Source organism: Mycolicibacterium monacense, assembly GCF_010731575.1.
GTDB lineage: Bacteria > Actinomycetota > Actinomycetes > Mycobacteriales > Mycobacteriaceae > Mycobacterium > Mycobacterium monacense.
In genome coordinates this window covers 5886460-5943158 of record NZ_AP022617.1, presented here as the reverse complement: position 1 = coordinate 5943158, position 56699 = coordinate 5886460, and the positions used below count along the sequence as shown (strand labels likewise).

Genomic DNA, 56699 nt, shown 5'->3' with positions numbered 1-56699 from the left:
GGACGAGACGAGGAACGGCTCGCCGAACTGGAGAAGGCCGTCGGCTCCGACCGGATCGCCACGGTCGCGGTGGATCTGACCGACGACGACGGTCCCGCCCGGGTCGTCGCGGCCGCACTGGAGCGGTGGGGGCGGATCGACTTCCTGGTCAACAACGCCGGGGTGGGCAGTCCCAAACCCCTGCACGAGACCGACGACGAATCGCTGGACTATTTCCTGAACCTGATGCTGCGGGCGCCGTTCCGGTTGTCGCGCGACGTGATCCCGCACATGCAGCCGGGCTCGGCGATCATCAACGTGACGTCGACGTTCGCGGTCGTCGGTGGGCTGCGCGGCGGCGCGTATTCGGCGGCCAAGGGCGGGCTGACCGCACTGACCGCCCACATCGCGTGCCAATACGGTGCGCAGGGCATCCGGTGCAACGCGGTGGCGCCCGGCGTCACGCTCACCCCCATGGTGGCGACGCGGCTCGAGGACGACCGGTTCCGCAAGATCAACACCGAGATGACACCGCACCAGCGGTTGGGCCGGGTCGAGGACATCGCCGCCACCGTGGCGTTCCTCTGCTCCGAGGGCGGCAGTTTCATCAACGGCCAGACCATCGTCGTCGACGGTGGCTGGAGTTCGACGAAGTACCTGTCCGATTTCGCGCTGAACTCCGACTGGGTGCCCAGGTGAACCTGTTCGCACTGCTCGACCAGACCGCGGCGCGCCACGCCGACCGCGGCGCGGTGTATCACGGTGAGCGCCAAGTGCACACGTGGTCGTCGCTGCGGGAGCGGGCGCTGCGGTTGGCGGGGTCGTTCACCGGGTTCGGGCCCGGTGCCCGGATCGCGGTGGCCAGCGAGAACGCACCCGAGATCGTCGAGTTGATGTTCGGCATCTGGGCGGCCGAAGCCGTGATCGTGCCGGTCAACTACAAGTTGCATCCGCGGGAGATGGAGCAGATCGTCGCCGACGCCGGGGTCTCCCGGATCTTCACGTCCCCGAAGATCGGCGCGGAGCTGACACAGCTCGTCGACGTACCGGTCGAGGTGATCGGCGGCGCCGAATACGAAAACCGCTGCGCTGCCTCACCTGTCGACCCACCACGCACGACCGACCCGGCGTCACTGGCGTGGCTGTTCTACACCAGCGGCACCACGGGCCGCTCCAAGGGAGCGATGCTGTCGCACCGCAACCTGATGGCGATGACGGTGTCGCATCTGGCCGACTTCGACTCCCCCGACGAGAACTGCAGCCTGGTCCACGGCGCGCCCATGTCGCACGGCTCGGGACTGTACGTGCCTCCGTATGTGGCCCGCGGCGCGCGGCAGGTGGTGCCGGCCTCGGGTGCGTTCGAGCCGGCGGAGTTCCTCGACCTCTGCGAACACCACCCCGGTTGCAGTGCGTTCCTGGCGCCGACGATGGTGGCCCGACTGGTGGCGACCGGACGGGCCAAACCGGCCAACCTGAACACGATCGTCTACGGCGGCGGCCCGATGTACGTCGACAGTCTCAAGAAGGCGCTGGCGGCCTTCGGCCCGATCTTCGTGCAGCTCTACGGGCAGGGCGAGGCGCCGATGACGATCACGGGGCTGCGGCGGTCCGACCACCTCGCCGCCGGTGTTCCGGCCTCCGACGCGGTGCTCGGATCGGTCGGGTACGCCCGCTCCGGTGTCGACGTGGCGGTGCTCGGCGAGGACGACCGACCCGCCGGCATCGGTGAGATCGGCGAGATCGTGTGCCGAGGCGACGTGGTCATGTCCGGTTACTGGAACAACCCGGCGGCCACCGCGGCCACCCTGCAGGACGGCTGGTTGCGTACCGGGGACATGGGGTCGTTCGACGCCGACGGGTACCTGACGCTGCGCGACCGGTCCAAAGACGTGGTGATCAGCGGCGGCAGCAACATCTATCCGCGCGAGGTCGAAGAGATCCTTCTGGAACACCCGGCGGTGGTCGAGGCCGGGGTGGTGGGGGCGCCGGACGAGGAGTGGGGCGAGATCGTCGTCGCCTTCATCGTCGGCCGGGTGTCCCCCACCGACCTCGATGCGCATCTGCTGGAACGCATCGCCCGGTTCAAACGACCCAAACGCTACGAGTTCATCGACGAACTGCCGAAGAACAGCTACGGCAAGGTTCTCAAGCGGGAGCTGCGGGCGCGGCTCACCACATGAGTCCGCGGATCAGCTCCGTCGGCGGAACGTCCTCGATCGCGAGTAGACCCGACGGCGCCCGGCACACCCAGTCGATCGCGTTGACCGCCCGCGCGGCGGTGGCCAGGCAGCCGGCGTCGGTCACATCGAGCGCCGGATGCGACAGATGGGTGCTCACCTCGATACGCGGTTCACCCTCCACGATGACCTTGTGCACACCGGACTGGCCGTCGGGCGGGTACTCCCACTCCGGCGCCGCCGCGGGCGTGAGCCGGGTGGTGTGCTCCACCGTGATCACCGGGACCCCGTCGCGCACTCCCTCCACCGCGAACCGGATCGCGGCCAGTTGCCCCGGCTCGACGGTCATCATCGTGCACTCGATGCGCTGGTCGGTGTACCACGGTTCGTAGCGCTGCCGAACCTCGTCGAGTTCCACCGCCAGGTGGCCGGCGAGATTGCGCACCAGACCGCCGAACATCGACGTGATGACACCGGGCTGGAACGCCATCGGCGTATCGTCCTGCGGCGTGGTGCCGAAACCCATGGCGGTGCCGGTGTATTCGTAATCGTCGTAGTTGCCGTAGTCGAAGATCTCCTGGACCGTCACCGACTCGGCACGTGTGACCAGACTGAGCGCGGCGTGCACCGCCGTGTCCCCCGAGTAGCCGGGGTCGATCCCGTTGACGAACAGCGAGGAGTCGCCCGCCGCGCAGGCCTGCTCCAGCGGTACCCGCAGCCAGTCGTCGGCCTGCCGCGGAGTCACCAACCACACCATCGACGTTCCGACGACGTTGATCCCCGCCGACAGGAACCGCGACATCTCCTCGATGGCCTCCATCGGTCGGGTCTCGCCCAGAGCGGTGTAGACCACGCAGTCCGGGCTCAGCGCGATCAGCGCGTCGATGTCGCCGGTGGCGACCACGCCGGTGGGTTCGTCGAGTCCACACAGCTCGGCTGCGTCGCGTCCGATCTTGTCCGGGCCGGACGCGTGCACACCGACCAGCTTCAGATCGGGTCTTCCGATGACGGCGGCCAGTGAATGCCTGCCGACGTTACCGGTGGAGAACTGGACCACTCTGCGCATTGCCGCGCTCCGTTCCTGCTCAGTAGTCGGGGATGGGCAGGGGCGAGTTGTTGGACTCGATGCCGCCGTCCACGTGGAAGATCGCGTTCGTGGCGTAACAGTCGCGGGTGGACAGGTAGACACAGAGCCGGCCGAGATCGGCGACGTCGCCGAGGCGGCGTAGCGGCGTCGCCGCGTTCATCTTCTCCAGCGAGCCCGGCATCATGTCCAGACTGCCCTGCAGGCCCTCGGTCGCAAAGGATCCCAGCGCGATGGCGTTCACCCGGATCTTGGGCGCCAACTCCTGCGCCATCGCGCGCGTGAGCGCTTCGAGTCCGCCCTTGGCGGTGCAGTAGGCGGCCAGCGCCCGGATGCCGAACCGGGCCGACCCGGATGAGATGTTGATGATCGATCCGCGTCCCGCCTCGTTCATGTGCCGCGCGGTCAGCTGGCTCATGATGAAGGCCGACGTCACACACCAGTCGAAAGTGTGCCGGAAATCCTCGTCGGTGATGTCGAGGAACCGCGCGTACGTCGAGCCCCCGACATTGTTGACCAGGATGTCGACACGGCCGAAGTTCTCCATGGCCGCCGCCACCACTCGCTCCCCGTCCGGTCGGCTCATGGCATCGGCGACAACCGCGACACCCTTGCCGCCTGCCCGCTCGATTCCCGAAATCGTCGCGGCGATATCAGACTCTGTGCGCGCAGTACCGACGACCGCAGCGCCCGCCTCCGCCAGCACCTGCGCGATGCCCTGACCGACTCCCTTGCCCGCTCCGGTCACGATCGCGACCTGCCCGGTGAGATCGAACTGCTCCAGCGCCATGGCGATCCTCCCCGTCGGGAACAGTCCTCATCTAAACGGCTCACCCTGACTCAAGTCAACGAAATCCCACAAAGAGCCAAGTGAGACGCGCCGGCTCTCAGCGCGCTCGCCACCGAAGCACGCTTAATACAAACCGCACTCCACGTGACCGCTCGACGGCCGAACATCCAACAACCGATTGACGGGCTTGCATTGCTGACTATAGTCAGCGGACATGAACCTGCGGATGACCGGTTCGAGCGGCAGGGCCGCGAAGATCGCCTCACCTCCGATGTCAGCGAGCGGGCTCGATGAACACATGGCCGCCTCCCAGCGCGCCCAACGCCAGGCCGACAAGTGGCTGATCTCCGGCGGCCTGCTCATCGGTACCGCCGCACTCGGAATCTTCGGCCTGCCGTTGTTCCTGCGCGGCGTCTGGCTCCTACGCAAGGCCCAGCGCGACGGCCTGAGCGTGCGTCCGATGCTGGTGACCCTGCTGGGCTACCTCGTCATCATCGATGCTGCGATCAACACCGTCGGATGGGCACTGGATCTGGTCGCCAACCACACCATTCTGGCCCGAATCCTGTTGAACGGCTGGGGCGCGATGTTCGATGCCGGCTACTTCTGGCATTACAACGAACTGTGGCTCGGCGGTGCCGCCGGCCCCGGCGAGAAGGCGATGGAAGTCGGCATGATCCTGACCGTCTTCACCATGCGAATCGCTGCCGCGATCGGGTTCCTGCAGATGAAGCGCTGGGGCCACCAGTGGATGATCGTCACCTGCTGGATGGGCGTGCTGATCTGGTGCGTCTACGTGTTCAACATGACGATGTTCGCCGACGTGCGCTTCGCCGGGGTGATCTTCCCCGTGGTCGGCTGGTGGCTCTACGACATCTTCTACATCACGCCGTTCCTGGCCATCCCGTATCTGCACTCGGTCAACCGTGAGATCTTCTCCGACTGACCATGATGACTCCACTCATTGACTGGAATCAGTCAGAGGTATACCAAGGGCAGACCATGACGCCTCCGGTCAAACGGTCGGCGCGCCAACTGCGCAGCCGGCAGACACGTGAACGGATACTCGGCGCGGCGATCGCCGAGTTCACGTCGTCGGGCATGGCCGGAGCCGACGTCGGCGCGATCGTGGCCGCAGCGGGCGTGGCGCACGGCACATTCTTCTTCCACTTTCCCAGCAAGGAGCACGTCCTGCTGGAACTGGAGCGCCGCGAAGAGGCACGGATGGCAGCCGATTTCACCCGCTTCCTCGGTGGCGCCCACGATCTGGCGACCGCATTGACTCACCTGGTCGGACTGGTCAGCGCCCTCGAGCAGCGGTTCGGTCCGCGACTGTTCAAAGAGCTGCTCGCGCTGCACTTCTCACCCACGCGGCCGACCAGGGATGAGTGGACCGACCATCCGGTGATCGTGTCGCTGGTTCGCGCGATCGAGCGTGCCAGCGGCGACGGCGAGGTCCACCCGGAGGTCGACGCCTTCTACAGTTCGACGTTCTTCCTGCTGGGGCTCTACGGGGCGCTGACCACCACCGAGCACGGCGAGGCCCGCGACACGATGCTGGCCAAATTGGTGACCACCGCCCTTCGTGGCCTGACGAACAAGGAGAATTGAGATGGCAGGGTGGATCTGGGAAATCCTCCGCTACGTCGCCGCCTGGGGCGGAACCGGTTTGATCATCTGGTTCTGGTACTGGATGTTCTCCAACATCGGCACATTCTGACCGCGCGATGTCCGAACTGTCCGACGCACACGCCATGGCGGTCGAGCGCAGCTGCGCTCTGACCGCGGTGGCGCTGAGCGGACGCCGCCGCACGGGCGCCCAGCTGGTGACCGGCCAGCATCGTGGATTCGGCCTCGATGCCGCACTCGAGATCATCCGGGTCCCCTACCCCCCGACGTGTCGTGACTGGACCCGCCGGACCCTGACATGCGGTGTGGCGCTGCAATGTTCACCGTCCAAGGAAGCGCTTGCCGACTACCGTCTGAACGAGTTGACCACCCGCGAACTCCTGGCGCTCACCCTCGTGGAGGCCGGTGTCGCGACGCGCTGGATCGCCTCGAACTGGCCCGGCCTGATCAGCGAACTGCATCGGTTGGTGCCCGACCTCGTCGCGACCTCGACGGACCTGGACGCCGCGCAGATGCTCGAACGTGCGGTGACGCTGGCGCGTACGGGCCGACCGCTGACCGTCGACCCGTTGCTGGGGAACTTGCCACGCGCTCACACCGACCCGCAGGGGCTGGCCGACACGCTACGGCGCACGCTCGGCAGGTTGCCGTGGACAACCACCCAGAAGCGGCTCCCCCGTGCCCATTCCGTGCCGGTGGGCGGTGACGGCGGCATCCGCAATCCGAATCTGCCGCCACCGAGCCGACCGCAGGACAACGATCTCGACATCACCCCGGACCACCGGCCGGGCATCCCGTATCCGGAGTGGAATGCCTGGACGAAGAGCTTCATGCCCGATCACGTCGCGGTGGTGGAACGCAAGTACGCCAGCCGAACCCGCCAACCCGCGTCGGGCTCGCCCGAGTTGCGCAGGTGGTTTGAGGAGCACACCCACAGAACCATCCGGAACCGGCAGGAGGACGGGTCGGATCTCGATGTCGCACAATACGTCGACCACTTCATCGACGTACGGACGGGTGAGGCCGTCGAACCCCGGATCTTTCGGGAGCTGCTCCCCGGCAGCCGCGACGTGACCACCGCGCTGTTGCTGGACGGCAGCTCGTCGCTGGGCGTCCACGGCGGCACGATCTTCCGGCTGGAGTTGGCCTGCGCCGATGCGTTGTCGCGGGCGATGACGGCAGCCCGGGAACGCCACGGCATCTTCGTCTTCACCGGCAACACCCGGTATCGCGTCGAGGTGAACTGCCTCAAGGACTTCGAGGAGCGCCGTTTCGTCCCACCGGGCAGCCTCGGGCTGTCCACCGGCGGATACACCCGCCTCGGTGCGCCGTTGCGGCACCTCACCAGCCGCCTGCTCGTGCAGCCGTCCGAGCGGCGGCTGATCATCGTCATCGGTGACGGGCTGATCTCCGACGAGGGCTACGAGGGCCGCTACGCCTGGGCGGATGCCGCGCACGCGGTCGAGGAGGCCGAAGACGCCGGGGTGTCGATGTACTACGTCGGCGTCGGCCCCACCCGGGTCGACCCGCTCCCGGAAGTGTTCGGCCCGAGGCGTTCCCAACGCATCCGGCGCGTCGAAGAACTTCCCCGCGTCCTCGCCCACGTCCATCGGGAGCTGGTGTCCGCATGACAATCGACGAGCGCTTGCGCGAGGAGCCATGACCACAGACACCTACTACGCCAACGGCACCGAGGTCCAGCTCTTCGAGCAGGCGTTCCACCAGCGGCTGCCCGTCATGCTGACCGGCCCGACGGGATGCGGTAAGACCCGCCTCGTCGAGCACATGGGGTCGCTGCTGGGACGGCCGGTGGTCACCATCAGCTGTCACGACGATCTGACCAGCTCGGATCTGGTCGGCCGGTTCATGGTCACCGGCGGCGACGTGGTGTGGACCGACGGACCACTCACCCGGGCGGTCAAGGCCGGGGCGATCTGCTACCTCGACGAGGTCGTGGAGGCACGCCACGATTCGCTGGCGATCCTGCACTCGCTGACCGATCATCGCCGTGCGCTGTACCTCGACCGCGCCGGTGAGGTCGTCGAGGCACCCGACGGGTTCATGCTCGTGTGTTCGTACAACCCCGCCTACCGCAGCTCGTTGAAGGAGCTCAAACCGTCCTTCCGGCAACGGTTCGTCACCCTGCCGATGCGTTACCTGCCCCCGGAACAGGAATCCGCGGTGATCGTCGCCGAGACCGGTGTCGACCGACAGACCGCCCACCGGTTGGTGCGGTGCGCGACCGCGATCCGCACCGCCGACGACGTGTTCCACTTCGAACCGCCGTCCACCCGGGTGCTGGTCACCGCCGCGGCGCTGATCGCCGCCGGGGCCACCGCACTGGAAGCCGCCGAGGCGTGCATCCTCGCCCCGCTGTCCAGCGACGGCGCCATCACCGAAGGCCTGCGCGAGGTGGCCGTGGCCAGCCTCGCCGATGCCGACGACTCGAGCACCACCCTCTAGGAAGGAGCCGCCGCGATGGTGGATCAGAAGGAGAAGAAGCGCAAGAGGGCCCTCATCGTCCTGCAGATCGTCATCTACGGATACCTGCTGGCGATGTTCCTCATCCAGCTCTACATGTCCTTCGCCCGGGGGTGGTGGGAGTTGTGAACTTCCCGACGCTGAAACGCAATTCGGGCGCCGCGGTGACGGCGACCGTACCGCTCGGCGGCACCGGCAACCTCGAGGAACACCACGAGGAATCGCGGTTGGCGCAGCGCCGCGCGGACAAGTGGATGATCGTCGGCGCCGCCCTGATGGGAATGTGGGCGCCCGGGCTGATCGGTTTCCCGATCTTCATGCGCGGGGTGTGGCTGCAAAGGCAGGCCCTGCGGGCGGGGTTGTCGGTGCGACCGATGATCGTCACGCTGATCGGCTACCTGGTGCTGATCGACGGCATGCTCAACAGCCTGGGCTGGGCCCTGGACCTGGTCGCCAACCACACCCTGATCAACCGGGTGCTGATGGTCGGCTGGGGTGCGATGTTCGACGCCGGCTACTTCTGGCACTACAACGAACTGTGGCTCGGCGGGGCTGCCGGGCCGGGCGAGAAGTCGATGGTCTTCGGCATGATCGTCACCGTCTTCGCCATGCGGTGCGCCGCAGCCATCGGGTTCCTGCAGATGAAGCGCTGGGGCCACCAGTGGATGATCGTCACCTGCTGGATGGGCGTGCTGATCTGGTGCGTCTACGTGTTCAACATGACGATGTTCGCCGACGTGCGCTTCGCCGGGGTGATCTTCCCGGTCGTCGGCTGGTGGCTCTACGACATCTTCTACATCACTCCCTTCCTCGCGATCCCGTACCTGCACACCGTGAACCGCGAGATCTTCTCCGACTGAAGGAGCCGGCATGACAACCACCGACGAGAAGACCGAGGACCTGCCTCCCGGCACCACGCCGTACTACGCGCGGATGCACAAGTGGATCAAACGCGCGGTGCTGGTGTGCCTCGTGGCACTGGTCATCGAGGGCGCCTTCACGCTGCCGTTCATGGCCGTCTACTACGGCTATCCGACGCTGAGCCTGACGGAGATCTGCAGTGAGCTCCTGAAGGTCCGCTACTCCGACGATGCGCTGGAATGCCAGGTCCCGTACCCGGCGTTCGGACCGCCCGAAGGGGCCGAGGGTAAGGACACCGCACAGGACGAGTGGGGCATCCAACCCGTGCCGAAGTACAACCGCATCGGATTCCGCGAACTGGTCCGCATCCACGAGGAGCGCGAAGCCCGCCAGGCCGCCGAACAACAGCAGGGACCCTGACGAATGACGGTCTCGCCGAGGAGTGAAAGGTGTTCGCCGCCGGAGAGGACCTATCGGGTCATCCAATGGATGACGGGTGACGTCGGCCGGGCCGCGCTCCGCCATTTCGCGGACAACGCGACATACGAACTCATCGGTGTCCTGGTGCACAACGAGGACAAGGTAGGCAAGGACGCCGGTGAGATCGCGGGTATCCCACCGATCGGCCTCGCCGCGACCGACGACGTCGATGCCATCGTCGAGCTCGATGCCGACTGCGTGTTCTACACGCCGGTGATCATGGATGTCGACACGGTGTGCCGACTGCTGCGGGCGGGGAAGAACGTCGTGACGACGAGCGGATTCTTTCATCCGTCACCGGATTTCCGCGCGCCCGCCGACGAGATCCGCACAGCGTGCGTGGACGGCGGGACCTCCTTCCACGGCGGCGGTATCCACCCGGGCTACGCCGGCGACATCCTTCCGCTCACGCTGGCCCGCGTGATGAGCAGGATCGACACCATCCGCGTGCACGAGGTCGTCGACGTCGTGAACGACGCACCCGCCGACCACATCGACTGGATGGGATTCGGCAAGGACAAGGATGCCTTCCTCTCCGAGCCGACGATCCTCGGCCTCGGAATGCCGTTCTTCGCCCAGTCCATGTACATGATCGCCGACGGCCTCGGTGTGACCATCGAGAAGGTGACGGCCGCCGACCCGCAGGTAGCGACCGCGGCCGCCGACATCCCCCACGCCGGCGGCACACTTCCCCGGGGAACCGTTGCCGCACAACGGCACGAGTGGACGGCATGGGTGGACGGCCGCCCGCTCATCGTCTTCCAGGCGAGCTATGTGACCGCGGGTCCCGACCGGCTGGATCCGGCGTGGGACCTGGGTGAGACCCGCTACCAGATCGTCATCGAAGGAGACCCTCCGACCGAATTGACCCTCAAGGGTGTCCGACAGCCCGACGGCACGATGGTCCACCCGGGCTACACGTGGACCGCGATGGGTGCGGTCAATGCGATTCCCGACGTCTGCGACGCCGAACCCGGCTGGTTGAACCACCTCGACCTGGGTTTGATCCGACCGCGTGGACTGGTACGCCGGTGACCCCGACCCACGACGGCCTCGGGCTGCCCCACGTCCAGTACGGCGACCTGCCGATGGCGCAGGACCGCGGAGCGGGTTGGGCGGCGCTACGCGGCCTCGGTCCGGTGGCTTACGGCGACGGGTGGTTTTACCTGACCGAGCGTGAGGATGTCCTTGCCGCACTGCGGAATCCAGAGGAGTTCTCGTCCCGGATCGCCTACGACGACATGATCAGCCCCGTACCGCTGGTGCCGCTCGGATTCGATCCACCCGAGCACACACGCTACCGGCGGATCCTGCATCAGTTCTTCAGCCCGCAGACACTCGGCGAACTGCTGCCCTCGCTGCAGGCACAGGCCATCGAGATCATCGAGGCGATCGCTGTGCACGACGAATGTGAGGTGATGGCGGATCTGGCCACCCCGTACCCGTCGCAAGTCTTCCTCACGCTGTTCGGTCTCCCCCTTGCGGACCGCGAACGCCTGATCGCGTGGAAGGACGCCATCATCGCGTTCAGCCTCACCACCGACCCCGGGAGCGTCGATCTCACCCCAGCGGTCGAGCTGTACTCCTACCTCACCGAAGCTGTCGCAGAGCAACGCAACCGTCCGCGCGACGGGATACTCTCACAACTGCTGCACGGTGACGATCCGCTCACCGACAACGAAGCGACCGGGCTCTCGCTGGTCTTCGTACTCGCCGGCCTTGACACCGTCACCGCGTCGATCGGCACGGCCCTGCTGGAGTTGACCCGGCGGCCCGAGTTGCGAAAGGCGTTGCGGGACAACCTCGACAACGTCCCCGCCTTCGTCGAGGAGATGATCCGGCTGGAGCCGGCGGCGCCGGTCGTCGGCCGGGTGACCACCCGCCCCGTCACCGTTGCAGGCGTGGACCTGCCGGCGGGCGCCGAGGTGCGACTCTGCCTCGGTGCGATCAACCGCGACGGCAGCGACGCGCTGTCCGGTGATGACGTCGTACTCGACGGCAGGCTGCACAAGCACTGGGGCTTCGGCGGGGGCCCACACCGGTGCCTGGGGGCACATCTGGCACGGATGGAGCTGCGACTCGTCGTCACCGAATGGCTCACGCGTATCTCTGATTTCGAGTTGGCACCGGGCTTCGTCCCCGAGATCACGTGGCCGTCGGCCACCTGTTCACTGCCTCGACTGCCGCTGCGTATCCGCGCCAGGGAGATTTCATGACCGTGCCCGCCACCCTGCCGGGTCGCCGTGGACCGACAAGTCCGCCGACGGCGTTCGACCGATGACCCACGTGCTCGACCCGGAGGTGCTCAAAAGGGTCGAGTTGCTCGCCCACCGGGACCCCGAGGTGATCGACGAGTCGGTACGCCGCTCGAACTCGGAGCTCGCCCGACTGGTGCGCGGAAGGCTCCCGGGACGGCTGCCCGACCCGTCGCGCGGACGCTAGAGTCAAGGACATGGCAGTCGCGAACAGACCGTCGGCTCGTGAGACGAAACGACTGCAGACGCGGGAACGGCTCCTGGGCGCGGCGATCGCCGAGTTCAAACGGTCGGGTATGGCCGAGGCCGACGTCGCCGCGATCGTGGCTGCGGCCGGAGTTGCCCACGGCACGTTCTTCTTTCACTTCCCCACCAAGGAGCATGTGCTTCTGGAGCTCGAGCGGCGGGAAGAGGATCGGATCGCCAAACAGCTCGTCCGATTTGCCGGCTCCGACCACGATCTCGGTGCGATACTGCGGGAGTCGGTCCGCCTGGTTCTGGGCCTCGAACGTCGACTCGGCGCGGTGCTGTTCAAAGATTTTCTCGCGCTGCACTTCTCGCAGACCCGGCCGCCGGTCGAGGAGAGCATGGAACATCCGGTGATCGTCGCGGTCGCCGAACAGATCACGTTCGCTCAGAATGCGGGCATCGCCGATGAAGACGTAGACGCCATGAACAGCGCGGTGTTCTTCCTGCTGGGGCTGTATGCGCTGCTGACGACGACCCACGGATGGCCCACCCAGGGCGCGATGCTCGACGACTACGTGACCAGGACGCTGCGCAGCGTCGGCGCCTCCCGCGTCTCTGACAAGAGTCAGTGACCGTGTTCACGCGATCTGGGCGCCGGCGACGTCACCTTCGTCATCGCGCCCTGCGTGCGGTTCGAGGGGAACTCGCCGAGCGGTGGACGATGTTTCTGCTCGGCCATGCGGGGAATGCTCGGGAATTCAAGGCTTTTTCGCCGATCGCCCGCAGGTTTTCGCGGGATAGGAGGTTCTGATGAGAGTGGTGATCGCCGGAGGGCACGGCAAGATCGCGATGCAGGTCGAGCAATTGTTGGCGCAACGCGGCGACACCGCGGTCGGGCTGATCCGCAACCCCGACCATGCCGGAGACCTCGAAGCCATCGGTGCGGAGCCGCTGGTGTTGGACCTGGAGAAGGCCACCGTCGGAGAGGTGATCGACGCGCTGCGCGGCGCCGACGCCGTGGTCTTCGCGGCCGGCGCAGGGCCGGGCAGCGGAGCCGCACGCAAGGAGACCGTCGACCGCGATGCCGCCATCCTGCTGGCCGACGCCGCCGAGGCCGCGGGCGTCAAGCGCTACGTGGTGATCTCCTCGATGGGTGCGAACACCGAGGCGCCCGACGACGCCGGTGATCCGGTGTTCGTGACCTATCTGCGGGCCAAGGGCGCCGCGGACGACGCCGTCCGGTCCCGGCGCGCACTCGATACGACGATCGTGCGGCCGGGCCGGCTCACCGACGATCCGGGCACCGGCCGGGTGCACATCGCGGACTCCACCGGTTACGGCGCCATCCCCCGCGAGGACGTCGCCGCCGTGCTGCTCGCAGTCCTCGACACACCGGGCACCGTGGGCCGCACCTTCGAGCTGGTCGGCGGCGACACCCCGATCGACGAGGCCGTCGCCGCGGGCGGCTGACTGTATCGGCCACGGCGAACTGCTCACGACCCCTTGGCTCGGGCCCCCGCGGAGGCCCGGATCTCGTCCGCGACGACGTCGGGGTGTGTGTACGGGATCATGTGGTTGCCGTCGACGGTGATCAGTTCGGTGTGCGGCAACGTCTTCGCAAGCCGTCGGGCGTGCTCGACCGGCACCAACTGATCGCCCTCCGCGGCGATCACGGTCGACGAGACGCGCACCTCGGCGACCTCGTCGTCGAGCCACTGCATCGTCGCGTTGTACTCCAGCTGGTCCCGGGAGAAGGCGTCGAGGTTGCCCGGCGTCAGCGACACCGCGAGCAGCCGCTCCTGATAGGTCGGATCCACGGGCGCCGGGGCGAAGGCGCCGCGGGCGCCGAAGTACGCCGACACCCGCGTCGCGATGTTGCCGTAGGTGCGGCTGATCACCGATTTCACCACCGGCTGCTGGCTGAACTGCAGATAACGCGCCTGCACCAGGTCCCTGGTGTAGGACCGCATGCCACCTGCCGCCGGCGCGATCAGGACCATCCTCGCCACGTCCTCGGGATACCGGCGCGCGACTCCGAGTGCCAGTGAGCCGCCGAAGGACCAGCCGACGAGGATCGCCGGAGCAAGCTCCAACCGGTTCAGCACGGCATGGACCACCTCGATCTGGTCCTGATACGGCAGCCAGCCACCCCGAGACCAGCCGAACCCGGGCCGGTCGATCGAAACGAGGTGCAGCCCCGGCAGTTTCGGGATCAGCGGGTCGAAGTCCTCACTTGTGCCCGGCAGCCCGTGAAGCATCACGACGGACATCCCCTGCCCCGGCCGTTCGACGTAGTGGATGTCCCGGCCCTGGACGGAGATGTATCGCCCCTCAGCCGCGGGCATCGGCGGCAGTTCGGCCACGGTGAGGTTCACCACCACCGTCGCGATCGCGGCCAGCGCCAACGACCACAGGCAGAAGCGCACGAACCGCCGGCGCTTCGGAGTCTCAACGCGCATGCGACGCCCGCTGACTGAGCCGGCGGTCAGGCGAAGACGGTCTTGAAGCGGTCGAGCGACTCCCGGATGTCGCTCTTGAGCGCGCCGGCGACGACCATGCCGATCGGTCCGAACAGCGCGGGCCCGCCGAGATGGATGTCGAACGTGACCGTCGACCCGTCACCGGACGGTTTGACCTTGCCGATCAGCTTGACCTTCACCCCGCCCTTACCGTCGCCGTTGAGCGTCATCGCCTGCGGCGGCTTGTAGTGGACGATCGTCCAGTTCACCCGGTTGGGCATGCCCATCACCTCGACGATCGAGTCGATGCGCGCGCCCTTGTCCAAGGTCTCGGGCAGCTTGGAGCGCCACACCCGGTGGATGGACAGCCATTCCTTGTACCGCGACAGGTCCGAGGCGCACTCCCACGCCTTCTCCGGCGGTAGCGGAACGTCGACTGAGACGGACAGCTTCGCCATGGCTCAGGGGTGCAGGGGCGGGTTCTGCGGGTTGACCGGCGGCTGCTGCGCCGGCGGTTGCTGGGGATTGGTCTTGTGGACGTAGTCCTTCGCCGCGCTCTGGGCCTTGTTCACCTTGTCGGCGTACTTACCCTTGGTCTTCTGGTCGAAGAGGTCGCCGGCCTTCTCGATCGCGCTGCCGGCCTTGTCGGGGTTCTTCGACACCCAGTTCTTCACCTTGTCGAGGAATGCCATGGCTTTCACACTACCGTCCGCCGCTACCGCTCATGCCAGAGCCGGCGCCGCTCTCCCAGCAACCTTCCCTGCCCCCACCACAGCGCCTCGATGGCGGCGACACCGACCAATCCCACGCCCAGCGCCATCGAGGTGATCGCCGGGTTCGTCGGGTCGAGGATGAACAACTCCTGAGCCCACGGGATGGAGAAGATCACCACGTAGGCCAGGGCCGACACCGCCACCAGCGCGACCCGCCACCACTCATACGGCCGGGCCACCACGGCCAGCACCCAGATGGCCGTCACCAGCAACGTGATGAGCGCCGCGGTCGAGGCCTGCGTCTGTTCGGTCTCACTGGCGGCCCGGCCCTGATAGGCCAGCAGGTACGACGTGAACGTCGCCGTTCCCACCACCAGACCGGACGGCAGCGCCGAGGACATCACCCGCCGCACGAAGCCGGTGTGTGCGCGCTCGTTGTTCGGCGCCAGCGACAGCACGAAGGCCGGGATGCCGATGGTGAACCAGGCGGCGATCGTCACGTGGATGGGTTGGAACGGGAACAGCAGCGGATCGGTCCCGAAGATCTCGGACGCCAGGCCGGCCAACCCGACGAGGACCGCCAGCAGCACCGAATAGACGGTCTTGGTGAGGAACAGGTTCGAGACGCGTTCGATGTTGCCGATCACCCGCCGGCCCTCGCCGACCACGTACGGCAGGGTGGCGAATTTGTTGTCCAGCAACACGATCTGCGCGACGGCGCGGGTGGCCGGGCTGCCCGACCCCATCGCGACGCCGATGTCGGCGTCCTTGAGCGCGAGCACGTCGTTGACGCCGTCGCCCGTCATCGCGACGGTGTGCCCGCGGGACTGCAGGGCGTGGACCATCGCGCGCTTCTGGTCCGGGCGGACCCGGCCGAAGGTGGTGTGCGACTCGATCTCCTCGGCGAGTTCCTCGGTCGTGTCGGGCAGGTTCCTGGCGTCCATGCACTCACCGTGCAAACCCAGCGAACCGGCGACCGCGCCGACCGACAGCGCGTTGTCGCCGGAGATCACCTTGATCGACACCTGCTGGGTAGCGAAGTAGTCCAGCGTGTCACGGGCGTCGGGCCGCACGCGTTGTTCGAGCACCACGAGCGCGACCGGGGTCACGGTGCCCGGCGCGGCCGGATCGTCCACCGGCACATCGGATGAGCCCACCAGCAGGACGCGCAGCCCGTGGGATCCGATGTCCTCGGCCTGCTCGGCGACGGGCGAGGACGGGTCGAGCAACACGTCCGGTGCACCGATCAGCCAGTTGCCGTGCGCGCCATAGGACACCCCGCTCCACTTGGTCGCCGATTTGAACGGCGCGACCGCGGTCGCGGTCCAGCCCGGTGCGTGCGGGTAGGCCTCCGCGATGGCCTGCATGCTCGCGTTCGGCCGGCTGTCGTCGGCCGCCATCGACGCCAGCACGTCCTCCACGTGATCGGCGGTGAGGGTCTGCAGCTCCGACAACCGCATCCCGTTCTCGGTGAGCGTGCCGGTCTTGTCGGCACACACCACGTCGACACGCGCCAGCCCTTCGATGGCGGGCAGTTCGTTGACCAGGCACTGCCGTCGGCCCAGCCGGATCACGCCCACCGCGAACGCGATCGACGTCATCAGCACCAGCCCTTCGGGCACCATCGGCACCAGCGCCCCGACCATGGCCAGCACCGCGCGCCGCCACCCGGTGTCGGTGGTGAACAGCTGGGTGTAGATGGTGAGCAGCCCGGCGGGCACCAGCAGGTAGGTGATGAACCGCAGGATCTGGTTGATACCGCTGCGCAGTTCCGATTTCACCAGCGTGAACTTGCTGGCCTCTTCGGCGAGTTTGGCGGCGTAGGCTTCGCGCCCCACCTTGGTGGCCCGGTAGGCACCCGATCCGGCGACCACGAAACTGCCTGACATCACCGGATCGCCCGCGTCTTTGGCGATCGGGTCGGCCTCGCCGGTGAGCAGCGACTCGTCGACCTCGAGATTGTTGTCCTCGACCACCTCACCGTCGACGACGATCTGGTCGCCGGGTCCCAATTCGATGATGTCGTCGAGCACGACCTCGCTCGGTGCCAGTGCCCGCGTGCCGGACCTCCTGCGCACCAACGGTTTGGCCTGCCCGACGATGGCCAGCTTGTCGAGGGTCCGTTTGGCCCGCAGTTCCTGGATGATGCCGATCGCGCTGTTGGCGACGATCAGCAGGCCGAACGCGCCGTTGATGAGCGATCCGGTGGACAGCACGATGGCGAAGAGCACGCCGAGGATGGCGTTGATCCGGGTGAAGACGTTGGCCCGGACGATCTCACCGGTGGTGCGGGCGGCCCGCGTGGGAACGTCGTTCGACTGACCCGCGGCGACGCGCCGGGCGACCTCGTCCTCGGTCAGCCCGGCGGTGACCACGGCCGGACCCGCTGTCATCGCGTCCTTCGGCTCTTCGCGCAAGCGCTCATCGGGGGCCTCGGCTCTTCGCGCAAGCGCTCATCGGGGGCCTCGGCTCTTCGCGCAAGCGCTCATCGGAAGAACACCCCGTTGTGTTCCTCGTCGAAGTACTCCAGCGTCAGCCGGTTCCCGTCGAAGGTGGCTTCCGAGACCGACCCCGGCGGCGAGTTCTCCGAGACGAAGCTGAACGTGAAGACATTGCCGTCCCAGTGCTTCAGCGGCCAGACCTCGCCGCGCGGCCCGACCCGCAGGCCGAGTGTGCCGCCGGCTTCGGTGACCTCGGCAGGCCCCCAGAAATCGTTGTTGTAGACCCCCGCGTACGACGGAAGCGGTGCGGGCGGAGCGGGATTCGCCGGCGGCTGCTTGCCGACGAGCGAGCCGAGCGGCTTCTCCATGTCGGCGAACGCCTGGTGGTAGAGGCCGTACCAGTCCTCTCGCACCTCGCCGAACTGCACGAGGTCGGCGAACTGGGCGGTCAGCGTTTCGGGCACTCCGGCCGGGGTCGCGTTGGTGAGGGCGACGATCGCCACGTCCGCGGACGGCAGGATGACGAAGTTCGTGCCGGAGCCCAGTTCGAAGGCCCCCGAGTGGCTGAGCTCCACCCGCGCCGCCGAGGAGGTGCCGACGTTGAAGCCGAATCCGTAGAACCCGGTGCGCATCGCCGGTTCACTGGCCGGACTCGACACGCTCTGCGGTGTGACCGCAGGCAGCAGCGCGTCGGGTTCGACGAGCTGCTGACCGCCGGCCTTGCCGTCGGCGAGAACCATGGCGAGCCACTTGGTGAGGTCGTTGACCGACGAACTCGCCCCGCCCGCCGGGCCTTCCGCGTCGGCATTGCGGACATAGAGCGGTTCGTAGCGGCCGTCGACGTGGATGTGGCCGACGGCGCGGTCGGGCCGCTTCTCGTAGTCGGCGAAGCGTGAGCTGGTCGAGTTCATCCCCAACGGCCGGTACAACACCTCCTCGCTGAGTGTCTCCCACGGTTTACCCGCACTCGTGGCCACCGCCTCAGCGGCTGCGGTGAGCCCGAAGTTGGTGTAGGCGTAGGAATCCCGGAACGGCGCCAGCGGAAGTGCACGCAACCGCTCGAGGATGGCGCGGCGGTCGTAGCCGAGGTCTTCGAGCAGATCACCGGCGTGATCGGGCAGTCCGGAGCGGTGTGAGTACAGGTCGCCGACGGTCACCATCTGGGTGACCGCGGGGTCCGACAACGCGAACCACGGCAGCTTCGACACGATCGGGGTGTCCCAGCCGATCGCGCCCCGGCCGACCTGATGGGCGACGACGGTGGCTCCGAGCGGTTTGGACATCGATGCGAGCTGAAACACCGTGTCCGGATCCACTTTCGCGCCGGTCTTGACATCAGTGACACCGAAACCCTTGGCGTACACCGTTTTCCCACCGTGCACGACGGCGACGGCCATACCGGGGATTCCGCTCTTGGCCAGTAGCTCCTCGACCATGCCGTCGAGTTGTCCGACGGCCTTGTCCACGGCGTTGTCCGGCAGCGGCACCGCCGCCACGAGCGGCGGCGGGACGTCGGACTGAGGTGTGGCCGGTGGCGGCTGTGTCGACTGCGCCTCCTCGGTCGGCGCGGAGTCACATCCCGCGACGAGGGCGAGTGTCGCGGCGAGGGCGACCAGCGGCAGGAGTCGGCGTTTCACAGCCTGCACGCTAGCCCCTCAGAGCTGCCACCACGGCTCTATCGCCGGTGACGCGCCACGCTCCACACGCTGGCCCGGCTTGGGCACCACGACGCTCACCCCGGCCGGATCCGCCGCCGCGAGCAGGCGCTGCACCGGTTCGGCCCAGGGGTGGGGCGCCAGCCGGAACGTGCCCCAGTGGATCGGGAGCAGCACACCGCCGCCCGCGTCGGTCATGTCCTGGTGGGCCCGGACGGCCTCCTCGGGATTCATGTGGATGTCCGGCCAGGCCGGGTGGTAGGCGCCGACGGGTAACAGGGTCAGATCGAAAGGTCCGTGCTGCGAACCGATCTCGGAGAAGCTCGCGGTGTACCCGGTGTCCCCGCCGAAGAACACGCGGTGCTTCGGGCCGGCGATCACCCAGGACGCCCACAGCGTGGTGTTGCGGCTGAACAGCCGGCCCGAGAAGTGCCGGGCCGGAGTGCACACCAGGGTCAGCTCGCCGATGCGGTGGCTCTCGTTCCAGTCGAGTTCGACGATGCGCGCATCGGAGATCCCCCACTTGCGCAGGTGCGCGCCCACCCCGAGCGGCACGACGAACGGTGCTCGCTGCGTGCGCGCCAGACCCAGGATGGTGTCGATGTCGAGATGGTCGTAGTGGTCGTGGCTGATCAGCACGGCGTCCACGGCGGGCAGCTGTTCCAGCGGGGTCGGAGGTTCGTGCATACGCTGCGGACCGACCGTGCGCGACGGCGAGCAGCGGTCGCTCCAGATCGGGTCGGTCAGCACCCGGTACCCGTCGACCTCGACCACCGTGGTGGAGTGCCCGTGCCAGTAGGCGGCCAGCCCCGCCGCCTCCGCGGTGACCGGCGCCGGCGCCACCACCGGGATCGGTGCGCCGGGTCGGCCCTTCTCACGCCCGAGGAACAGTTCTCGCACCAACATCCGGCGCGCTTCGGCGTCCATGCTGATGGTGTCGGCCGGTTCGAGGTTGACGAACACACCCTCGCGGTAGTTCCCGGAGCGCCGGGCGACCGGGTGGATCTCGGCCGGCGTGGCGCCCAGCGAGGCCGGTGTGCCCTGCAGCGCCCGCAGCACCCAGCCGCCGGCCAGCACCGAGGCCGTGCCGAACCCGTACCGCAGCGCCGCACCCAGCATTCTCAGGCCCCCTGGAACCTCGGTGGCCGCTTCTCGATGCGCGCGACCTGTGCCTCGATGATGTCCTGGCTGGCCCACGCCCTGTCGAACAACTCCTGGTGCGCCGGCCACGGATCCTCGTAGGCGCCGTCGTCGTTGAGCACCCGCTTGGCGTGTTGCAGCGCCAACGGCGCGAAACCGGCGATCTCCTGCGCCCAGGCCTGCGCGTCGGCGAGTGCGCCGATCCGGTTGGCCATCCCGGTCTGCAGCGCGACCTCGGCGGTGAGCCGTTCGGCGGCCAGTAGCATGCCCCGCGCCCGGCCGGCGCCGACCAGCGACGTCAGCCGCCGGATACTCCAATTGTCAAGTGCGATACCGTATTTGGCGACCGGGAATTGGAAGTACGCCTCAGGCGCGACGACGCGCAGATCGCAGATCATCGAGAGGATGACGCCTGCGCCGATCGCCGGGCCGTTGATCGCGGCGATCACCGGGAACGGCGCCTTGTCGATGGCGAAGTTCAGCGCCCTGGCCTTGTCGGGCAACTCGTCGGCGACGCCCTGGCCACCGGACAGATCCGCACCCGAGCTGAACACGTGCCCCTGCCCGGTCAACACGATGGCGCGGACGTCCTCGGTCGCGGCCTTCTCGATCGCTTCGCGCAGACCGTCGACCAGTTCGCTGTTGAGGGCGTTGCGGCGCTCGGGCCGCTGCATCTCCAGGGTCAGTACCTGGCCGTCGCGGGTGACACCGATCATGCCGCCACCTTATATAGCCTTGCGCTGTGAGCCGGATCGGTGCCCTTCAGCTGCGTGACACCGTCCTGGACGAGGGATCGTTCCGCAGCTGGGACAGCGCGCCGTTGGCGGTGGCCACCACCGACTCCTACCGAGCCGAACTGGCCGCCGCGTCGGAGAAGACCGGCCTCGACGAAGCCGTGCTGACCGGTGAGGGCCGGGTCTTCGGCCGCCGGGTCGCCGTGGTGGCGTGCGAATTCGATTTCCTGGCCGGTTCGATCGGCGTGGCCGCCGCCGAACGCATCACCGCCGCGGTGCAGCGGGCCACGGCCGAACGGCTCCCGCTGGTGGCCTCGCCGTCCTCGGGCGGCACCCGGATGCAGGAGGGCACCGTCGCCTTCCTGCAGATGGTCAAGATCGCCGCCGCGGTGCAACTGCACAAGCAGGCACACCTGCCATACCTCGTCTATCTGCGTCACCCCACTACCGGCGGGGTGTTCGCGTCGTGGGGTTCCCTCGGCCACGTCACCGCGGCCGAACCGGGTGCGCTGATCGGGTTCCTCGGCCCCCGCGTCTACGAACATCTCTACGGCGAACCGTTCCCGGCGGGCATCCAGACCGCGGAGAACCTGCACCGGCACGGGGTGATCGACGGGGTGGTGCCCCTGGAACTCCTGCGCGCGACGCTGGACCGGGCGCTCACCGTCCTCGCCGATCCGCCGGGCGCACCCCCGTCGGCACCGCCGGCCGAGCCGCCGGCGGACGTGCCTGCCTGGACATCGGTCGAGGCGTCGCGGCGGCCGGACCGGCCCGGCGTGGGCTACCTGCTGCGGCACGGCGCCACCGACCGCGTCCTGCTGTCGGGGACCGGCCGGGGTGAGGCGGCGACGACGCTGCTGGCGCTGGCCCGGTTCGGCGGGCAGCCCGCCGTCGTCCTCGGGCAGCAGAGGGTGCTCGGCGGCCCCGATCCAATCCCGGGTCGCTCCGCTCCTGCCCTCCGTGTCGGTCCGGCGGCGCTGCGGGAGGCGCGCCGCGGGATGGCGCTGGCGGCCGGGCTGCACCTGCCGCTGGTGCTCGTCATCGACACCGCGGGACCGGCGCTGACGGTCGAGGCCGAACAGGGCGGACTCGCCGGGGAGATCGCGCGCTGCCTGGCCGACCTGGTCACGCTGGACACGCCGACGGTGTCGGTGCTGCTCGGTCAGGGGTCGGGCGGCCCCGCGCTGGCCATGGTGCCCGCCGACCGCGTGCTGGCCGCGCTGCACGGATGGCTGGCGCCGCTACCGCCCGAAGGCGCGAGCGCCATCGTCTACCGCGACCTCGACCACGCCGCGGAACTGGCCGCCGCGCAAGGCGTTCGGTCGGCGGATCTGCTGCGCAACGGCATCGTCGACACGGTCGTCGGCGAACACCCCGACGCGGCCGACGAACCGCTGGAATTCACGCACCGCCTGTCGGCCACCATCGCCGCCGAACTGCACGCGCTGCGGGATGTGCCCTCGCAGACCCGGCTGCAGCGGCGGATGGACCGCTACCGTCGTATCGGCCTGCCCTGATCAGCCGCCGAGTTCGTCGACCGCGGTGGTCAGCGCGGCCGCCTGCTCCTCGAGCCCGCGCTCGTCCGGCGTGGGGCCGCCGGTGCGCTTGAGCAGTTCGTCGCGGGAGATGATCTCCAGCGCACCGCGGTACTGCTCGGCACTCAACTGCCCGGCGGTCACCACCTCGGTGCGGCCCTCGATCAACACCAGCACCGCGTCGCCGGCGGTGTCCAGAAGCCGCTGTAGGTCGGCGGCGCTGATGGTCATGACGTTCCCCGTCCGGTCTGTTGCTGCAGTCGGTCGATGGTCTCCGATGCCTGCGCCTTGGTCAGGTCCTCCGGAATCTGCTCCCCCGCCTCCTGGGCCAGGGTGTTGAGATAGCTCCGCTGCGGGCCGGTCATCGGCTCGTCACCGGTGACCCACTGCGACTGGTCTTTCTGGGGGTTCTCCTGCGGCGCGACGCCTGCGTTCTCACTCATGACGGTCCTATGCCCGCTCACGCACCCGACTATGCGCGTCACCCGAACATCAGTGCGACCAGCATCGCGCCCGAGGCGATCAATTCGAGCGGCAGGCGCAGCAGGCTGCGCCGCGTCCAGGCGACGGCCGCCGACTCGTCCACGCCGGCCGGGTCGGCCGCGTCCGGCGGGGAGTCCAGCAGCGACCACACCCGCGCCACCGCGTGGCTGCCCGCAGCGACGAGCAATGCGGTGCGTACGTCGGGTTCGGTCCACGCCACGACCAGGCTGACCAGGAGCAGCACCTCGAACGCGGTGTACGCCGGCAACCAGAAGCGCCGCCGCGAGATCCCGCCGTGGTGCGTCTGCACGATGCCGGGCCGCCGTGGCCAAACCGGGTCGACGGCCAGGGACTCGTAGAGCCCACCGCCGAACACCACGCAAGCCGAAAGCGCCGTCACGGCGAGGAGGAGCAGCGTCGGAGTCGACATCACCCTCGATTATCCCGGGAAGTCGCGCCGTGCGGTCAGTGCGACCCCGTGGTGACGGGTACGGATGTACAACACCGCCGCCGCCACTGTGACCTCCACCATGGCCAGCACCGTCGCCACGCTCATCGCGGTCGGCATGGGTGGGGCCGACCCGCCGTGATGATGGGCCGGGGCGGGCAGGTGCAGCGCGATCATCGCGATGTTCATCAGGGCCACGACCAGCCACGCACGCACGGACCCCGCCACCCACAGATCGTGGGCGCAGTAGAGGCAGCCGCCGATCATCACCAGGAGCAGACCCCCGGCCACCGGGTTCGCCGCGTGGCCGAGCGATGTCACGTGCAACCCGGCGGAGGCGACGGCGAGCAGCGCACACCCGCGCCGTGCCAGGACGGCCGACCGGTGCGCGGCGGACATCGTCACATCCTCGCAGCACCCGCCGACATCAGCATCCCGGAAAAGGCACGTCAGTCGCCGCCGAGCCCCAACAACCGCACGGTCTCCGCGCGCATGTCGACCTTGCGGACCTTGCCCGTGACGGTCATCGGGAACTCGTCGACGACGTGCACGTAGCGCGGGATCTTGTAGTGTGCGAGCTTGTCGCGGGCGAACTCTCGCACCGCTTCGGCCGTCAGCGGCGGTCGGCCCGGTCTCATCCGGATCCAGGCGCAGATCTCCTCGCCGTACTTGTCGTCGGGAACACCGATCACCTGGGCGTCGTCGATGTCGGGGTGGGTGTGGAGGAACTCCTCGACCTCCCGCGGGTAGATGTTCTCCCCACCGCGGATCACCATGTCCTTGATGCGCCCGACGACGTTGCAGTAGCCGTCGTCGCGCATGACCGCGAGGTCGCCGGTGTGCATCCACCCGTCGGCGTCGATCGCCTGGGCCGTCTTGTCGGGGTCGTTCCAATAACCCAGCATCACCGAGTAGCCGCGGGTGCAGAACTCGCCGGGCTCACCGCGTTCCACGGTCTCGCCGGTGTCGGGGTCGACGATCTTCACCTCGACGTGCGGGTGGGCCCGACCGATCGTCGCGGTGCGCCGGTCGAGGTCGTCGTCGATCAACGTCTGGCACGACACCGGGGAGGTCTCCGTCATGCCGTAGGCGATGGCGACCTCCGTCATGTGCATCTCGTTGATGCAGCGTTTCATGACCTCCACCGGGCAGACCGAACCGGCCATGATGCCGGTCCGCAGCGACGACAGGTCGGTGCCGGCAAAGTCCGGATGCCCGAGCATCGCGATGAACATCGTCGGCACCCCGTAAACGCCTGTGCACCTCTCCTTTTCGATCGCGGCCAGGGTGAGGCCGGCATCGAACCCGGGCGCCGGGATCACCATGGTCGCGCCGTGGGTGGTGCACCCGAGGTTGCCCATCACCATGCCGAAACAGTGGTAGAACGGCACCGGGATGCACAACCGGTCGGTGGGACCGAGGCCGATGAGCTCGGTGACGAAGAACCCGTTGTTTCCGATGTTGCGGTGCGACAGCGTCGCACCCTTGGGGAAGCCGGTCGTTCCCGACGTGTACTGGATGTTGACGGGATCGCGAGAGTCCAACTCCGCCATACAGTTGCGCAGTTTCCCCACCGATACGGCGTCCGCGCCGCGACGCAGCGCCGCCCAGTCGTCGGTGCCGAGGTAGACGACCTCGCGCAGACGGGTACAGCGGGCGCGCACCTCGTCGACCATCGCGACGTAGTCGGAGGACTTGAAACCCGTCGCCGCGATCAGCGTGCGCACCCCGGACTGTTCGAGTACATAGGCCAATTCGTGGGTGCGGTAGGCCGGGTTGATGTTGACCAGGATCGCGCCGATCTTCGCCGTCGCGTACTGCAGGATCGTCCACTCGGCGCAGTTGGGCGCCCAGATTCCGACGCGTTCGCCCCGCTCGACGCCCAGTCCGATCAAACCTCGTGCGACGAGGTCGATCTCGTCGTTCAGTTCGGCATAGGTCCAGCGCCGTCCGGTGTACACCTCGACGAGCGCCTCGGTGTCGGGGTGCTGCGCCACGATGCGTTCGAGATGCGCCCCGATCGTCTCCTCGATGATCGGGGTGGTGGTGGGTCCGGCGTCGTAGGACTTCATCCGGCCACCAGGTCCTCGTAGCGGTACTCGGTGGGGATCGCGCGCCCGGCGCTGTCCTCCTCGCGGCGGCGCAACTCGACCCGCCGGATCTTGCCGGAGATCGTCTTGGGCAGTTCGTAGAACTCGACGCGGCGCACCTTCAGGTACGGCGCCAGGTGATCGCGGGCGTACTCCATGATCGACTTCGCGGTGTCGGCGTCGGCCTGCCAGCCCTCGGCAAGTGCGACATACGCTTTCGGCACGGACAGCCTTGTGTCGTCGGGCTGCGGCACCACGGCGGCCTCGACGACGGCGGGGTGCTCGATCAGCACGCTCTCCAGCTCGAACGGCGACACCTTGTAGTCCGATGACTTGAAGACGTCGTCGGTGCGGCCGATGTAGGTGATGTAGCCGTCCGAATCCCGTTGGGCGACATCGCCGGTGTGGTAGTAGCCACCCTCGGTCACCGCGGCGTTTCGGGCGGGATCGTCGAGGTAGCCGATCATCAAGTTGACCGGCTGCCGGCTCAGGTCCAGGCAGATCTCGCCCTCCTCGGCCGGCCGGCCGGTGAGCGGATCGACCAGGACGACGGGCACACCCGGCATCGGCCGCCCCATCGAGCCGGGTTTGACCGGCTGACCCGGGGTGTTGCCGATCTGCAGCGTCGTCTCGGTCTGGCCGAAACCGTCGCGGATCGTCAGGCCCCACGCCTTCCCCACCTGAGCGATGACGTCGGGGTTGAGCGGTTCACCGGCGCCCAGGATCTCGCGCAGCCCCGCAGGTTTCGTGCCGAGATCGGACTGGATGAGCATGCGCCACACCGTCGGCGGTGCGCAGAAGGTGTTGACCTGCGCCCGGTTCAGCTGGCGCAGCAGCGCCGCGGCGTCGAAGCGGCGGTAGTTGTAGACGAAGATCGTCGCCTCGGCGATCCACGGTGCGAAGAAACAGCTCCACGCGTGTTTGGCCCAGCCGGGAGAACTGATGGCCAGGTGCACGTCACCGGGCCGCACCCCGATCCACCCCATCGTCGACAGGTGGCCGACCGGGTAGCTCACCTGCGAGTGCTCGACGAGTTTGGGCTTGCTGGTGGTGCCGGAGGTGAAGTAGATCAGCATCGTGTCGTCGACGGTGGTGCGCGCGGCGAACGGACCGGCCGACACGGTGTCGTAGGCCTCGCCGTAGGTGTGCCACCCCGCGACCGGGGCGCCGACCACGATGCGCAGGTAGTCGCCGGGCACCTCGGTGAACTTCGCGGTGTCCGCGGCGTTGGCGATCACCGCCGTCGCGCCGCCGCGGGTGATGCGGTCGGCGAGGTCGGCCGGGCCGAGCGCACCGGTGGTCGGCATGATGACCGCACCCAGCTTGGTCACCGCCAGCATGGCCTCCCACAGCTCCACCTGGTTGCCGAGCATGAGGATCACCCGGTCGCCCTTGCCGATGCCGCGCCGCTCCAGCCAGGTGGCCACCCGGTCGGAGCGGTCCGCCATCTGGGCGAACGTGATCTGCTCTTCGCGGCCGTCCTCCTCGACGATCCACAGCGCCCGCCGGTCGGCGGTGATCGGGTCGCGCGCGATGACGTCGAACCAGTCGGTGGCCCAGTTGAACGCACCCTCCAGCCGGGGCCACTCGAAGCTCTGCAGCGCCTTGTCGTAGTCGCCGATGACTGCGACCAACTGGTCACGCGCGCTGCGGTACAGATCGGTGTTCGTGCTCATGCGGATATGCTCTACGTCACACACGTCCACTCGCTACCCCCGAAAGAGGGTGTTGTCCGTGCGCCCGTCGGTCCCGTCGCTGTTGCGACCGCGCGACGCCGACGCCCTGCGCGCCGAACTGCGGCGAATCGCGTCGATGACGGGCCTTCCGGTGACGTTCGGCGGTGAGGTGTTCGACCGAACGCTGCTGCTCACCGAGTTCGTCGGCGCCAGGACCAGCGGTTTGCGCGGGCTGGCGGTCCGCCCGAACTCGGGTCTGGGCGGGGCCACCGTGGTGGCCGGACGTCCGCGGTCGGTGGCCGATTACCGGCGCGACCTCACCATCACCCACGACTACGACGGGCCCGTGCTCGGTGAAGGGATCCACTCCGTGCTGGCGGTGCCGGTGGTCGTCGACGGCGAGGCCCGCGCGGTGCTCTACGGGGCGCAGCGGTCCCCGTCGCCGATCGCCGACCAGACCGCGGACTTCATCGTGGCCTCGGCCCGCCGCCTGAGCGCCGAACTGCGGATCCGCGACGAGGTGGACCGCCGTCTGCGGTTGCGGGAGGCGGCCCTGGCCGGTGCCGGGGCGGGATTGGCCGGTACCGAAGAGGTGCGTGAGGTGCACGCCGAACTGCGCCGGCTGGCCGCGGACTCCCCCGACGGGGCGAAGCTGCGCGAGCTGGCCGACCGGCTGGCACACGCCCTCGGCGGCGACGCCCCCGCCGTCGAGACCCCGCTGAGCGGGCGCGAACTCGACGTGCTGACCCAGGTCGCCATGGGGTGCACGAATGCCGAGGCGGCGCAACGGCTTTCGCTGCGGCCGGAAACGGTGAAGAGTTACCTGCGCAGCGCGTCGGCCAAACTCGGCACGCGGACCCGCCACGAATCGGTGTCCCGGGCGCGGCTGCTGCGGCTCATCCCCTGAGCCTCGTGCGAGGATCGCTGGTGTGTCCGCCATCACACCCTTTCGCATCGACGTACCCGATGCCGTCCTGACCGACCTGAAGGATCGCCTCGCCAACACCCGGTGGCCGGAGGCCGAATGCGTCGACGACTGGAGCCAGGGCATTCCGCTGGCCTACACCCGCGAACTGGCCGACTACTGGGCGAACGGCTACGACTGGCGCACCCGCGAGGCCGCGCTCAACCGGTTCGACCAGTTCACCACCGACATCGACGGGCTCGACATCCACTTCATCCACCAGCGCTCGTCGCGGCCCGACGCCTTCCCGCTGATCATCACCCACGGGTGGCCCGGCTCCGTCGTCGAATTCGACAAGGTGATCGAACCGCTCACCGCCGCCGGCTTCGACGTCGTCTGCCCGTCGCTGCCGGGGTACGGCTTCTCCGGCAAACCGACGTCGACGGGGTGGGGCATCGAGCGGATCGCGAAGGCCTGGGACGAGCTCATGGTGCGGCTCGGCTACGACCGCTACGGCGCGCAGGGCGGCGACTGGGGTGCGGTGATCACGACGCAGATCGGCCGCAACGAACGCGGGTGCGTCGCCATCCACACCAACATGCCGATCGGGCGGCCGCCGAAGGACCTCGCGAACCCGACCGACGAGGAAAAGCAGACGCTCGCGGCGATGGCCGAGCGAAAGCGTTGGGGCACCGGGTATTTCCAGCAGCAGGCCACCCGGCCGCAGACGCTGGGCTACGGGCTGGTCGACTCCCCCGTCGGGCAACTCGCCTGGATCGTCGAGAAGTTCCGGGAATGGAGCGACTGCGACGGCCACCCCGAGAACGTGTTCACCAGAGACGATCTGCTCGACAACGTCACGCTGTACTGGGTGACCGCATCGGCCGCGTCGTCGGCCAGGCTGTACTGGGAGAGCGGCGTCGGCGGCCGGGGTTCGGGGCCGGTCCGCGTGCCGACCGGCGTGGCGTCCTTCCCGAAGGAGATCGTCCGGATGCCGCGGCACTGGTGTGAGGACAGCTACCACCTCACCCATTGGACCGACATGCCCCGCGGCGGGCACTTCGCCGCGTTCGAGCAGCCCGAGTTGTTCGCCGACGACGTCACCGCGTTCTTCGACAGCGTGCGCTGACATGCTCGAGGCCGACTACCTCGTCGTCGGCGCGGGGGCGATGGGGATGGCGTTCGTCGACACGCTGATCGCCGAGTCCGACGCCACCGTCGTGATCGTCGACCGCAACCACGCCCCCGGCGGACACTGGACCACCGCGTATCCGTTCGTGCGGTTGCACCAGCCGTCGGCGTACTACGGCGTGAACTCCCGTCAGCTCGGCAGCGGCGCGATCGACCAGAGCGGACCCAACGCGGGGTTCCACGAACTGGCAGGCGGCGCGGAGGTGTGCGCGTACTACGAGGCGGTGATGCGCCGGCAGCTGCTGCCGACCGGCCGGGTCACCTATCTGCCGATGACCGAGTACCTCGGCGGCGGCCGGGTCCGCACACTCGGCGGCGACGAGGTCTCGGTCGCGGCGCGGCGCACGGTGGTCAGCCACATCGACGTCGTGGTGCCCTCGATGCGGCCACCGGCCTACGACGTGGCGGCCGGGGTGGAGTGTGTGCCGCCGAACGCGCTGCCCCGGCTGCGCGGGGTGTACGACCGCTACGTCATCGTCGGCGCAGGCAAGACCGCGATGGACGCCTGCGTGTTCCTGCTAAGGCACGGGGTCGACGCGCAGCGGTTGACGTGGATCAAACCGCGTGAGGCGTGGCTGATGGACCGGGCGACTGTGCAGCCCGGCGCGCAGTTCGCCAAGCGTGCGCTCGCCGACTTCACCGCCCAGTTGGTGGCGGTCCGGGATGCGACGTCGTTGGCCGACCTGTTCGGCCGGCTGGAATCGAAGGGGTCCCTGCTGCGGATCGACGAATCGGTGGAGCCCACGATGTACCGCTGCGCGATCGTGTCGCAGGGCGAGCGGGAGATGCTGCGCGGCATCGAGGACGTGGTGCGGCTCGGCCATGTGACCGCGATCGAACCCGGACGCGTCGCCCTGGAGAACGGGGTGGTCGAGGTCGATGAATCGGCGCTCTACGTCGACTGCACGGCCGACGGGCTCGGGGACAAGGCGCCGGTACCGGTGTTCGACGGTGACCGGATCACGCTGCAGACCGTCCGCACCTGCCAGCCGGCGTTCAGCGCGTCGGTCATCGGTCACGTCGAGGCGGCCTACGGGGACGACGACACCCGCAACGCATTCTGCGGGCCGGTGCCCTACCCCCACGTACCCGCCGACTGGCTGCGGATGATGTTGGCGTTCAACCGGAATCAGCTTCAGTGGTTCGCCGACCCGGACATGATGGCGTGGGTCGACGGCGCCCGGCTCAACATCCTGCACCACATCACCGCGGGGGTGAGCGAGCGGGCGCGCGAGCGGATCATCGGCATGCTGGGCTCGCAGTTGCACGACCTCAACGACAAGCTCGAGGCTTTGCTCACCGAAGTGTGAACTTCGCGTCCGGTGGCCGTCGGCATCTGGTTAAGTTTGCCAAGGGAAGTACTTTCGATCAGTTGTGAGCCGGGGGCGGGGAAGATGGCGGCGGCGTTGTCGCGTGGGTGGTGGTCGCACGCCCACCATTACGAGTGGATGAGCGACTACCTGGTCGCCCGCGGGATGACGGCGGCGGTGCGGGTGATGATGGCAGGCATCGCGGCTTCGCTGTCGGTCTGCCTGCTCGTCCTGCTGCGATTCGACGGGCCGCAGGACACCGTCCCGGTCGCGATGACATGGACCGCGGTCGCCGGGGGGGTCTTCGGGGTGGCGTTGTGGGCGCGGCACTGGCCGACCCACACCGAGTCGGTGGCCTTCGCCGTCGTGTCCAACGCCGCGATCGCGCTGTCGTGTCTGGCCTATCCCAACCCCACCGGTGCGCTCACCGGGTGCATCTCCTTCGCGACCATCGCCGCCTACATCGCGTTCTTCCACTCCACGGCGCTGGTGGTCTACAACTTCGCGGTGACGACCGCTGTCGCGGTCATCGCCGCGCTGCGGATCGCGCTGTCCGGGCATCCCGCGATGGCCGTCGTCGACCTGTTCATCGTGGTGCAGATCAACATCGCGATGCCGGTCGCGATCCACGTCCTGGTCCGGGCGCTCGGCGTGGATCTGGCGCGCGCCGACCGGGATCCGCTCACCGGGCTCCTCAACCGTCGCGCCTTCTATGCGCACAGCGCGAAACTGCTCACCGGCGGGCCGTCGCACGGTGGGACCCACCTGGTCATGGTGGTGGTGGACCTCGACGACTTCAAGCGGATCAACGACACCTACGGCCATCAGGTCGGCGATGAGGCGCTGATCTCGGTCGGGCAGGCGCTGTCCCGCGCGGTCGTCGGGTTCCCGGCGGTGATCGGCCGCAGCGGTGGCGAGGAGTTCGTGGTTGCCGCCGTACTGGAGACCGACGATCCCGCTCCGCTGGCCGAGCAGATCTGTGGGGAGATCGCCGCGCTGCCGGAGCCCGTCACGGCGAGTGTGGGGACGGCGTGCATCGCGCTCGACGCGTCGCGGGGAAACCATGAGTCGACGCTGGACCGGATGGTCCGGGCTGCCGACGCAGCGATGTACGAGGCGAAACGGGCCGGTGGGAACAAGTGCCACCACCTCGGCGAGCCGTACTGGTGAGGTCGGGGTTGATTCTCGCCCGAGACTGAACTCACGCAGCCAAAGTACGAGAAGCCCCCTGCGACACTTCAGCCTCGCGAACCCTTCGCGCATGCCCAACGCGCGCAAGGATGTCGGCCTCGTCGTCTTCGGCGATCACCCGCACGACGATCCAGCCGAGTGCCGCGAGACGTCGCAACTTGCGCTGATCCATCACATAACGCCTCCGGTTCGTCCGGTGATAATCCCCGTCGTACTCGACAGCGATCCTCAGCTCGGGCCAGCCCATATTCGAGACCCCGATGAGGCCGCGGTGGTCGAAGACCGGGATCTGCGTGGTCAGCGAGTCGTATCCGTTGTCGATGAGGAGCAGCCGCAGCCACGTCTCCTTCGGTGAGGCTGCGCCCGCGTCGATCAGCGGCAACGCGATGCGTAATCCCTTCAATCCTCGAGCGCGGGGATAACGCTCCGCCAGCGACCAGACATCGTCGACACGGAAGCGCTGCGCCCACATGAGCGCGTCCAGTCGTGCGACAGCATCGTCGCGTGGCAGTCGTCGACCGAGGTCGAAAGCCGTTCGCGCGCAGTTGGTCACGGGCAGCCGACCGAAACGGTCCACCTCGTCCGCGGCGAGGGTGTCGTTGCGGACGATCAGACCTTCGGGGGCATGGGTGTTGTTCCAGATCAATTCGATGGGGATGTCGTCATCGATCCAAGGAGCACCCTGCATCGCCGCGGCCGACAGTCCCCCGATGACCGCGCGTCGTCGTGACCACAGCCAAGCCGCATAGATCCTGTCCTTCAGCGAAAGCTCCGCCTGGTTGGGGCAATACACATCCGGATAGATGCGTGTGTGCCGGCGCGCCAGCTCATGTCGTGTGACGGCGCCGCCGGCCAACGCCTCCGTGCCGATGAAGATCCTTCCCATGCGCTGATGCTGGCAGTGGGCACCGACACCCTGCGCGACACTGAACTCACGCAGCGAAAGTACGAGAGACCCCCTGCGTAGCTTCAGTCTCACGACGCAAACCCCCGCTGGGCCACCCCGAATTCAGGCCAACGACTGCTCCCACGCCTGATGCAGGGCCGCATAGCGACCGCCGTCGCGGCCGATCAACTCGCTCGGCGCGCCGTCCTCGACGATGCGGCCACCTTCGACCACCAGCACCCGGTCGGCGATCGCGACCGTCGAGAGCCGGTGCGCGATCACCAGCGCGGTGCGGTCACTCAACACCGTCTCCAGCGCCCGCTGCACCATCCGCTCGCTCGGGATGTCCAGCGACGACGTCGCCTCGTCGAGGATCAGCACCGCCGGGTCCGCCAGGAACGCCCGCGCGAACGCGACGAGTTGCCGCTGCCCGGCCGACAGCCGGCCACCGCGCTTGGCGACGTCGGTGTCATAACCCTCGGGCAACAGGTCGATGAACCGGTCCGCGCCGACGGCCTGCGCCGCGGCACGCACCTCGTCGTCGGTGGCCTCGGGTTTGCCGAACCGGATGTTGTCGGCGACCGTGCCCTCGAACATGAAGTTCTCCTGCGTCACCATCACCACGTGCCTGCGCAACTCGCTCTGCGACAGACGCCGCAGATCGGTCCCGTCGAGCGTGACCGCGCCGGACGTCGGATCGTAGAACCGCGCGATCAACTTCGCGATCGTCGTCTTACCCGCACCCGTGGTGCCGACCAGCGCGACGGTCTGACCGGCAGGCACCGTCACGGTCAGCCCCGGCAGCACCGGCCGGTCCGGCGAATAGCCGAACGTCACGTCGTCGAAGGAGATCTCGCCGCGCACGGACTCCAGGCGGACCGGGTCGGTGGGATCCTTGATCCCCGGCCGCTCGGCGAGCACCCCGGCCAGCTTCTCCAGCGCCGAGGACGCCGATTGGAACGTGTTGAAGAACTGCGAGATCTCCTGCATCGGTTCGAAGAACATTCGCAGATACAGCAGGAACGCGGTCAGCGTGCCGATCGTCATCTCACCGTTCAGCGTCCGGTAGCCGCCGTAGAGCAGCACCACGCCGGTGGTGATGTTGCCGACCAGTTTCACCCCGGGCATGAAGATCGCCAGGAGCCGGAAGGTCCGCTCGTTGATCTCGCGGTACTCGTCGGCGATGTCCTCGAAGATCTCCTGGTTGCGCGGTTCGCGCCGGTAGGCCTGCACCGCCTTGATGCCCGTCATCGTCTCGACGAACTGAACGATCACCAGCGCGGCGCTCTCCCGCACCTTGCGGTAGGTCTTGGCCGACTCGTTGCGGAACCACCACACCAGCGCCACCAGGATCGGGAACGCGGCCAGGCACATCAGACCCAGCTTCACGTCGAGGGTCACCAGCAGGATGGACGTGCCGACAAGCGTGAGCACCGCGGTGATCAGGCTGTCGAACCCGGTCTCCAGCATGTCCTGGATGGCTTCGACGTCGTTGGTCGACCGACTCACCACCCGCCCGGAGGTGTACCGGTCGTGGAAGGCCAGGTCGAGGCGCTGGAAATGACGGAACACCCTGCGGCGCAACTCCAACAGCACCTTCTGGCCGATCCGGCCCGACCTGCGCAGGAAGAACATCCGGCTGGCGGCCTGTACGAGCACCACCGTGCACAGCGCGCCGACGATCAGCATCAGTTCGCGAGCGGGCTCACCCTCGAGCAGCGGTGGGATGCCGTGGTCGATGCCGCGTTGCACCAGCAGCGGAATACTGAGGCGTGCAAGGTTTTCCACCACCACGACGAGCGCGAGCAGGAACACCGTCATCCGATAGGGTTTGAGCAGGTTGCCCAGCAGGGCCCGGGCCTCGCGGCGGCGGGGGACGCTCTCGTCGATCGGGAGGTTCCCGTCGTCCCCGTCCTGGTTCTCCTTGACGCGTCCGCGCCAGTCGGTGACGCTCATCGGCGTTCGGCCTCCGATGTCACGAACCGGGGATCGGCGCAGGCGTCCTCGGTCGCCTCGTGTTCGGTGTACGCGTGCTCGATGCGCTCGCGCGCATCGTCGTCCGTCCAGTCGGCGGCGCGTTCGGCGCCGTCGTCGAGTTCGTCATCGGCGGCCAGCAGGTAGCGGTACTGCGGCACATCAGCGAGCAGTTCGGCATGGGTGCCGACGTGGGTGACGGTTCCGTTCTCGAGCAAGGCCACCTTGTCGGCCAGGAGGACGGTCGACGCGCGGTGCGCGACGACGATGCCGGTGACCGCGTGCAGCACCCGGCGCAGCGCCTCCTCGACGACGGCCTCGGTGTGGACGTCGAGCGCGGAGAGGGTGTCGTCGAGGACGAGGATCCTCGGGGCCGCGAGGATCGCGCGGGCCAGCGAAAGACGTTGCCGCTGACCGCCGGACAGGCTCATACCCTGTTCACCGATGCGGGTGTCCAGCCCGAACGGCAGATCGTAGACGAACTGCGCGGCGGCCACCTCGATGGCCTCGGCCATCTGTGCTTCGGTGGCGTCCGGCCGGCCCAGCCGGAGGTTCTCGGCGACCGACATCGAGAACAGCGTCGGATCCTCGAACGCCGTCGCGACGGCCTGGCGCAGCGCCGGCAGCGACAGCTCGCGGATGTCGACGCCGTCGATGCGGATCGACCCCTCGGTCACGTCGTAGAGCCGCGACAGCAGCGCGGCCAGCACCGACTTACCCGACCCCGTCGACCCGACCAGCGCCACCGTCTCGCCAGGTTCGACGGTCACGTTCACATTCCGGAGTGCCCAGTCCTTGCTGTCCGGGAATCGGAACCCCACGTCGACGAGTTCGAGGCGGCCGCCGCGCGGGGTGTCGTTGCGGGGGCCGTCGGTGATCTCCCGTGGCGCGTCGAAGATCTCGGCGATGCGGTTGGCCGCGGTGTACGACTCCTGCATCATCGACAGCAGGAACCCCAGCGAGGCGATCGGCCACACCAGCGACAGCATCATCGTGATGAACGCGACGAGAGTGCCCAGCGTGACGTAGCCGTTGCCGGCGGCGTACGCGCCGAAACCGAGCACGACGATCAACGTCAGGTTCGGGATGATCTCGAGCAGGGTCCAGAACTTCGCCGACACCGACACCCGGGCGACCTGGGTGTCGTAGAGATCGGTCAGCTGCTGGTCGAACCGGTCGTAGACGTAGTCCTCGCGTCCGAAGGACTTCACCACCCGCAGCCCCAGCGCCGACTCCTCCACGTGGGTGGCGACGTGGCCGGACTGGTCCTGCGCCAACCGCGACAGCCGCGTGTACTCCCGCTGGAAGTGCAGGACCGTCAGCGTGATCGGCACGATCGACACCAGCACGACCACACCCAGCGGCCAGTACATCGACAGCAGGATCGCGGTCACGACGACGATCTGCAGACCGTTGAGGATCAGGAACACCAACCCGAACGACATGAACCGCCTGATCGTGGACAGATCGTTCATCACGCGTGACAGCAGCTGTCCGGACTGCCAGCGGCCGTGGAAACTCATCGGCAGGATCTGTAGCCGGGCGTAGAGGTCCTTGCGGATGTCGGCCTCGACGCCCATGGTGGCGCGCGACACCAACCACCGCCGGATGAACCACAGCACGGCCTCGGTGATGCCGACGCCCATCGCGGCGGCGCCGAGCACCCACAGCCCCTGCTGGTCCTGGTGGCGCACCGGCCCGTCGATGACCGCCTTGGTCATCAGCGGGATCGAGATCGTCGCGCCAAGGCTGGCGATCGCGACGACGAACATCACGATCCAGCGCACCCGGTAGGGCATCAGGTACGGCAGGAGCCGCCACAGGTCTGAACTGGCCCTCGGCCGCGCCCGCCGAGCAGCGATCGCGGGCGCCGAGACGAGGGCGCGAGAGTCGGGATTGGCCACTTAGTCAATCTTCCCATCGGCGGCAAGCCAATAACGTCGCGGCGGAAAACGTCACGCAACCGCCTCCGGCTCCGCGAACTGGGTCTCGTACAACTCGGCGTAGCGGCCGCCGCGGCCGATGAGCTGGCGATGCGTCCCGCGCTCGACGATCCGGCCGTCCTCGACCACCAGGATCAGGTCGGCGGCCCGCACGGTCGACAGCCGGTGGGCGATGACCAGCGACGTCCGCCCGGCCAGCGCCTCACCGAGGGCCTGTTGCACCGCGGCCTCCGACGCCGAGTCCAGCGACGCCGTCGCCTCGTCGAGCACCACCACCCGTGACCTCCCCAACAGCAGGCGGGCGATGGTCAGCCGTTGCCGTTGCCCGCCGGACAGACGGTAGCCACGTTCACCGACAACCGTGTCGAGCCCGTCGGGCATTGCGGCGACGACATCGGCCAACCGGGCGCGGCGCAGCACCTCCCAGAGCCGGTCGTCCGTCGCCTCGGGGGCGGCCAGCAGCAGGTTGGCCCGGATCGACTCGTGGAACAGGTGTCCGTCCTGGGTGACCATGCCGACGGTGTCGCGCAGCGATTCGAACGTCACGTCGCGCACGTCCATCCCGGCCAGCCGCACCGCACCGGAGTCGACGTCGTAGAGACGGGCCAGCAGCGCGGCGATCGTCGACTTGCCGGCGCCCGAAGACCCGACCAGCGCGACCATCTGCCCCGGCTCCGCGGTGAACGAGATGTCGTGCAGCACCTCACCGTCGTCGCGGTCGTCGAGCACCGCGACCTCCTCGAGCGAGGCCAGCGAGACCTTGTCCGCCGTCGGGTAGGAGAACCGCACGTGATCAAATTCGACGCGCACCGGGCCGTCGGGTACCGCGACGGCGTCGGGCTCCTCCCGGATGATCGGCTCCAGATCCAGCACCTCGAAGACACGCTCGAAAGACACCAGCGCACTGGCGATCTCGACCCGGGCATTGGCCAACGCGGTCAGCGGTGCGTAGAGACGGGTCAACAACAGCGCCAGCGACACGATCGCCCCGGCCTGCAGATGACCACCGAGGGCGATCACCCCGCCGAGCCCGTACACCAGCGCCAGGGCGAGCGCCGACATCAGCGTCAGCGAGTTCATGAACGTCGACTGCAGCATCGCCGACCGCACCCCGATGTCGCGGACGCGCCCGGCGCGGACCGCGAACTCGTGGGATTCGCTATCGGGGCGGCCGAACAGCTTGACCAGGGTGGCGCCGGGCGCGGAGAACCGTTCGGTCATCTGCGTGTTCATCGTCGCGTTGTGAATGGCGCTCTCCCGCGACAGGTGCGCCATCCTGGCGCCGATTCGGCGGGCGGGCAGCACGAAAACCGGGACCAGCACGAGTGCGACGACGGTGATCTGCCAGGAGATCGCGAGCATCACGCCGAGCGTCAGCGTCAGCGTGACCAGGTTGGAGACCACCCCGGACAGCGTGTCGGAGAACGCGCGCTGTGCGCCGAGCACATCGTTGCCGAGGCGGCTGACCAGCGCACCGGTGCGGGTGCGCATGAAGAACGCCACGGGCATCTTCTGGACGTGCTCGAAGACGGCGGTGCGCAGGTCGAAGATGAGGCCCTCGCCGATGTTCGACGACAGCCAGCGCGTCAGCAGCGACACCCCGGCCTCGGCGAGTGCGACGGTCGCGATGACGGCGGCGAGCCCGATCACGACCGACGCCGCGCCGCCGCGCGTGATCTCGTCGACCACCCGGCCGGCCAGCACGGGCGTGGCCACCGCCAGCGTCGCGCTCACCACGCTGACCGCCACGAACGCGGCGAGCCTGCGGTGGTGCCGGCCGGCGAACCGCCAGATGCGGCGCAGCAGGGCACGGTCGGCCAGCGAGTGCAGATCTCCGCTGCGGGCGTGCGCCTGGCGGTACAGGGTCTGCCGGGCGACCGTTTCGATACTCATGAATTCACCGTAGAACCTCAACAAAAGGTGAGGTCAAATGTTCCCGGGTGGCGGCGGCGGTTCGGAGCCCCCGGGTGGGGGTAAGCAGCCGAACCGTGACGACTCCGCAGAACACGATGGAGAAGTGGGAGCGGCGGACGGAGTGGCCGCTGGCAGGCGTCGCCCTGCTCTTCCTGGCCGCCTACGCCGTTGACGTGCTGATTCGGCCGCACGGCACGGGCGCTGACATCACCCGCGCGGTGACGGCGGTGTCGTGGTCGCTGTTCATCGCCGACTACCTGGTGCGGCTCGGCCTGGCCCGCAACCGGTGGCGATGGTTCTACCGGCACCTGTTCGACCTGGCCATCGTGGTCCTGCCGCTGCTACGTCCGCTGCAGCTGTTGCGGCTGGTCACGCTGATCACCGTGATGCAGCGCGCGGTCGGCAACGCGATCCGCGGCCGGGTGGTCATGTACACCGTCGCCGGCGCGGTGCTGCTGGTGTTCGTCGCGTCGCTGGCGGTGCTGGAGAGCGAACGCGGGCAACCCGAGGCCCACATCACCCACTTCGGGCAGGCCCTGTGGTGGTCGATCACCACGATCACCACCGTCGGCTACGGCGATCTGACCCCGGTCACCGCGACGGGACGGGTGATCGCGGTGCTGCTGATGATCGGCGGGATCAGCCTCGTCGGGTCGATCACCGCGACGCTGGCGTCGTGGATCGTGCAGCGGGTGTCCGACGAGGACGCCGCCGCGAACATGGTGACGACCGAACACATCGGCAGGCTGCTCGCCGAGATCGCGGATCTGCGCGGGGAGATCGCACAGATGCGTGAGGAGGGACGGCGATCCAGCGGGCAGCCTCCCCCAGCCTGACCTCGGTATCAGGCAAGATTGCTCCTATGGACAGTGGTGTGGGATCGCCCCGGGTACTGGTCGTCGACGACGACCCCGACGTGCTGGCGTCTCTGGAGCGCGGGTTGCGGCTGTCCGGGTTCGACGTGTCCACCGCGGTGGACGGCGCCGAGGCGCTGCGCAGCGCCACCGAGACGCGCCCCGATGCGATCGTCCTCGACATCAACATGCCGGTGCTCGACGGCGTCAGCGTGGTCACGGCGTTGCGCGCGATGGACAACGACGTGCCGGTCTGCGTGCTGAGCGCGCGCAGCAGTGTCGACGACCGGGTGGCCGGTCTGGAGGCGGGCGCCGACGACTACCTCGTCAAACCCTTCGTGCTGGCCGAGCTCGTGGCCCGGGTCAAGGCACTCTTGCGTCGGCGCGGTTCGTCGGCGACCTTCTCGTCGGAGACCATCCAGGTCGGCCCGCTCGAGGTCGACATCCCCGGCCGGCGGGCCCGTGTCAACGGCGCCGACGTCGACCTGACCAAACGTGAATTCGACCTGCTGGCGGTGCTGGCCGAGCACAAGACCGCGGTGCTCTCCCGCGCCCAGTTGCTCGAACTGGTCTGGGGTTACGACTTCGCCGCCGACACCAACGTCGTCGACGTGTTCATCGGATACCTGCGCCGCAAGCTCGAGGCGGGCGGCGCGCCCCGCCTGCTGCACACCGTGCGCGGTGTGGGATTCGTCCTCCGGACCCAATAGCCATGAGCGCGCTGTCGCGGATCTTCCGCCGCACCCCGTCCCTGCGGACCAGGGTGGCCTTCGCGACAGCAATCGGCGCGGCGATCGTCGTGGTCATCGTCGGCACCGTGGTGTGGGTCGGCATCACCAACGACCGCAAGGAGCGCCTCGACCGGCGCCTCGACGAGGCGGCCGGTTTCGCGATCCCGTTCCTGCCGCGCGGCCTGGACACCATCCCGAAGTCGCCGAACAACCAGGACGTCGTCATCACCGTGCGCCTACCCAGCGGTGAGGTCACCTCGAACTCCGACGTGGTGCTGCCGGAGTCGCAGCCTGGGTACGCCGACACCTACGTCGACGGTGTGCGCTACCGGGTGCGCACCGTCGACATCCGCTACCCCGAACCGATGTCGGTGGAAGTCGGCGCCACCTACGACGCCACCGTCGCCGACACCAACAACCTGCACCGACGGGTGATCATCATCTGCGCATTGGCGGTCGGGGCGGCCACCCTGCTGGGCTGGCTGCTGGCGGCGTTCGCGGTGCGCCCGCTCAAACGCCTCGCCGAACAGACCCGCCAGATCGACGCCGGTGACGAAGCCCCCGACGTCGAAGTGCGCGGCGCCTCCGAGGCCGTGGAGATCGCCGAAGCCGTCAAGGGCATGCTCGAACGCATCTGGTCCGAACAGGACCGCACGAAGGCCGCGCTGGCGTCGGCGCGCGACTTCGCGTCGGTCTCCGCGCACGAACTGCGCACGCCGCTGACCGCGATGCGGACCAACCTGGAGGTGCTGGCCACCCTCGACCTCGCCGACGAACAGCGCAAAGAGGTGATCAACGACGTCATCCGGACCCAGTCGCGTATCGAGGCGACGCTGTCCGCGCTGGAACGCCTGGCCCAGGGCGAACTGTCGACCGCCGCTGACCATGTGCCCGTCGACATCACCGAACTGCTCGACCGCGCCGCCCACGACGCGATGCGCGTGTATCCGGACCTGGAGGTGACGCTGGTGCCTGCGCCGACGGTGATCATCGTCGGACTGCCCGCCGGGTTGCGGCTCGCCGTCGACAACGCGATCGCCAACGCCGTCAAACACGGCGGCGCCACGCGGGTGCAGCTGTCGGCGGTCAGTTCCCGCGCGGGTGTGGAGATCGCGATCGACGACGACGGCGTCGGCGTGCCCGAGGAGGAACGCACGCGGGTGTTCGAGCGGTTCTCCCGCGGGTCGACCGCGTCGCACTCCGGCTCCGGGCTGGGGCTGGCGCTGGTCGCTCAGCAGGCCGAATTGCACGGCGGGACGGCGACACTGGAGTCCAGCCCGCTCGGCGGGGCGCGGCTGCTGCTGCGGCTACCCGGGCCCCGCGGCTGACCCTGCGCGAACGTGAGCTTGTGCGTGAGTCGCGGGCGCTTTCTCGCTCACGGGCTCACGTTCGGCGGACCTTATCGGGTGGCCAGCAGGTCGATGACGAAGATCAGCGTCTTGCCCGACAGCCGGTGACCCCCGCCGGCGGGCCCGTAGGCCTGTGCGGGCGGAATCGTCAGCTTGCGCCGGCCGCCGACCCGCATCCCCGGGATGCCGTCCTGCCAGCCCTGGATCAGACCCTGCAGCGGGAACTCGATCGACTGGCCGCGGTTCCACGAGCTGTCGAACTCCTCGCCGGTGTCGTACTCCACGCCGACGTAGTGCACTTCGACGTTGGCGCCGGGCACCGCCTCGGGGCCCTCACCGACGACCAGATCCTCGATGACCAGCTCAGTCGGGGCCGGGCCGTCCGGGAAGTCGATCTCGGGTTTCTGTCCTGGGTTCACAGTCACGTCCCCACGGTAGTCGGGCAGACTGGAGCCGTGGCATCAGACCAAGACATCCTGGCTCAGGTGAACAAGCTCGTCGCCGAGGAGCAGCAGCTCCGCGAGGCACTGCAGCACCGCGAGATCGACGAGAGTGAAGAGCATCAGCGGCTGCGCGCGGTGGAGGTCCAACTCGACCAGTGCTGGGATCTGTTGCGGCAACGGCGCGCGCTGCGGGACAGCGGTAGGGATCCGCGTGAGGCGGAGGTACGCCCGGCCGACGAGGTCGAGGGCTACCTGAACTGAGCTCCGCCTACGACGCGCTGATCGTCGGGGGCGGCCACAACGGGTTGGTCGCCGCCGCCTACCTCGCGCGCGCCGGCCGCCGGGTCCAGATGCTCGAGCGGCTCGACCACGTCGGCGGGGCCGCGGTGTCGGCGCATGCGTTCGACGGTGTGGACGCCCGCCTGTCGCGCTACTCGTACCTGGTGAGCCTGCTGCCCAGACGCATCGTCGACGACCTCGGCGCGCGGATCCGCCTGGTCAAACGCCGCTACTCCTCCTACACGCCCGACCCGGCCACCGGCGGGCACACCGGCCTGCTCATCGGGCCCACGAGCACCTTCGACGCGGTCGGCGCCGCCGCCGACGAGGCCGGTTTCAGCGACTTCTACCACCGCTTCCGCACCGTCACCGAACGCCTGTGGCCGACCCTGACCGCACCGCTGATGACCCGCGAGCAGATCCGACGGCACGTACTGTCCGGCGCCGACGACCGGGCGTGGCGGGCGGTCACCGAGACGCCCATCGGCGCGGCGATCACCGCGGCGGCGCACAGCGATCTGGTGCGCGGGGTGATGGCCACCGATGCGCTGATCGGCACCTTCGCGCGCACCGACGACCCGTCGTTGGTGCAGAACATCTGCTTCCTGTACCACCTGCTCGGCGGCGGCACCGGTGACTGGGACGTGCCGGTCGGCGGCATGGGCGCGGTGAGTGGCGCGCTGGCCGCGGCGGCGGCCGGTTTCGGTGCCGAGATCACCACCGGCGCCGAGGTCACCGCCATCACGCCCGACGGTGAGGTCACCTACTCGGCGGGCGGGCGGGAGCACCGGGTGGGCGCCCGGTTCGTGCTGGCCAACGTCACCCCGACCGTGCTGGCCGCGCTGCTGGACGAGCCGGCGCCGCCGTCGGCACCCGGTTCGCAGGTGAAGGTCAACCTGATGCTGCGCCGGTTGCCGAAGCTGCGGGACCCGACGGTGACGGCCGAGCAGGCGTTCGGCGGGACGTTCCACATCAACGAGACACTGAGCCAACTCGACGCCGCCCACGACCGGGCGGCGGCCGGTGACGTCCCCCAGCCGCTGCCGTGCGAGATCTACTGCCACTCGCTCAACGATCCGACGATCCTGTCCGACGAGCTGCGCGCCGCGGGTGCGCAGACGCTGACCGTGTTCGGACTGCACACCCCGCATTCGCTGCTGGCGCACGGCGACGACGACCGGATGCGTAACACGCTGACCTCCGCGGTGCTCACGTCACTGAATTCCGTTCTGGCCGAACCGATTCACGATGTGGTGATGGAGGATGCCGCGGGCCGGCTCTGCATCGAGACGAAGACCACCACCGATCTGGAACACAGCCTGAACATGACCGGCGGCAACATCTTCCACGGTGGGCTGCAGTGGCCGTTCGCCGAGGCCGACGATCCGCTGGACACCGCCGCGCAGCGTTGGGGCGTGGCCACCCGGCACCCTCGAATCCTGCTGTGCGGGTCGGGTTCCCGTCGCGGCGGCGGGGTGTCCGGGATCGGCGGGCACAACGCGGCCATGGCTGTACTGGACAGCTGAGCGTACGCTGGCCTGCGTGAACGCCACCTGGATGCTCGCCGGGGTCACCGCGGCCGGCCTCGTGTTCGCCGCACCCGCCACCGCCTCGCCGAGTTACGGCAGCAACGGGTTGTTCGGCGTCGACGAGCAGGCCGCACAGGGCTGGGCCACCGCGTTCATCCCGCCGGGTCGCTACCGGGTGGACCAGGCGCCGAGTATGCCGCCGTATCAGAGCGCACCCGGATTATGGTTGCGCTGCAGCGGTTTTCCCTGCGCGATCGAGGTGTGGAACAACGTCATCGCCAAGGGTGACGCGATCCGCGACGTCCCGACCTTCGTCGACATCGCACCGACCGACGCCGGGGTGCGGTTGTACAACGTGACGCTGACCCGGGTCTGAGGCCTCAGCGGCCGGTGAGCTTGCGCAGCGTCGCCCGCAACGCTTCGAGTTCGCCGTCGTCCAGGGCGGCCAGCCCTTCGGGCGCGGGATCGTCGATCGCCTCGATCGTCGCCAGCACCGCACGGCCGTCATCGGTCAGCGACACCGTCTTGCAGCGGCGGTTCGCCGGATCGACCTCCCGCACCACCAGGCCCCGGTCCTCCAGATCGTTGACGGCGACCGTCGCCGCAGGCGCGTCCAGCGTCGCCGCCTGAGCCACCTGCTTCACCGTCATCGGCTGACGGCCCAGCCGCCGCAACACCCGGACGCGGCTGAACGGCAACCCCGTCTCCTCGACCACCGCGCGCCGCCAGCTGTCGCGGTTGTCGAAGACCAGGGCCGTCAGCGCACCCCATACCTCGTCGGCGAGCGGGTTACGCGGCACGGGTCGCCCCCTGCCCCACCACATCTCCCGAGATCAGCGGCGCCAGCCGGTCGGCGGAGTGCATGGCGCGGCCCGATGTGGAGTACACCGCCAGCGCGGTGATGATCAGCCCGAAACCGACGAGGACGAACCACAGCGGCCGCGCCGCGGCGGCGAAGTCCGTCGACGTGCCGGCCAGCGCACCGCCCGCGACCGAACCGCACAGCGCCACACCGATACTCACGCCGATCTGCCTGCTGGTGGACGTCACCGCCGACGCCGCGCCCGCGCGCTCCAGCGGCATCCCGCTGACCGCGGCATTGGTGATCGGCGCGTTGACCATCGAGAAGCCGATACCGAAGACGGCGAACACGACGAGCAGTTCCCAGACCGGGGTGGTCGCGGTGAGGAAGCTCAGCATCGCCGACGCCGCCGTGATGAACACCCCGGCGATCAGCAGCGACGGCCGGGCGCCGAAACGCCCCACCAGCCGGCCCGACAGCGGGGAGAACAGCAGTGCCCCGATCGCGATGGGCAGGTAGATGAGACCGGTCTCCATGGCGGAGTAGCCGCGCTCACCCTGCAGGTACAGCGACATCATGAACAGGAACGCACCCCAGCCGGCGAACGCCGACACCGCGGTCACCGTCGCCGCGCTGAACGGGATACTGCGGAAGAAGCGCAGATCGATGAAGGGGTCGTGGCGGCGTGATTCGTAGCGGAGGAACCCCGCGAACGCCACCAGCGCAACCGCGGCGGCGGTGAGCGTGAGCGGATCGGTCCAGCCCAGACCGGGCCCCTCGATCAGGGCGAACACGATCCCGAACAGGAACACCACGGCCAGGGCCTGCCCGATCGGATCGATGTTGCGCATGGTCGTCGACTTGGTCTCGGGCACGAACACCGCGGTCAGGATGATCGCGGCCGCGCAGATCGGCAGGTTGATCCAGAAGACCGCCCGCCAGCTGACCGTCTCGATGAGCAGACCCCCGACGATCGGGCCCAGCGACATGGCGATGCCCACCACCGAACCCCAGATGCCCAGCGCCCGGGCCCGTTCCACCCGGCCGGTGAAGATCTGCGAGACGATTGACAGCGCAACGGGATTCATCATCGAACCGCCGATGGCCTGCAGCAGGCGCGCCACGATCAGCGTCTCGATGTTGGGGGCGAGGCTGCACAGCAGCGATCCGAAGGCGAAGACCGTCAGCCCGATCTGGAACACCCGGCGCCGGCCGAACCGGTCCCCGGTCGCCCCCGCCAGGATCAACAGCGAGGCCAGCACCAGGGTGTAGACGTCGACCACCCACTGCAGCTGCGACGGGGAGGCGTGCAGATCCGAGCGGATCGCCGGGATCGCGACGTTGACGATCGTGGCGTCCATGGAAACGATCAGCAGGCTCAGACAGCACGAGACCAGGATGATGGCCTTGCGCCGTGCGCTCATGCCGACGGTTTCAATCACCCAACCATTGTGAAACTACAACTGTTCGCAAGGCAAACCCGCGCCGAATTCGACGGAAGTGGCGAGGTCAGCGCTTGTCGGTGTCGATGTAGTCGCGCTCGGTGTAGCCGGTGTAGATCTGCCGGGGGCGGCCGATCTTGCCGGGCTCGGAGTGCATCTCCCGCCAGTGCGCGATCCAGCCGGGCAGCCGGCCCAGCGCGAACAGCACGGTGAACATCCGCGTCGGGAAGCCCATCGCCCGGTAGATCACGCCGGTGTAGAAGTCGACGTTCGGGTACAGCTTGCGCTCGACGAAGAAGTCGTCGGTCAGCGCCACCTCTTCGAGCGACTTCGCGATGTCGAGCAGTTCGTCCTCGACGCCCATCTTGCCGAGGATCTTGTCGGCCTGCTCCTTGACGATGCGGGCGCGCGGATCGTAGTTCTTGTAGACGCGGTGGCCGAAGCCCATCAGCTTCACGCCGTCCTCGCGGTCCTTGACCTTGCGCACGAACTCGCGGACGTCACCATCGGACTTCTGGATCTTGGTCAGCATCTCCAGCACCGCCTGGTTGGCGCCGCCGTGCAGCGGGCCCCACAGCGCATTGATGCCGCCCGAGATCGAGGTGAACAGGTTGGCCTGCGAGGAACCCACCAGCCGGACCGTCGACGTCGAGCAGTTCTGCTCGTGGTCGGCGTGCAGGATCAGCAGCATGTCGAGTGCCCGCACGATCTCCGGGTCGACCTCGTAGGGCTCGGCCGGGAAGCCGAACGTCATCCGCAGGAAGTTCTCGACCAGCGTCAGCGAGTTGTCCGGGTACAGGAACGGCTGCCCCTCGGACTTCTTGTACGCGTAGGCCGCGATGGTCGGCAGCTTGGCCAGCAGCCGGATCGTGGACAGTTCGACCTGGTTCTTGTCCATCGGGTCGAGCGAGTCCTGGTAGTAGGCGCTGAGCGCGTTGACCGCACTCGAGAGCACCGGCATCGGGTGGGCGTTGCGCGGGAACCCGTCGAAGAACCGCTTGAGATCCTCGTGCAGCAGGGTGTGCCGCTGGATCTTGGTGGTGAAGTCCTCGAGCTGGTCGGCGGTCGGCAGCTCACCGTAGATGAGCAGGTAGCTCACCTCGATGAACGTCGACTTCTCGGCCAGCTGCTCGATGGGATAACCCCGGTAGCGCAGGATGCCGGCGTCGCCGTCGATGTAGGTGATCGCACTCTTCGTCGATGCGGTGTTGACGAATCCGCCGTCGAAAGTGGTGTAGCCGGTCTTCGCCAGCAGCGACCCCAGCGCGATGCCGTCGGCACCGTCGGTGGCCGGGACGATATCCAGCTCGAGCTCGCCGCCGGGGTAGCTCAGCTTGGCGTGCTCAGTTGCACTGGACGGATTATCGGCCACGGGAATCCCTTCATCGTCGCTCCGCAGGTGCAGACCCTCGTCTACAAAAGGTAGCCCCATCGTGACGGACGTGCTTGCGGGGGGCGGGCAGTTGCTCAGACCAGCTGCTTGAAGTCGGCGGTCACGTCGAGGAACTGGGCATACGCCAGCTCGATCCGGGACACGATGCCGTCGGCGGTCATCGTGCCCCAGTCGGCGCCGGGTCCGAGGTCGGCGAGTGCGGCCATCATGATCGCGCCCCACACCGCGGCCACCAGTTGCAGCCGCCGGTCGTCGGGTGCGGTACCCATACGCTCGACGAGCGCGGCGTTCACCGCGTCCAGCCGGAACCGGGTGGCCGCGTGTATGAGGGTTTCCGACGACGTCACGATGCGCGCCGACGCGAGCAGCCGCTCCTCGGTCAGCCCCGTCGGCGGGGCCCGCTTGGTGGCGTTGAACGCGTGGATGTGGCTGCGGAAGATCGCCTCGAGGTGGCTGATGTCCGGCGGTTGCCTGCGGAGTTCGACGGCGACGATCTCGATGATGTCGTCGATGACGGCCAGCACCACCGCTTCCTTGGTCGCGAAGTACCGGCTGAAGGTCCGCGGCGAGACGTCGGCGACCGCGGCGATCTGGTCGACGGTGGTGTTCTCGAAACCCTGCCGGTCGCACAGTTCGACGGCGGCGTTGATCAGGGTGGTTCGGGTGCGCTGTTTCTTGCGCTCGCGCAGCCCGAGAACCGGGGCGCCGTCGAGATCAGCCACTCCTCGGATGCTAGTCCGAGCTGGGACAAAAAGCAGTTGATCTTGACATCCGGTGAAATTCGCCGATGTTCACCATCTGTCGCGGCCGGTCACCATCGCGGCCTGATCCGCTACCCGGCGGGAATCCCTACGGCTGCAGCCGCTCGATGCGGCCGTCGTGGACGCGGATCCTGTTGTGGACGCGGCTCTCCCGGCCCTGCCAGAACTCCACGACCTCGGCCGTGATGCGGTAGCCGCCCCAGTCCGGCGGCACCGGCACCGTGTCGTGGTCAGCGAACCGCTCGGTCACCTCGGCGAGCTGGTCGAGCAGCTCCGCCCGCGAGGCGATCGGCCTGGACTGCTGCGATGCCCACGCGCCGAGCTGCGATCCGCGGGGCCGCTTCGACCAATAGTCGGCGGTCTCCTCGGCCGACACCTTCGTCACCGGTCCGCGCACGTGGACCTGACGGCCCAGCGCGAACCACGGGAAGGTCGCCGAGGCGTACGGCGTGCTCGCCAGATCCTCGCCCTTGGCCGAACCGTAGTTGGTGAAGAACGTGATGCCGGTGTCGTCGACGCTCTTACACAGCACCGTGCGGGTGACCGGCCGTCCCCCGGCGTCCACCGTCCCGAGCACGATCGCATTCGGCTCGGCGATCCCGGCGGCCTCGGCATCGGCTAACCACCTGCGCAGCAGGGCAACCCAGCCGTCGGCCAGCCAGTCGACATCGAGGTCGGCGCTGCCGTCCTTCTCCACCGATCCGTACTCCACGCGCATCCTCGCCAAGTGCTCGTTGTCGGCCTTTTTCACCGCGCCAACGCTACGCCGACCGGTCCGTCCGGCACTTGCTGTGGGTGCGAGAATCTGGCCATGACTCAGACGTCGCCGTCGGTGCCGGAGAATTTCGTCGAGGGACTCGAGGGTGTGGTGGCCTTCACCACCCAGATCGCCGAACCGGACAAGGACGGCGGGGCGCTGCGGTACCGCGGCGTGGACATCGAAGATCTGGTCGCGCGGCGGGTGACGTTCGGCGACGTGTGGGCACTGCTGGTCGACGGGCGCTTCGGCGACGGGCTGCCGCCGGCCGAACCGTTCCCGCTGCCGATCCACAGCGGCGACGTCCGCGTCGACGTACAGGCCGGCCTCGCGATGCTCGCGCCGATCTGGGGCTACAAACCGATCCTCGACATCGACGACGACACCGCCCGCGCCCAACTCGCGCGCGCCTCGGTGATGGCCCTGTCCTACGTCGCGCAGTCCGCGCGCGGGATCCACCGGCCGGCCGTCCCGCAGCGGTCGATCGACGAATGCACAACCGTGACAGCGCGTTTCATGACGCGGTGGCAGGGTGACCCCGATCCGAGGCACGTCGAGGCCATCGACGCCTACTGGGTGACCGCCGCCGAACACGGGATGAACGCCTCGACGTTCACCGCCCGGGTGATCGCCTCCACCGGCGCCGACGTCGCAGCTGCACTCTCCGGCGCCGTCGGCGCGATGAGCGGCCCCCTGCACGGCGGCGCACCCGCGCGGGTACTGCCGATGCTCGACGAGGTCGAGCGCACCGGTGACGCCCGCGCCGTGGTCAAGGGCATCCTCGACCGCAAGGACAAGCTGATGGGGTTCGGACACCGGGTGTACCGGGCGGAGGATCCGCGGGCCCGTGTGCTGCGCGCGACCGCCGAGCGCCTGGAGGCGCCGCGTTACGAGGTCGCCGCCGCCCTCGAGCAGGCCGCACTGGCCGAGCTGCGTGAGCGCCGTCCCGACCGGGCGATCGAGACGAACGTCGAGTTCTGGGCCGCGGTGATCCTCGACTTCGCCCAGGTGCCCGCCTCGATGATGCCGGCGATGTTCACCTGTGGGCGCACCGCCGGATGGTGCGCCCACATCCTCGAACAGAAACGGCTGGGCAAGCTGGTGCGCCCGTCGGCGATCTATGTCGGACCCGACCCGCGGAGCCCGGAGTCCGTCGAGGGCTGGGACCGCATCACCACCTCATGACCACCGATCCGGCGGTCGTGTTCGCCTCTGCCGCACACAGTTTCGCCGATCTGGTGGGCCGGCTGCCGGCCACCGGGTGGGACGGTCCCGGGTTGGGCGAGTGGGATCTGCGGGCGCTGGTCGGCCACACCTCCCGCTCGCTGATCACCGTCAGCACCTACCTGCAGACCACCGCCGCCCGCGAGGACGTCACCAGCGCGGCCGAGTACTACGTGAAGGTGACCCCCGCCGCGCTCGGTATCGACCCGGCCGCCGTCGCCGAACGCGGCAGACAGGCCGGCCGCGACCTCGGGGAGGATCCGGCGGCCACGGTCGCCGGCCTGGCCGCGAAGGCGCTGGCCGATGTGGACGCCGCGGACGATCCGCTGATCGAGGTGATCGGCGGCCTCGGCATCCGGCTGAGCAACTACCTGCCGACGCGGACCTTCGAGCTGGCCGTGCACGGTCTGGACATCGCGCGGGCCGCGCAGATCGACTACGCGCCGCCGTCCGACGTGCTGGCCGACGCGGTGCGGTTGGCCGGCGACGTCGCGGTCGTCTCCGGTCGCGGAGTGGAGGTCCTCCTGGCCCTGACCGGGCGGGCCGGGCTGCCTCCCGCGTTCTCCATCGTGTGACCGATGAAATTTGTCGGTGGGGAGAGTCAGCATGGTGACTGTCCACCTACCCGAGGAGATTCCCATGGCCACCCAAGACCTTCCAGAAGTGCAACCGCTTGTCGCCCCGCACCTCTGCGTCGACGACGGAGCAGCCGCGATCGACTTCTACGTCAAGGCTTTCGGCGCTACCGAGTTGGGGCGGATGCCCGGTCCCGACGGCAAGCTGATGCACGGCGCAGTCCAGATCAACGGCTCGTTGGTGATGCTCAACGACGACTTCCCCGAGTACAACGACGGTAAGCCGTCGACACCGACGGCGCTGGGCGGCTCACCGGTCACCATCCACCTTCAGGTCACCGATGTCGACGCGAAATTCCAGCAGGCGGTCGATGCCGGCGCCACCGTGGTGATGCCCGTCGAAGAGCAGTTCTGGGGCGACCGCTACGGCGTGCTGCGGGATCCGTTCGGCCACCTGTGGTCGATGGGACAGCCGGTCCGCGAGGTCAGCCCGGAGGAGATGCAGGCCGCGATGACGCAGCAGTAACGGCTTCCGGCGGGATCTCACGTTCGGTGTGCGTCCGGCGTCTACAAGGTATGGACATCGCCGACCAGACCCGCGCTCGCCTACTTCGAGACATGTACGAGGCGGAGGCACGCTACCTCGCCTCAGGCGGACCGGGGGTCGCTGACTTCAGCACCCTCGTACCGTTTTTCGCCGACGACGTCATACTGCACCAGGCCGACTCGCTGCCGTACGGCGGAACGTGGCGGGGCCATGGCGGTCTGGAGCGGTTCTTCCTCGCCATGAGTAGGACGTGGTCGGCCTTCGACATGGCCGGGCAACGGTTCTTGTCGACGGCCGAAACCGCGGTGGTCCACACCGATGTCCACGCATGCGCCCGAGCCACCGGCCGACGACTCGAGTTCCCGATCCTGCAGACCATTCGTTTCGTCGGCAGGCGAATCGCCGAGGTGCGGCCGTTCTACTGGGACGTCGCAGCGATCGCCGCTGCGTGCCGTGCGACGGCGGACAGCGCGCCGGGGGCCCGGCCGCATTGAGCGGCCAGCAGGTCAGAAGACCGCCTACTGCACCTGATCCGGGCCGCTGATCTCACCGTCGGGCAGTTCTGCAGCCCGTCGAGGATGTCCTGGTCCGCGCCGTTGCTCTTGGCGTGCTCGATCAGGTCTTCCTTCGAGCACGGGTACGACGCCCCGGACAGTGCCTTCTGCACATCGATCGGATTCGGATGGGATCGCTCCCACTCATTTCGCTGACGCGAGCGAGAGTGACCGCCGGCCGCCGACCGAAACGTGGCCTACCGCAGCAGACCGGCGAGCAGACGCCGCGCGAGCGGCGGCTCCGGCGCGGCCGCCGCCGCCTGCAGCATGTCGGCGACCGACGTGAACTTCACCCGCGGGCGTCGGTCACCCCCGCGGGCGATCTCCGCCGCGTCGACGGCGCGCCAGCCCTGGCTGTCGACCACGTCGGGCCGACGCTCTCGCACGAACCGGTCCAGATCGCCGTAGCCGGCCGACGGCACCGCGAGTGCGCCGGCGTTGTAATCGGCCACGAGGGTGTGCACCGTCTGCGCGGCGCAGGACTTGTTGGTACCGATGAAGCCGGTCGGTCCGCGCTTGATCCAGCCCGCGACGTAACTTCCCGGGGCGGATCGGCCGGACGCCGGGTCGACGACACGGCCACTCTCGTTGGGGACGACGCCGTCGGCCTCGTCGAACGGCAGCCCTGCGACCGGCCTGCCGCGGTAGCCGATGGAGGACAGCACGAGCCCGGCGTCGAGGCGACGCACCTCGTCGGTACCGGTGACGGTGAACTCGACACCGTCGGCGCGGGTCGCACCGGTGACGCGTCGCGGTGTCAGCCGGTAGGCCAGCCGTATCCGCGGGCGGGTGGCCGGCGCCGAGGCGTCGGGCAGCTTCGCGAGGATCTCGAGCTTGTTGCGGGTGAGCGGATCGGTTTCGTCGCAGAGGTCGCGCCGGACCAGTTCGTGGTCGGCCGCGTCGAGCACGACGTCGCAGGCGGCGGTGAGACCGATCAGCTCGGGCAGCGTGAACGCCGACTGCGCGGGCCCGCGCCGGGCCGCGACCACCACCTCGTCGATGCGCGAGGCGCGCAGCGCGGCCAGCGCGTGGTCGGCGATGTCGGTGGCGGCCAGCCGGTCCGGGTCGGTGGTGAGGATGCGGGCGACGTCGAGTGCCACGTTGCCGTTTCCGATCACGACCGCTCGGCGGTGGTCGAGTGCGACCGGCAGGGCCGCGTAGTCGGGGTGGCCGTTGTACCAGGCGACGACCTCGGTGGCTGTCGCCGTGCCGGGCAGGCCCATCCCGTCGACGTCGAGGCGGCGGTCGTTGGGGGCGCCGACGGCGTACAGCACGGCGTGGTGGTGGGCCAGCAGGTCTTCGTGGGTCAGGTGGGTGCCGACCTCGACGTTGAGGTAGAGCCTCAGCTCACGCCGCGCCGCCACCCGGTCGAACAACCGCGTCACCCGCTTGGTGCTCTGGTGGTCGGGGGCGACGCCCGCGCGGACCAGCCCGTAGGGCGTGGGCAGCCGCTCGAACATCGTGACCCGCACCCCGCGCTGGGTGAGCAGTTCGTCGGCGGCGTACATGGCGGCCGGGCCGGATCCCACGATGGCGACCCTCAGCGGGCCGTCGGGACGTGAGCGGACGACGGGGGCGTCGGGCACCGGCGCCAGCTTGGAGGTGGGCGGCACCTTCTCGTCGGGCGGGCGCGGTGGATAGAACGCCGCGTTGAGTTCGACGAACGGCAGCTGCGAGTCGGTCAACGTGGCCTCAGGGGCGATCGCGCCGACCGGACAGGCGCTGACGCAGGCTCCGCAGTCGACGCAGGCCGCCGGGTCGATGTAGAGCATCTCGGCGGTCGCGAAGCCCGGCTCGTCGGGTGTGGGGTGGATGCAGTTCACCGGGCAGGCGAAGACACACGACCCGTCACTGCAGCACGACTGGGTGATCACATGGGGCACGGTCGTGCGTCCCCCTAGGCCGCGGTGGCGACGTGTTGGCGGTGCGGTTCGCTGCGGTAGCGGCTGGGCCGCCCGTCGATCCGGCAGATGCGCCACATCAGCTTCGCCAGCGGGTTCATCAGGCCGGTGTCTTGGCACAGCATCCGGACGTCGCCGAACATGTCACGCAGGAACTGCCTGGACTCCGGCGCGCGGAAGAACAGCTCCTTCTTGACCGACTTCGGGATGTCGAATTCACGCCAGAACGACTTCGGCGGAACGATGATCGCCTGGCACAGCACCCTCATCACCACCGGGACGTAGAGCGACAGGAAGAACCGCTGCCGGCGCGGAAGATGCGGCAGCCGCTTGCGCAGGTATTCGTGTGCGAAGGAGATGTGACGGGCTTCCTCGGCGACGTGAATCGCCATGACCCGCTCCATGATCGGGTGCAGCGCCTTACCCTCGCGGAGCACGTTCTTCTGCGTGTGGTCGATCGGCTCCTCGCCGGCCAGCACGCCGAAGAAGAACGGGATCGGCAGCGGGCCGGCCACCAGTGGGATGAACGGCGACAGCCAGCGCAGCAACCGCGGCATACCGGGCACGTCGGCGCCGATGCGGTTCACCATCTCCTGGAACATCATGGTGTGGTTGCACTCTTCGACCGTCTCGTGCATGCAGTAGCGGTATTCGGGTGAACCGTTGGGCACCCAGAACGCGTAGTTCGTCAGCCCGCGGATCAGGATGATCTCGAACTGCAGGCCGACCTTCGCCACGTTGGCCTGCCGCCACCGGCCGATCTCGATCTGCCGTTCGACGGGCTGGGCCTGGTACCACGGGTGGCGCCCGAGCGGGTCGGTGCTGGTGAGAATCCACCGCTCGTCGTCGTCGACGACGGCGAATTCGGGGCTGTTCCAGTCGATGTCGGTGTACGGGTTGAAGTTCCGTCGCACCGATCCCTCGGACAGCGTGGTCAATGTGTCGACGTAAGCCTTGTCTTCGGTGACGTCCATGTTGCGGCGCCACCGGCGGACCGTGCGTGTGCGAGCCATGAGAGCCTCCCGTGTGGGGTTTACATTCACCGGTCTTCTGTACACAGTACCGCAGGTATCGGGTAAATGTCCATGGCCACTCTGAGGGTTTGCTGTGGTTTCGGCGTCGTGGGTCGCGGTGAGCGCAACTGGCTGCACCGAAATCGCAGGAACTACGCTGGTGCCCCATGGCCGAACTCACCATCCCCGCCGATCTCAAGCCCCGCGACGGACGCTTCGGGTCCGGACCGTCGAAGGTGCGTCCCGAACAACTGCAGGCGCTCGCCGCCGCGGGCGACCTGTTCGGCACCTCGCACCGACAGGCCCCGGTCAAGAACCTCGTGGGCCGCGTGCGGGACGGCATCAAACAGCTGTTCTCGGTACCCGAGGGATACGACGTCATCCTCGGCAACGGCGGCAGCACGGCGTTCTGGGATGCCGCGGCGTTCGGGCTGATCGACAAGCGCTCGCTGCACCTCACCTACGGCGAGTTCAGCGCGAAATTCGCCTCCGCGGTCGCCAAGAACCCGTTCGTCGGCGACCCGATCGTCGTTAAGGCCGATCCGGGCAGCGCCCCGGAACCGCAGTCCGACCCGTCGGTCGACGTCATCGCCTGGGCGCACAACGAGACATCGACCGGTGTCGCCGTCCCGGTGCAGCGCCCCGCCGACTCCGGCGACGCGCTGATCGTGATCGACGCGACGTCCGGCGCGGGCGGGCTGCCCGTCGACATCGCGCAGGCCGACGCCTACTACTTCGCCCCGCAGAAGAACTTCGCCGGCGACGGCGGCCTGTGGCTCGCGGTGGTCAGCCCCGCCGCCCTGGCGCGCATCGAGGCGATCGGCCAGTCGGGCCGCTGGGTGCCCGACTTCCTCTCCCTGCCGATCGCGGTGGAGAACAGCCTCAAGAACCAGACGTACAACACCCCGGCGATCGGCACGCTCGTGCTGCTCGCCGACCAGCTGGACTGGCTCAACGGCAACGGCGGACTGGACTGGGCCGTCAAGCGCACCGCCGATTCGTCGCAGCGGCTGTACTCGTGGGCCGAGGCGTCGCCGTACGCGACACCGTTCGTCACCGATCCGGCGCTGCGCTCGCAGGTGGTCGGCACCATCGACTTCGCCGATGACGTCGACGCCGCCGCGGTGGCAAAGGTGTTGCGCGCCAACGGAATCGTCGATACCGAGCCGTACCGCAAACTCGGTCGCAACCAGCTGCGGGTCGCGATGTTCGCCGCCGTCGACCCCGAGGACGTCAGCGCCCTGACCCGGTGCGTCGACTGGGTCGTCGAACGGTTGTAGATCACGCCGCGTGTCACCGTGGTCACGGGCAGGTAACGCAGTAGGCTGACCAGCTAATCGGGCTGGCGCCTCGCGCCGCGAAAAGAGCCCGGAGGAGGTCGCAGTGCGGGAACTCAAGGTCGTCGAACTCGACGTCGACGGCAACACGGTCCTCTGCCAAACCGACTCCGGTGAGAGATACACCCTGCGCATCGACGACCGGTTCCGCGCCGCGGCCCGCGGGGACCGGGCCGCGTTCAATCGATCGGCCGACCAGACCATGATCGATGTCGAGGTGCACAACGTGCTGCGTCCCAGGGATATCCAGTCCAAGATCCGCGCCGGCGCCTCCGTCGAGCAGGTCGCCAACGCCTCGGGGATGCCGATCGAGCGGGTCGAACGGTTCGCCCACCCGGTGCTGCTGGAACGCTCGCGCGCCGCCGAACTCGCCACCGCCGCGCATCCCGTGCTGTCCGACGGCCCCGCGGTGCTCACGCTGCTCGAGACCGTCAGCACCGCGCTGGTCGCGCGCGGCCTGGACCCCGACGCGACGAACTGGGACGCCTGGCGCAACGAGGACGGACGCTGGACCGTGCAGGTGGCGTGGAAGGCCGGCCGGTCCGACAACGTCGCCCACTTCCGGTTCTCCCCCGGCGCGCACGGCGGCACGGTCA

At 68.5% G+C, this 56699-nt stretch carries 59 protein-coding genes (2 of these 59 only partly in view); 31 read left to right on the top strand and 28 right to left on the bottom strand.

Annotation, left to right across the window (positions count from 1 at the left end; translation table 11 throughout):
- On the top strand, positions 1 to 678 hold the 3' portion of the coding sequence (locus G6N49_RS28630) for an SDR family NAD(P)-dependent oxidoreductase (RefSeq protein WP_083045033.1). 93 nt of this gene lie to the left of the window's left edge; only the last 678 of its 771 coding nucleotides appear in the window; the start codon falls outside the window, past its left edge; its stop codon occupies positions 676 to 678.
- Positions 675 to 2159 carry an acyl-CoA synthetase gene (locus G6N49_RS28625; RefSeq protein WP_083045013.1) on the top strand — a complete coding sequence of 495 codons (1485 nt, stop codon included), beginning with the start codon at positions 675 to 677 and terminating at the stop codon, positions 2157 to 2159. The genes G6N49_RS28630 and G6N49_RS28625 overlap by 4 nt, the downstream gene beginning before the upstream one ends.
- On the opposite strand, the gene G6N49_RS28620 is transcribed toward G6N49_RS28625, so the two are convergent.
- Positions 2149 to 3222 (bottom strand): NAD(P)H-dependent amine dehydrogenase family protein, encoded by a 1074-nt coding sequence (locus G6N49_RS28620; RefSeq protein WP_083045014.1) that lies wholly within the window; start codon positions 3220 to 3222, stop codon positions 2149 to 2151. The two genes, G6N49_RS28625 and G6N49_RS28620, sit on opposite strands and share 11 nt — an antisense overlap.
- Positions 3223 to 3241: 19 nt before the next feature.
- Positions 3242 to 4030, bottom strand: a complete 789-nt coding sequence (locus G6N49_RS28615; protein ID WP_083045015.1) for an SDR family NAD(P)-dependent oxidoreductase — start codon at positions 4028 to 4030, stop codon at positions 3242 to 3244.
- A gap of 226 nt (positions 4031 to 4256) precedes the next feature.
- Between G6N49_RS28615 and G6N49_RS28610 the strand changes: the two genes are divergently transcribed.
- From G6N49_RS28610 to G6N49_RS28560, 12 genes are all read left to right on the top strand, one after another.
- Positions 4257 to 4976 (top strand): hypothetical protein, encoded by a 720-nt coding sequence (locus tag G6N49_RS28610; RefSeq protein WP_407665062.1) that lies wholly within the window; start codon positions 4257 to 4259, stop codon positions 4974 to 4976.
- Between the two features lie 56 nt (positions 4977 to 5032).
- Positions 5033 to 5641, top strand: coding sequence for a TetR family transcriptional regulator (locus tag G6N49_RS28605; protein WP_064917436.1), 609 nt, complete (start codon positions 5033 to 5035; stop codon positions 5639 to 5641).
- A gap of 116 nt (positions 5642 to 5757) precedes the next feature.
- Positions 5758 to 7290: a nitric oxide reductase activation protein NorD gene (locus G6N49_RS28600; RefSeq protein ID WP_083045016.1), complete on the top strand. Its 1533-nt coding sequence runs from the start codon at positions 5758 to 5760 to the stop codon at positions 7288 to 7290.
- Between the two features lie 28 nt (positions 7291 to 7318).
- Entirely contained in the window at positions 7319 to 8122 is an 804-nt protein-coding gene (locus G6N49_RS28595) for an AAA family ATPase (protein WP_011561795.1), read from the top strand.
- A gap of 15 nt (positions 8123 to 8137) precedes the next feature.
- Entirely contained in the window at positions 8138 to 8269 is a 132-nt protein-coding gene (locus tag G6N49_RS29740; RefSeq protein WP_041309859.1) for a hypothetical protein, read from the top strand.
- The gene (locus tag G6N49_RS28590) at positions 8266 to 9000 is read left to right on the top strand and encodes a hypothetical protein (protein ID WP_011856999.1); all 735 of its coding nucleotides are present in this window, start codon (positions 8266 to 8268) and stop codon (positions 8998 to 9000) included. Before G6N49_RS29740 ends, G6N49_RS28590 begins: the two co-directional genes overlap by 4 nt.
- Before the next feature lie 10 nt (positions 9001 to 9010).
- Positions 9011 to 9421: a hypothetical protein gene (locus G6N49_RS28585; protein ID WP_011561797.1), complete on the top strand. Its 411-nt coding sequence runs from the start codon at positions 9011 to 9013 to the stop codon at positions 9419 to 9421.
- A 3-nt stretch (positions 9422 to 9424) separates the two neighbouring features.
- Positions 9425 to 10516: an NAD(P)H-dependent amine dehydrogenase family protein gene (locus tag G6N49_RS28580; protein ID WP_011561798.1), complete on the top strand. Its 1092-nt coding sequence runs from the start codon at positions 9425 to 9427 to the stop codon at positions 10514 to 10516.
- Positions 10513 to 11697: a cytochrome P450 gene (locus G6N49_RS28575; protein ID WP_011561799.1), complete on the top strand. Its 1185-nt coding sequence runs from the start codon at positions 10513 to 10515 to the stop codon at positions 11695 to 11697. The genes G6N49_RS28580 and G6N49_RS28575 overlap by 4 nt, the downstream gene beginning before the upstream one ends.
- A 61-nt stretch (positions 11698 to 11758) precedes the next feature.
- Entirely contained in the window at positions 11759 to 11923 is a 165-nt protein-coding gene (locus G6N49_RS28570; protein WP_163647440.1) for a hypothetical protein, read from the top strand.
- A gap of 10 nt (positions 11924 to 11933) precedes the next feature.
- Positions 11934 to 12557, top strand: coding sequence for a TetR family transcriptional regulator (locus G6N49_RS28565; RefSeq protein WP_011561800.1), 624 nt, complete (start codon positions 11934 to 11936; stop codon positions 12555 to 12557).
- Positions 12558 to 12735: 178 nt separating this feature from the next.
- Complete coding sequence (locus G6N49_RS28560) at positions 12736 to 13395, top strand: NAD(P)H-binding protein (RefSeq protein ID WP_011561801.1); 660 nt, start codon at positions 12736 to 12738, stop codon at positions 13393 to 13395.
- A 23-nt stretch (positions 13396 to 13418) separates the two neighbouring features.
- On the opposite strand, the gene G6N49_RS28555 is transcribed toward G6N49_RS28560, so the two are convergent.
- From G6N49_RS28555 to G6N49_RS28525, 7 genes are all read right to left on the bottom strand, one after another.
- Positions 13419 to 14384 (bottom strand): alpha/beta fold hydrolase, encoded by a 966-nt coding sequence (locus G6N49_RS28555; RefSeq protein ID WP_083045017.1) that lies wholly within the window; start codon positions 14382 to 14384, stop codon positions 13419 to 13421.
- A gap of 26 nt (positions 14385 to 14410) precedes the next feature.
- Entirely contained in the window at positions 14411 to 14842 is a 432-nt protein-coding gene (locus tag G6N49_RS28550; RefSeq protein WP_011561803.1) for a type II toxin-antitoxin system Rv0910 family toxin, read from the bottom strand.
- A 3-nt stretch (positions 14843 to 14845) separates the two neighbouring features.
- Complete coding sequence (locus tag G6N49_RS28545) at positions 14846 to 15076, bottom strand: antitoxin (protein WP_011561804.1); 231 nt, start codon at positions 15074 to 15076, stop codon at positions 14846 to 14848.
- A 23-nt stretch (positions 15077 to 15099) separates the two neighbouring features.
- Positions 15100 to 17490, bottom strand: a complete 2391-nt coding sequence (locus tag G6N49_RS28540) for an HAD-IC family P-type ATPase (protein ID WP_011561805.1) — start codon at positions 17488 to 17490, stop codon at positions 15100 to 15102.
- Between the two features lie 92 nt (positions 17491 to 17582).
- Positions 17583 to 19184 carry a serine hydrolase gene (locus G6N49_RS28535; RefSeq protein ID WP_011561806.1) on the bottom strand — a complete coding sequence of 534 codons (1602 nt, stop codon included), beginning with the start codon at positions 19182 to 19184 and terminating at the stop codon, positions 17583 to 17585.
- 9 nt (positions 19185 to 19193) lie between these two features.
- On the bottom strand, positions 19194 to 20312 hold the full coding sequence (locus G6N49_RS28530) for an MBL fold metallo-hydrolase (protein WP_011857003.1): 1119 nt from the start codon (positions 20310 to 20312) through the stop codon (positions 19194 to 19196).
- A gap of 2 nt (positions 20313 to 20314) precedes the next feature.
- Positions 20315 to 21049, bottom strand: a complete 735-nt coding sequence (locus G6N49_RS28525) for an enoyl-CoA hydratase (RefSeq protein WP_011561808.1) — start codon at positions 21047 to 21049, stop codon at positions 20315 to 20317.
- A 26-nt stretch (positions 21050 to 21075) separates the two neighbouring features.
- Here G6N49_RS28525 and G6N49_RS28520 point away from each other — a divergent pair, with 26 nt between their 5' ends.
- Positions 21076 to 22584, top strand: coding sequence for an acetyl-coenzyme A carboxylase carboxyl transferase subunits beta/alpha (locus G6N49_RS28520; RefSeq protein ID WP_011561809.1), 1509 nt, complete (start codon positions 21076 to 21078; stop codon positions 22582 to 22584).
- Here the strand turns inward: G6N49_RS28520 and G6N49_RS28515 are convergent, their stop codons facing one another.
- The 6 genes from G6N49_RS28515 to G6N49_RS28490 are packed head-to-tail and all read right to left on the bottom strand — an operon-like array spanning position 22585 to position 27299.
- Positions 22585 to 22833 (bottom strand): hypothetical protein, encoded by a 249-nt coding sequence (locus G6N49_RS28515; RefSeq protein ID WP_011561810.1) that lies wholly within the window; start codon positions 22831 to 22833, stop codon positions 22585 to 22587. It lies immediately after the preceding gene.
- Positions 22830 to 23045, bottom strand: coding sequence for a DUF3072 domain-containing protein (locus G6N49_RS28510; protein WP_011561811.1), 216 nt, complete (start codon positions 23043 to 23045; stop codon positions 22830 to 22832). The genes G6N49_RS28515 and G6N49_RS28510 overlap by 4 nt, the downstream gene beginning before the upstream one ends.
- A gap of 38 nt (positions 23046 to 23083) precedes the next feature.
- Positions 23084 to 23515: a hypothetical protein gene (locus G6N49_RS28505; protein ID WP_083045034.1), complete on the bottom strand. Its 432-nt coding sequence runs from the start codon at positions 23513 to 23515 to the stop codon at positions 23084 to 23086.
- A gap of 9 nt (positions 23516 to 23524) precedes the next feature.
- A complete protein-coding gene (locus tag G6N49_RS28500) occupies positions 23525 to 23932 on the bottom strand; it encodes a hypothetical protein (protein ID WP_011561813.1) in 408 nt (135 codons plus the stop codon).
- Positions 23933 to 23982: 50 nt separating this feature from the next.
- Positions 23983 to 25605, bottom strand: a complete 1623-nt coding sequence (locus tag G6N49_RS28495; protein ID WP_011561814.1) for an AMP-binding protein — start codon at positions 25603 to 25605, stop codon at positions 23983 to 23985.
- The gene (locus tag G6N49_RS28490) at positions 25602 to 27299 is read right to left on the bottom strand and encodes an AMP-binding protein (protein WP_064874331.1); all 1698 of its coding nucleotides are present in this window, start codon (positions 27297 to 27299) and stop codon (positions 25602 to 25604) included. The genes G6N49_RS28495 and G6N49_RS28490 overlap by 4 nt, the downstream gene beginning before the upstream one ends.
- Positions 27300 to 27348: 49 nt before the next feature.
- Between G6N49_RS28490 and G6N49_RS28485 the strand changes: the two genes are divergently transcribed.
- The 4 genes from G6N49_RS28485 to G6N49_RS28470 all read left to right on the top strand — a co-directional run bounded on the left by G6N49_RS28485 (position 27349) and on the right by G6N49_RS28470 (position 31874).
- Positions 27349 to 28206, top strand: a complete 858-nt coding sequence (locus tag G6N49_RS28485) for a helix-turn-helix transcriptional regulator (protein WP_011857009.1) — start codon at positions 27349 to 27351, stop codon at positions 28204 to 28206.
- Positions 28207 to 28228: 22 nt separating this feature from the next.
- A complete protein-coding gene (locus G6N49_RS28480; protein WP_083045018.1) occupies positions 28229 to 29332 on the top strand; it encodes an epoxide hydrolase family protein in 1104 nt (367 codons plus the stop codon).
- A 1-nt stretch (position 29333) separates the two neighbouring features.
- Entirely contained in the window at positions 29334 to 30704 is a 1371-nt protein-coding gene (locus G6N49_RS28475) for an NAD(P)-binding protein (RefSeq protein WP_083045019.1), read from the top strand.
- 138 nt (positions 30705 to 30842) lie between these two features.
- A complete protein-coding gene (locus tag G6N49_RS28470) occupies positions 30843 to 31874 on the top strand; it encodes a GGDEF domain-containing protein (protein WP_322790277.1) in 1032 nt (343 codons plus the stop codon).
- 31 nt (positions 31875 to 31905) lie between these two features.
- Here G6N49_RS28470 and G6N49_RS28465 read toward each other — a convergent pair whose 3' ends face one another.
- The 4 genes from G6N49_RS28465 to G6N49_RS28450 form a co-directional block, all read right to left on the bottom strand.
- Positions 31906 to 32781 carry a hypothetical protein gene (locus tag G6N49_RS28465; RefSeq protein ID WP_064874337.1) on the bottom strand — a complete coding sequence of 292 codons (876 nt, stop codon included), beginning with the start codon at positions 32779 to 32781 and terminating at the stop codon, positions 31906 to 31908.
- A 123-nt stretch (positions 32782 to 32904) separates the two neighbouring features.
- Positions 32905 to 34737, bottom strand: a complete 1833-nt coding sequence (locus tag G6N49_RS28460) for an ABC transporter ATP-binding protein (RefSeq protein ID WP_083045020.1) — start codon at positions 34735 to 34737, stop codon at positions 32905 to 32907.
- Entirely contained in the window at positions 34734 to 36659 is a 1926-nt protein-coding gene (locus tag G6N49_RS28455; RefSeq protein ID WP_083045021.1) for an ABC transporter ATP-binding protein, read from the bottom strand. Before G6N49_RS28455 ends, G6N49_RS28460 begins: the two co-directional genes overlap by 4 nt.
- Positions 36660 to 36710: 51 nt before the next feature.
- Positions 36711 to 38591, bottom strand: coding sequence for an ABC transporter ATP-binding protein (locus tag G6N49_RS28450; RefSeq protein WP_011857016.1), 1881 nt, complete (start codon positions 38589 to 38591; stop codon positions 36711 to 36713).
- Between the two features lie 74 nt (positions 38592 to 38665).
- Here G6N49_RS28450 and G6N49_RS28445 point away from each other — a divergent pair, with 74 nt between their 5' ends.
- From G6N49_RS28445 to G6N49_RS28435, 3 genes are read left to right on the top strand one after another with little or no spacing between them, the layout of a single operon-like run.
- A complete protein-coding gene (locus G6N49_RS28445; RefSeq protein WP_011857017.1) occupies positions 38666 to 39448 on the top strand; it encodes a potassium channel family protein in 783 nt (260 codons plus the stop codon).
- 17 nt (positions 39449 to 39465) lie between these two features.
- On the top strand, positions 39466 to 40176 hold the full coding sequence (gene prrA / locus G6N49_RS28440) for a two-component system response regulator PrrA (RefSeq protein WP_197913496.1): 711 nt from the start codon (positions 39466 to 39468) through the stop codon (positions 40174 to 40176).
- 2 nt (positions 40177 to 40178) lie between these two features.
- A complete protein-coding gene (locus G6N49_RS28435) occupies positions 40179 to 41525 on the top strand; it encodes a sensor histidine kinase (protein ID WP_011561826.1) in 1347 nt (448 codons plus the stop codon).
- 71 nt (positions 41526 to 41596) lie between these two features.
- Here G6N49_RS28435 and G6N49_RS28430 read toward each other — a convergent pair whose 3' ends face one another.
- On the bottom strand, positions 41597 to 41965 hold the full coding sequence (locus G6N49_RS28430; RefSeq protein ID WP_011561827.1) for an FKBP-type peptidyl-prolyl cis-trans isomerase: 369 nt from the start codon (positions 41963 to 41965) through the stop codon (positions 41597 to 41599).
- Between the two features lie 36 nt (positions 41966 to 42001).
- Here G6N49_RS28430 and G6N49_RS28425 point away from each other — a divergent pair, with 36 nt between their 5' ends.
- The 3 genes from G6N49_RS28425 to G6N49_RS28415 are packed head-to-tail and all read left to right on the top strand — an operon-like array spanning position 42002 to position 44173.
- Positions 42002 to 42250: a DUF2630 family protein gene (locus G6N49_RS28425; protein WP_011561828.1), complete on the top strand. Its 249-nt coding sequence runs from the start codon at positions 42002 to 42004 to the stop codon at positions 42248 to 42250.
- A 44-nt stretch (positions 42251 to 42294) separates the two neighbouring features.
- A complete protein-coding gene (locus tag G6N49_RS28420; RefSeq protein ID WP_242670878.1) occupies positions 42295 to 43794 on the top strand; it encodes a phytoene desaturase family protein in 1500 nt (499 codons plus the stop codon).
- A gap of 31 nt (positions 43795 to 43825) precedes the next feature.
- The gene (locus G6N49_RS28415) at positions 43826 to 44173 is read left to right on the top strand and encodes a hypothetical protein (protein ID WP_083045035.1); all 348 of its coding nucleotides are present in this window, start codon (positions 43826 to 43828) and stop codon (positions 44171 to 44173) included.
- 4 nt (positions 44174 to 44177) lie between these two features.
- Here the strand turns inward: G6N49_RS28415 and G6N49_RS28410 are convergent, their stop codons facing one another.
- From G6N49_RS28410 to pdxH, 5 genes are all read right to left on the bottom strand, one after another.
- Positions 44178 to 44597 carry a MarR family winged helix-turn-helix transcriptional regulator gene (locus G6N49_RS28410; protein WP_011561831.1) on the bottom strand — a complete coding sequence of 140 codons (420 nt, stop codon included), beginning with the start codon at positions 44595 to 44597 and terminating at the stop codon, positions 44178 to 44180.
- Positions 44587 to 46023, bottom strand: a complete 1437-nt coding sequence (locus G6N49_RS28405) for an MFS transporter (RefSeq protein ID WP_083045023.1) — start codon at positions 46021 to 46023, stop codon at positions 44587 to 44589. Before G6N49_RS28405 ends, G6N49_RS28410 begins: the two co-directional genes overlap by 11 nt.
- 85 nt (positions 46024 to 46108) lie before the next feature.
- Complete coding sequence (locus tag G6N49_RS28400) at positions 46109 to 47413, bottom strand: citrate synthase (protein WP_011561833.1); 1305 nt, start codon at positions 47411 to 47413, stop codon at positions 46109 to 46111.
- A 95-nt stretch (positions 47414 to 47508) separates the two neighbouring features.
- Positions 47509 to 48156, bottom strand: a complete 648-nt coding sequence (locus G6N49_RS28395; RefSeq protein ID WP_083045024.1) for a TetR/AcrR family transcriptional regulator — start codon at positions 48154 to 48156, stop codon at positions 47509 to 47511.
- Positions 48157 to 48283: 127 nt separating this feature from the next.
- On the bottom strand, positions 48284 to 48946 hold the full coding sequence (gene pdxH / locus G6N49_RS28390) for a pyridoxamine 5'-phosphate oxidase (RefSeq protein ID WP_011561835.1): 663 nt from the start codon (positions 48944 to 48946) through the stop codon (positions 48284 to 48286).
- Between the two features lie 60 nt (positions 48947 to 49006).
- Here pdxH and G6N49_RS28385 point away from each other — a divergent pair, with 60 nt between their 5' ends.
- From G6N49_RS28385 to G6N49_RS28370, 4 genes are all read left to right on the top strand, one after another.
- Positions 49007 to 50137 (top strand): citrate synthase 2, encoded by a 1131-nt coding sequence (locus G6N49_RS28385; RefSeq protein ID WP_011857023.1) that lies wholly within the window; start codon positions 49007 to 49009, stop codon positions 50135 to 50137.
- Positions 50134 to 50751 (top strand): maleylpyruvate isomerase family mycothiol-dependent enzyme, encoded by a 618-nt coding sequence (locus G6N49_RS28380; protein WP_011857024.1) that lies wholly within the window; start codon positions 50134 to 50136, stop codon positions 50749 to 50751. Before G6N49_RS28385 ends, G6N49_RS28380 begins: the two co-directional genes overlap by 4 nt.
- A gap of 64 nt (positions 50752 to 50815) precedes the next feature.
- Positions 50816 to 51277, top strand: coding sequence for a VOC family protein (locus G6N49_RS28375; protein WP_041925398.1), 462 nt, complete (start codon positions 50816 to 50818; stop codon positions 51275 to 51277).
- Between the two features lie 50 nt (positions 51278 to 51327).
- The gene (locus G6N49_RS28370; protein WP_041925162.1) at positions 51328 to 51792 is read left to right on the top strand and encodes a nuclear transport factor 2 family protein; all 465 of its coding nucleotides are present in this window, start codon (positions 51328 to 51330) and stop codon (positions 51790 to 51792) included.
- Here G6N49_RS28370 and G6N49_RS29780 read toward each other — a convergent pair.
- The 3 genes from G6N49_RS29780 to G6N49_RS28355 form a co-directional block, all read right to left on the bottom strand.
- Positions 51717 to 51971: a DUF2795 domain-containing protein gene (locus tag G6N49_RS29780; RefSeq protein ID WP_082947940.1), complete on the bottom strand. Its 255-nt coding sequence runs from the start codon at positions 51969 to 51971 to the stop codon at positions 51717 to 51719. The two genes, G6N49_RS28370 and G6N49_RS29780, sit on opposite strands and share 76 nt — an antisense overlap.
- A gap of 78 nt (positions 51972 to 52049) precedes the next feature.
- On the bottom strand, positions 52050 to 53735 hold the full coding sequence (locus tag G6N49_RS28360) for an FAD-dependent oxidoreductase (protein ID WP_064874352.1): 1686 nt from the start codon (positions 53733 to 53735) through the stop codon (positions 52050 to 52052).
- Between the two features lie 14 nt (positions 53736 to 53749).
- Entirely contained in the window at positions 53750 to 54766 is a 1017-nt protein-coding gene (locus tag G6N49_RS28355; RefSeq protein WP_011561840.1) for an AurF N-oxygenase family protein, read from the bottom strand.
- A 167-nt stretch (positions 54767 to 54933) separates the two neighbouring features.
- Between G6N49_RS28355 and serC the strand changes: the two genes are divergently transcribed.
- Both serC and sepH read left to right on the top strand, forming a co-directional pair.
- Complete coding sequence (serC, locus tag G6N49_RS28350; protein ID WP_064915923.1) at positions 54934 to 56046, top strand: phosphoserine transaminase; 1113 nt, start codon at positions 54934 to 54936, stop codon at positions 56044 to 56046.
- A gap of 103 nt (positions 56047 to 56149) precedes the next feature.
- Positions 56150 to 56699: the 5' portion of a septation protein SepH gene (gene sepH / locus G6N49_RS28345; protein WP_011561842.1), read on the top strand. The gene runs 290 nt beyond the window's last position; the window shows 550 of its 840 coding nt (coding positions 1–550); its start codon is at positions 56150 to 56152; its stop codon lies off the right edge, out of view.

Excerpts from the sequence above, each read along its gene's own strand:
- G6N49_RS28620 (WP_083045014.1), bottom strand. The coding sequence starts at position 3,222 with ATGCGCAGAGTGGTCCAGTTCTCCACCGGTAACGTCGGCAGGCATTCA.
- G6N49_RS28615 (WP_083045015.1), bottom strand. The coding sequence starts at position 4,030 with ATGGCGCTGGAGCAGTTCGATCTCACCGGGCAGGTCGCGATCGTGACC.
- G6N49_RS28610 (WP_407665062.1), top strand. The coding sequence starts at position 4,257 with ATGACCGGTTCGAGCGGCAGGGCCGCGAAGATCGCCTCACCTCCGATG.
- G6N49_RS28605 (WP_064917436.1), top strand. The coding sequence starts at position 5,033 with ATGACGCCTCCGGTCAAACGGTCGGCGCGCCAACTGCGCAGCCGGCAG.
- G6N49_RS28600 (WP_083045016.1), top strand. The coding sequence starts at position 5,758 with ATGTCCGAACTGTCCGACGCACACGCCATGGCGGTCGAGCGCAGCTGC.
- G6N49_RS28595 (WP_011561795.1), top strand. The coding sequence starts at position 7,319 with ATGACCACAGACACCTACTACGCCAACGGCACCGAGGTCCAGCTCTTC.
- G6N49_RS29740 (WP_041309859.1), top strand. The coding sequence starts at position 8,138 with ATGGTGGATCAGAAGGAGAAGAAGCGCAAGAGGGCCCTCATCGTCCTG.
- G6N49_RS28585 (WP_011561797.1), top strand. The coding sequence starts at position 9,011 with ATGACAACCACCGACGAGAAGACCGAGGACCTGCCTCCCGGCACCACG.
- G6N49_RS28580 (WP_011561798.1), top strand. The coding sequence starts at position 9,425 with ATGACGGTCTCGCCGAGGAGTGAAAGGTGTTCGCCGCCGGAGAGGACC.
- G6N49_RS28570 (WP_163647440.1), top strand. The coding sequence starts at position 11,759 with ATGACCCACGTGCTCGACCCGGAGGTGCTCAAAAGGGTCGAGTTGCTC.
- G6N49_RS28565 (WP_011561800.1), top strand. The coding sequence starts at position 11,934 with ATGGCAGTCGCGAACAGACCGTCGGCTCGTGAGACGAAACGACTGCAG.
- G6N49_RS28560 (WP_011561801.1), top strand. The coding sequence starts at position 12,736 with ATGAGAGTGGTGATCGCCGGAGGGCACGGCAAGATCGCGATGCAGGTC.
- G6N49_RS28555 (WP_083045017.1), bottom strand. The coding sequence starts at position 14,384 with ATGCGCGTTGAGACTCCGAAGCGCCGGCGGTTCGTGCGCTTCTGCCTG.
- G6N49_RS28550 (WP_011561803.1), bottom strand. The coding sequence starts at position 14,842 with ATGGCGAAGCTGTCCGTCTCAGTCGACGTTCCGCTACCGCCGGAGAAG.
- G6N49_RS28545 (WP_011561804.1), bottom strand. The coding sequence starts at position 15,076 with ATGGCATTCCTCGACAAGGTGAAGAACTGGGTGTCGAAGAACCCCGAC.
- G6N49_RS28540 (WP_011561805.1), bottom strand. The coding sequence starts at position 17,490 with ATGACAGCGGGTCCGGCCGTGGTCACCGCCGGGCTGACCGAGGACGAG.
- G6N49_RS28530 (WP_011857003.1), bottom strand. The coding sequence starts at position 20,312 with ATGCTGGGTGCGGCGCTGCGGTACGGGTTCGGCACGGCCTCGGTGCTG.
- G6N49_RS28525 (WP_011561808.1), bottom strand. The coding sequence starts at position 21,049 with ATGATCGGTGTCACCCGCGACGGCCAGGTACTGACCCTGGAGATGCAG.
- G6N49_RS28515 (WP_011561810.1), bottom strand. The coding sequence starts at position 22,833 with ATGACCATCAGCGCCGCCGACCTACAGCGGCTTCTGGACACCGCCGGC.
- G6N49_RS28510 (WP_011561811.1), bottom strand. The coding sequence starts at position 23,045 with ATGAGTGAGAACGCAGGCGTCGCGCCGCAGGAGAACCCCCAGAAAGAC.
- G6N49_RS28505 (WP_083045034.1), bottom strand. The coding sequence starts at position 23,515 with ATGTCGACTCCGACGCTGCTCCTCCTCGCCGTGACGGCGCTTTCGGCT.
- G6N49_RS28500 (WP_011561813.1), bottom strand. The coding sequence starts at position 23,932 with ATGTCCGCCGCGCACCGGTCGGCCGTCCTGGCACGGCGCGGGTGTGCG.
- G6N49_RS28495 (WP_011561814.1), bottom strand. The coding sequence starts at position 25,605 with ATGAAGTCCTACGACGCCGGACCCACCACCACCCCGATCATCGAGGAG.
- G6N49_RS28490 (WP_064874331.1), bottom strand. The coding sequence starts at position 27,299 with ATGAGCACGAACACCGATCTGTACCGCAGCGCGCGTGACCAGTTGGTC.
- G6N49_RS28475 (WP_083045019.1), top strand. The coding sequence starts at position 29,334 with ATGCTCGAGGCCGACTACCTCGTCGTCGGCGCGGGGGCGATGGGGATG.
- G6N49_RS28470 (WP_322790277.1), top strand. The coding sequence starts at position 30,843 with ATGAGCGACTACCTGGTCGCCCGCGGGATGACGGCGGCGGTGCGGGTG.
- G6N49_RS28465 (WP_064874337.1), bottom strand. The coding sequence starts at position 32,781 with ATGGGAAGGATCTTCATCGGCACGGAGGCGTTGGCCGGCGGCGCCGTC.
- G6N49_RS28460 (WP_083045020.1), bottom strand. The coding sequence starts at position 34,737 with ATGAGCGTCACCGACTGGCGCGGACGCGTCAAGGAGAACCAGGACGGG.
- G6N49_RS28450 (WP_011857016.1), bottom strand. The coding sequence starts at position 38,591 with ATGAGTATCGAAACGGTCGCCCGGCAGACCCTGTACCGCCAGGCGCAC.
- G6N49_RS28435 (WP_011561826.1), top strand. The coding sequence starts at position 40,179 with ATGAGCGCGCTGTCGCGGATCTTCCGCCGCACCCCGTCCCTGCGGACC.
- G6N49_RS28415 (WP_083045035.1), top strand. The coding sequence starts at position 43,826 with ATGCTCGCCGGGGTCACCGCGGCCGGCCTCGTGTTCGCCGCACCCGCC.
- G6N49_RS28405 (WP_083045023.1), bottom strand. The coding sequence starts at position 46,023 with ATGAGCGCACGGCGCAAGGCCATCATCCTGGTCTCGTGCTGTCTGAGC.
- G6N49_RS28385 (WP_011857023.1), top strand. The coding sequence starts at position 49,007 with ATGACTCAGACGTCGCCGTCGGTGCCGGAGAATTTCGTCGAGGGACTC.
- G6N49_RS28380 (WP_011857024.1), top strand. The coding sequence starts at position 50,134 with ATGACCACCGATCCGGCGGTCGTGTTCGCCTCTGCCGCACACAGTTTC.
- G6N49_RS28375 (WP_041925398.1), top strand. The coding sequence starts at position 50,816 with ATGGCCACCCAAGACCTTCCAGAAGTGCAACCGCTTGTCGCCCCGCAC.
- G6N49_RS28370 (WP_041925162.1), top strand. The coding sequence starts at position 51,328 with ATGGACATCGCCGACCAGACCCGCGCTCGCCTACTTCGAGACATGTAC.
- G6N49_RS28355 (WP_011561840.1), bottom strand. The coding sequence starts at position 54,766 with ATGGCTCGCACACGCACGGTCCGCCGGTGGCGCCGCAACATGGACGTC.
- serC (WP_064915923.1), top strand. The coding sequence starts at position 54,934 with ATGGCCGAACTCACCATCCCCGCCGATCTCAAGCCCCGCGACGGACGC.